At 73.1% G+C, this 55,076-nt stretch carries 52 protein-coding genes, 1 tRNA gene and 2 riboswitches (1 of these 55 running past the window's edge); of the genes, 16 read left to right on the forward strand and 37 right to left on the reverse strand.

What is annotated here, in order from left to right; translation table 11 throughout:
- Nucleotides 1-70: 70 nt before the first annotated feature.
- From ABZ457_RS07500 to ABZ457_RS07510, 3 genes are all read right to left on the reverse strand, one after another.
- Entirely contained in the window at nucleotides 71-232 is a 162-nt protein-coding gene (locus ABZ457_RS07500) for a hypothetical protein (protein ID WP_359154942.1), read from the reverse strand.
- Between the two features lie 266 nt (nucleotides 233-498).
- On the reverse strand, nucleotides 499-990 hold the full coding sequence (locus ABZ457_RS07505) for a GNAT family N-acetyltransferase (RefSeq protein ID WP_359154944.1): 492 nt from the start codon (nucleotides 988-990) through the stop codon (nucleotides 499-501).
- Nucleotides 991-1,311: 321 nt separating this feature from the next.
- Nucleotides 1,312-4,551 (reverse strand): AAA family ATPase, encoded by a 3,240-nt coding sequence (locus tag ABZ457_RS07510; RefSeq protein WP_359154946.1) that lies wholly within the window; start codon nucleotides 4,549-4,551, stop codon nucleotides 1,312-1,314.
- 525 nt (nucleotides 4,552-5,076) lie between these two features.
- On the opposite strand from ABZ457_RS07510, the gene ABZ457_RS07515 reads away from it, so the two are divergent.
- Nucleotides 5,077-6,276, forward strand: coding sequence for an isoafricanol synthase (locus ABZ457_RS07515; protein WP_359154948.1), 1,200 nt, complete (start codon nucleotides 5,077-5,079; stop codon nucleotides 6,274-6,276).
- A gap of 38 nt (nucleotides 6,277-6,314) precedes the next feature.
- Here the strand turns inward: ABZ457_RS07515 and ABZ457_RS07520 are convergent, their stop codons facing one another.
- Nucleotides 6,315-7,583, reverse strand: coding sequence for a DUF445 domain-containing protein (locus tag ABZ457_RS07520; protein ID WP_359155146.1), 1,269 nt, complete (start codon nucleotides 7,581-7,583; stop codon nucleotides 6,315-6,317).
- 707 nt (nucleotides 7,584-8,290) lie between these two features.
- On the opposite strand from ABZ457_RS07520, the gene ABZ457_RS07525 reads away from it, so the two are divergent.
- Nucleotides 8,291-9,532: an SGNH/GDSL hydrolase family protein gene (locus ABZ457_RS07525; protein WP_359154950.1), complete on the forward strand. Its 1,242-nt coding sequence runs from the start codon at nucleotides 8,291-8,293 to the stop codon at nucleotides 9,530-9,532.
- A gap of 147 nt (nucleotides 9,533-9,679) precedes the next feature.
- Here ABZ457_RS07525 and ABZ457_RS07530 read toward each other — a convergent pair whose 3' ends face one another.
- From ABZ457_RS07530 to ABZ457_RS07545, 4 genes are read right to left on the reverse strand one after another with little or no spacing between them, the layout of a single operon-like run.
- Nucleotides 9,680-10,417 carry a DUF1707 domain-containing protein gene (locus tag ABZ457_RS07530; protein ID WP_359154952.1) on the reverse strand — a complete coding sequence of 246 codons (738 nt, stop codon included), beginning with the start codon at nucleotides 10,415-10,417 and terminating at the stop codon, nucleotides 9,680-9,682.
- 10 nt (nucleotides 10,418-10,427) lie between these two features.
- On the reverse strand, nucleotides 10,428-11,399 hold the full coding sequence (locus tag ABZ457_RS07535) for an ATP-binding cassette domain-containing protein (protein WP_359154954.1): 972 nt from the start codon (nucleotides 11,397-11,399) through the stop codon (nucleotides 10,428-10,430).
- A 35-nt stretch (nucleotides 11,400-11,434) separates the two neighbouring features.
- A complete protein-coding gene (locus ABZ457_RS07540) occupies nucleotides 11,435-12,304 on the reverse strand; it encodes an ABC transporter permease (protein WP_359154956.1) in 870 nt (289 codons plus the stop codon).
- Nucleotides 12,305-12,327: 23 nt separating this feature from the next.
- Nucleotides 12,328-13,128, reverse strand: coding sequence for an ABC-2 family transporter protein (locus tag ABZ457_RS07545; protein WP_359155148.1), 801 nt, complete (start codon nucleotides 13,126-13,128; stop codon nucleotides 12,328-12,330).
- 209 nt (nucleotides 13,129-13,337) lie between these two features.
- On the opposite strand from ABZ457_RS07545, the gene ABZ457_RS07550 reads away from it, so the two are divergent.
- The gene (locus ABZ457_RS07550; RefSeq protein WP_359154958.1) at nucleotides 13,338-15,638 is read left to right on the forward strand and encodes a transglycosylase domain-containing protein; all 2,301 of its coding nucleotides are present in this window, start codon (nucleotides 13,338-13,340) and stop codon (nucleotides 15,636-15,638) included.
- A 10-nt stretch (nucleotides 15,639-15,648) separates the two neighbouring features.
- Here the strand turns inward: ABZ457_RS07550 and ABZ457_RS07555 are convergent, their stop codons facing one another.
- The 3 genes from ABZ457_RS07555 to ABZ457_RS07565 form a co-directional block, all read right to left on the reverse strand.
- A complete protein-coding gene (locus ABZ457_RS07555; RefSeq protein ID WP_359154960.1) occupies nucleotides 15,649-15,969 on the reverse strand; it encodes a multidrug efflux SMR transporter in 321 nt (106 codons plus the stop codon).
- A gap of 35 nt (nucleotides 15,970-16,004) precedes the next feature.
- Nucleotides 16,005-16,069, reverse strand: a riboswitch (guanidine-III (ykkC-III) riboswitch).
- Between the two features lie 75 nt (nucleotides 16,070-16,144).
- Complete coding sequence (locus ABZ457_RS07560; protein WP_018846376.1) at nucleotides 16,145-16,513, reverse strand: co-chaperone GroES; 369 nt, start codon at nucleotides 16,511-16,513, stop codon at nucleotides 16,145-16,147.
- 53 nt (nucleotides 16,514-16,566) lie between these two features.
- Nucleotides 16,567-16,887 carry a DUF3618 domain-containing protein gene (locus ABZ457_RS07565; protein ID WP_359154962.1) on the reverse strand — a complete coding sequence of 107 codons (321 nt, stop codon included), beginning with the start codon at nucleotides 16,885-16,887 and terminating at the stop codon, nucleotides 16,567-16,569.
- A 133-nt stretch (nucleotides 16,888-17,020) separates the two neighbouring features.
- Between ABZ457_RS07565 and bcp the strand changes: the two genes are divergently transcribed.
- Nucleotides 17,021-17,488: a thioredoxin-dependent thiol peroxidase gene (bcp, locus tag ABZ457_RS07570; RefSeq protein WP_359154964.1), complete on the forward strand. Its 468-nt coding sequence runs from the start codon at nucleotides 17,021-17,023 to the stop codon at nucleotides 17,486-17,488.
- A gap of 242 nt (nucleotides 17,489-17,730) precedes the next feature.
- Nucleotides 17,731-17,817, forward strand: a tRNA-Leu gene (locus ABZ457_RS07575).
- A gap of 62 nt (nucleotides 17,818-17,879) precedes the next feature.
- On the opposite strand, the gene rdgB is transcribed toward ABZ457_RS07575, so the two are convergent.
- The 4 genes from rdgB to ABZ457_RS07595 all read right to left on the reverse strand — a co-directional run bounded on the left by rdgB (nucleotide 17,880) and on the right by ABZ457_RS07595 (nucleotide 20,160).
- A complete protein-coding gene (gene rdgB, locus ABZ457_RS07580) occupies nucleotides 17,880-18,482 on the reverse strand; it encodes an RdgB/HAM1 family non-canonical purine NTP pyrophosphatase (protein WP_359154966.1) in 603 nt (200 codons plus the stop codon).
- 11 nt (nucleotides 18,483-18,493) lie between these two features.
- Nucleotides 18,494-18,877 carry a hypothetical protein gene (locus tag ABZ457_RS07585; RefSeq protein ID WP_359154968.1) on the reverse strand — a complete coding sequence of 128 codons (384 nt, stop codon included), beginning with the start codon at nucleotides 18,875-18,877 and terminating at the stop codon, nucleotides 18,494-18,496.
- A 133-nt stretch (nucleotides 18,878-19,010) separates the two neighbouring features.
- On the reverse strand, nucleotides 19,011-19,751 hold the full coding sequence (gene rph, locus ABZ457_RS07590) for a ribonuclease PH (protein WP_359154970.1): 741 nt from the start codon (nucleotides 19,749-19,751) through the stop codon (nucleotides 19,011-19,013).
- 130 nt (nucleotides 19,752-19,881) lie between these two features.
- Nucleotides 19,882-20,160: a PTS glucose/sucrose transporter subunit IIB gene (locus ABZ457_RS07595; RefSeq protein ID WP_359154972.1), complete on the reverse strand. Its 279-nt coding sequence runs from the start codon at nucleotides 20,158-20,160 to the stop codon at nucleotides 19,882-19,884.
- 193 nt (nucleotides 20,161-20,353) lie between these two features.
- Between ABZ457_RS07595 and ABZ457_RS07600 the strand changes: the two genes are divergently transcribed.
- A complete protein-coding gene (locus ABZ457_RS07600; protein ID WP_359154974.1) occupies nucleotides 20,354-21,613 on the forward strand; it encodes a PTS transporter subunit EIIC in 1,260 nt (419 codons plus the stop codon).
- 273 nt (nucleotides 21,614-21,886) lie between these two features.
- Nucleotides 21,887-23,155 (forward strand): PTS transporter subunit EIIC, encoded by a 1,269-nt coding sequence (locus ABZ457_RS07605; RefSeq protein ID WP_359154976.1) that lies wholly within the window; start codon nucleotides 21,887-21,889, stop codon nucleotides 23,153-23,155.
- A 187-nt stretch (nucleotides 23,156-23,342) separates the two neighbouring features.
- On the opposite strand, the gene ABZ457_RS07610 is transcribed toward ABZ457_RS07605, so the two are convergent.
- The 3 genes from ABZ457_RS07610 to ABZ457_RS07620 all read right to left on the reverse strand — a co-directional run bounded on the left by ABZ457_RS07610 (nucleotide 23,343) and on the right by ABZ457_RS07620 (nucleotide 26,168).
- Nucleotides 23,343-23,771 carry a universal stress protein gene (locus tag ABZ457_RS07610; protein WP_359154978.1) on the reverse strand — a complete coding sequence of 143 codons (429 nt, stop codon included), beginning with the start codon at nucleotides 23,769-23,771 and terminating at the stop codon, nucleotides 23,343-23,345.
- Nucleotide 23,772: 1 nt separating this feature from the next.
- The gene (locus ABZ457_RS07615) at nucleotides 23,773-25,326 is read right to left on the reverse strand and encodes an APC family permease (protein ID WP_359154980.1); all 1,554 of its coding nucleotides are present in this window, start codon (nucleotides 25,324-25,326) and stop codon (nucleotides 23,773-23,775) included.
- A gap of 89 nt (nucleotides 25,327-25,415) precedes the next feature.
- Complete coding sequence (locus ABZ457_RS07620; protein WP_359154982.1) at nucleotides 25,416-26,168, reverse strand: MBL fold metallo-hydrolase; 753 nt, start codon at nucleotides 26,166-26,168, stop codon at nucleotides 25,416-25,418.
- A gap of 162 nt (nucleotides 26,169-26,330) precedes the next feature.
- Between ABZ457_RS07620 and ABZ457_RS07625 the strand changes: the two genes are divergently transcribed.
- The gene (locus ABZ457_RS07625; RefSeq protein ID WP_359154984.1) at nucleotides 26,331-26,855 is read left to right on the forward strand and encodes a type II toxin-antitoxin system PemK/MazF family toxin; all 525 of its coding nucleotides are present in this window, start codon (nucleotides 26,331-26,333) and stop codon (nucleotides 26,853-26,855) included.
- Nucleotides 26,856-26,956: 101 nt separating this feature from the next.
- Here the strand turns inward: ABZ457_RS07625 and ABZ457_RS07630 are convergent, their stop codons facing one another.
- The 10 genes from ABZ457_RS07630 to clpS form a co-directional block, all read right to left on the reverse strand.
- A complete protein-coding gene (locus ABZ457_RS07630; protein ID WP_359154986.1) occupies nucleotides 26,957-27,907 on the reverse strand; it encodes a cysteine synthase in 951 nt (316 codons plus the stop codon).
- Complete coding sequence (locus ABZ457_RS07635; RefSeq protein WP_359154988.1) at nucleotides 27,907-28,185, reverse strand: MoaD/ThiS family protein; 279 nt, start codon at nucleotides 28,183-28,185, stop codon at nucleotides 27,907-27,909. Before ABZ457_RS07635 ends, ABZ457_RS07630 begins: the two co-directional genes overlap by 1 nt.
- A gap of 89 nt (nucleotides 28,186-28,274) precedes the next feature.
- On the reverse strand, nucleotides 28,275-28,409 hold the full coding sequence (locus ABZ457_RS07640) for a putative leader peptide (RefSeq protein WP_359154990.1): 135 nt from the start codon (nucleotides 28,407-28,409) through the stop codon (nucleotides 28,275-28,277).
- Between the two features lie 44 nt (nucleotides 28,410-28,453).
- Nucleotides 28,454-29,287, reverse strand: coding sequence for an ABC transporter ATP-binding protein (locus ABZ457_RS07645; protein ID WP_359154992.1), 834 nt, complete (start codon nucleotides 29,285-29,287; stop codon nucleotides 28,454-28,456).
- Nucleotides 29,284-30,291: an iron ABC transporter permease gene (locus tag ABZ457_RS07650; protein ID WP_359155150.1), complete on the reverse strand. Its 1,008-nt coding sequence runs from the start codon at nucleotides 30,289-30,291 to the stop codon at nucleotides 29,284-29,286. Before ABZ457_RS07650 ends, ABZ457_RS07645 begins: the two co-directional genes overlap by 4 nt.
- Nucleotides 30,292-30,847: 556 nt before the next feature.
- Complete coding sequence (locus ABZ457_RS07655) at nucleotides 30,848-31,840, reverse strand: ABC transporter substrate-binding protein (protein WP_359154995.1); 993 nt, start codon at nucleotides 31,838-31,840, stop codon at nucleotides 30,848-30,850.
- Nucleotides 31,841-31,873: 33 nt separating this feature from the next.
- Nucleotides 31,874-31,996, reverse strand: a riboswitch (cobalamin riboswitch).
- A gap of 91 nt (nucleotides 31,997-32,087) precedes the next feature.
- Nucleotides 32,088-32,516 (reverse strand): M67 family metallopeptidase, encoded by a 429-nt coding sequence (locus tag ABZ457_RS07660; protein WP_359154997.1) that lies wholly within the window; start codon nucleotides 32,514-32,516, stop codon nucleotides 32,088-32,090.
- 90 nt (nucleotides 32,517-32,606) lie between these two features.
- The gene (locus ABZ457_RS07665; RefSeq protein ID WP_359155152.1) at nucleotides 32,607-34,052 is read right to left on the reverse strand and encodes an amino acid permease; all 1,446 of its coding nucleotides are present in this window, start codon (nucleotides 34,050-34,052) and stop codon (nucleotides 32,607-32,609) included.
- 327 nt (nucleotides 34,053-34,379) lie between these two features.
- A complete protein-coding gene (locus ABZ457_RS07670; RefSeq protein ID WP_359154999.1) occupies nucleotides 34,380-34,973 on the reverse strand; it encodes a DUF2017 domain-containing protein in 594 nt (197 codons plus the stop codon).
- Nucleotides 34,973-35,284: an ATP-dependent Clp protease adapter ClpS gene (gene clpS, locus ABZ457_RS07675; RefSeq protein WP_359155001.1), complete on the reverse strand. Its 312-nt coding sequence runs from the start codon at nucleotides 35,282-35,284 to the stop codon at nucleotides 34,973-34,975. Before clpS ends, ABZ457_RS07670 begins: the two co-directional genes overlap by 1 nt.
- Nucleotides 35,285-35,492: 208 nt before the next feature.
- On the opposite strand from clpS, the gene ABZ457_RS07680 reads away from it, so the two are divergent.
- Together ABZ457_RS07680 and ABZ457_RS07685 are read left to right on the forward strand one after the other, a co-directional pair.
- Entirely contained in the window at nucleotides 35,493-36,821 is a 1,329-nt protein-coding gene (locus tag ABZ457_RS07680; RefSeq protein ID WP_359155003.1) for a nicotinate phosphoribosyltransferase, read from the forward strand.
- Between the two features lie 192 nt (nucleotides 36,822-37,013).
- A complete protein-coding gene (locus ABZ457_RS07685) occupies nucleotides 37,014-37,601 on the forward strand; it encodes an isochorismatase family protein (RefSeq protein WP_359155005.1) in 588 nt (195 codons plus the stop codon).
- A gap of 110 nt (nucleotides 37,602-37,711) precedes the next feature.
- On the opposite strand, the gene ABZ457_RS07690 is transcribed toward ABZ457_RS07685, so the two are convergent.
- Both ABZ457_RS07690 and ABZ457_RS07695 read right to left on the reverse strand, forming a co-directional pair.
- Nucleotides 37,712-38,044, reverse strand: coding sequence for a hypothetical protein (locus tag ABZ457_RS07690; protein WP_359155008.1), 333 nt, complete (start codon nucleotides 38,042-38,044; stop codon nucleotides 37,712-37,714).
- Between the two features lie 120 nt (nucleotides 38,045-38,164).
- Nucleotides 38,165-40,573 carry an immune inhibitor A domain-containing protein gene (locus ABZ457_RS07695; protein WP_359155010.1) on the reverse strand — a complete coding sequence of 803 codons (2,409 nt, stop codon included), beginning with the start codon at nucleotides 40,571-40,573 and terminating at the stop codon, nucleotides 38,165-38,167.
- 416 nt (nucleotides 40,574-40,989) lie between these two features.
- On the opposite strand from ABZ457_RS07695, the gene ABZ457_RS07700 reads away from it, so the two are divergent.
- Nucleotides 40,990-41,313 (forward strand): hypothetical protein, encoded by a 324-nt coding sequence (locus ABZ457_RS07700; protein WP_359155012.1) that lies wholly within the window; start codon nucleotides 40,990-40,992, stop codon nucleotides 41,311-41,313.
- Here the strand turns inward: ABZ457_RS07700 and ABZ457_RS07705 are convergent.
- On the reverse strand, nucleotides 41,302-42,102 hold the full coding sequence (locus ABZ457_RS07705; RefSeq protein ID WP_359155014.1) for an RDD family protein: 801 nt from the start codon (nucleotides 42,100-42,102) through the stop codon (nucleotides 41,302-41,304). The two genes, ABZ457_RS07700 and ABZ457_RS07705, sit on opposite strands and share 12 nt — an antisense overlap.
- An 86-nt stretch (nucleotides 42,103-42,188) precedes the next feature.
- Nucleotides 42,189-43,658, reverse strand: coding sequence for an RDD family protein (locus ABZ457_RS07710; RefSeq protein WP_359155015.1), 1,470 nt, complete (start codon nucleotides 43,656-43,658; stop codon nucleotides 42,189-42,191).
- A 226-nt stretch (nucleotides 43,659-43,884) separates the two neighbouring features.
- Between ABZ457_RS07710 and ABZ457_RS07715 the strand changes: the two genes are divergently transcribed.
- Entirely contained in the window at nucleotides 43,885-44,364 is a 480-nt protein-coding gene (locus ABZ457_RS07715) for an SsgA family sporulation/cell division regulator (protein WP_359155017.1), read from the forward strand.
- 91 nt (nucleotides 44,365-44,455) lie between these two features.
- Here ABZ457_RS07715 and ABZ457_RS07720 read toward each other — a convergent pair whose 3' ends face one another.
- Nucleotides 44,456-45,823: an FAD-linked oxidase C-terminal domain-containing protein gene (locus tag ABZ457_RS07720; protein WP_359155019.1), complete on the reverse strand. Its 1,368-nt coding sequence runs from the start codon at nucleotides 45,821-45,823 to the stop codon at nucleotides 44,456-44,458.
- Between the two features lie 108 nt (nucleotides 45,824-45,931).
- Here ABZ457_RS07720 and ABZ457_RS07725 point away from each other — a divergent pair, with 108 nt between their 5' ends.
- On the forward strand, nucleotides 45,932-47,344 hold the full coding sequence (locus ABZ457_RS07725) for a tetratricopeptide repeat protein (protein ID WP_359155021.1): 1,413 nt from the start codon (nucleotides 45,932-45,934) through the stop codon (nucleotides 47,342-47,344).
- A 28-nt stretch (nucleotides 47,345-47,372) separates the two neighbouring features.
- On the opposite strand, the gene hppD is transcribed toward ABZ457_RS07725, so the two are convergent.
- Nucleotides 47,373-48,518 (reverse strand): 4-hydroxyphenylpyruvate dioxygenase, encoded by a 1,146-nt coding sequence (gene hppD, locus ABZ457_RS07730; RefSeq protein ID WP_359155023.1) that lies wholly within the window; start codon nucleotides 48,516-48,518, stop codon nucleotides 47,373-47,375.
- 145 nt (nucleotides 48,519-48,663) lie between these two features.
- On the opposite strand from hppD, the gene ABZ457_RS07735 reads away from it, so the two are divergent.
- The 3 genes from ABZ457_RS07735 (at nucleotide 48,664) to ABZ457_RS07745 (ending at nucleotide 51,572) form a co-directional block, all read left to right on the forward strand.
- Nucleotides 48,664-49,143 (forward strand): Lrp/AsnC family transcriptional regulator, encoded by a 480-nt coding sequence (locus tag ABZ457_RS07735; protein ID WP_359155025.1) that lies wholly within the window; start codon nucleotides 48,664-48,666, stop codon nucleotides 49,141-49,143.
- Between the two features lie 81 nt (nucleotides 49,144-49,224).
- A complete protein-coding gene (locus ABZ457_RS07740; protein ID WP_359155027.1) occupies nucleotides 49,225-49,833 on the forward strand; it encodes a winged helix-turn-helix domain-containing protein in 609 nt (202 codons plus the stop codon).
- A gap of 515 nt (nucleotides 49,834-50,348) precedes the next feature.
- Nucleotides 50,349-51,572, forward strand: coding sequence for an MFS transporter (locus ABZ457_RS07745; protein ID WP_359155029.1), 1,224 nt, complete (start codon nucleotides 50,349-50,351; stop codon nucleotides 51,570-51,572).
- Here the strand turns inward: ABZ457_RS07745 and ABZ457_RS07750 are convergent.
- From ABZ457_RS07750 to ABZ457_RS07760, 3 genes are all read right to left on the reverse strand, one after another.
- Nucleotides 51,569-52,357 (reverse strand): S16 family serine protease, encoded by a 789-nt coding sequence (locus ABZ457_RS07750; RefSeq protein WP_359155031.1) that lies wholly within the window; start codon nucleotides 52,355-52,357, stop codon nucleotides 51,569-51,571. The genes ABZ457_RS07745 and ABZ457_RS07750 overlap by 4 nt on opposite strands.
- Nucleotides 52,358-52,606: 249 nt before the next feature.
- Nucleotides 52,607-53,248: a helix-turn-helix domain-containing protein gene (locus ABZ457_RS07755; protein WP_359155033.1), complete on the reverse strand. Its 642-nt coding sequence runs from the start codon at nucleotides 53,246-53,248 to the stop codon at nucleotides 52,607-52,609.
- A gap of 486 nt (nucleotides 53,249-53,734) precedes the next feature.
- A protein-coding gene (locus tag ABZ457_RS07760; RefSeq protein ID WP_359155035.1) for a DEAD/DEAH box helicase crosses the window boundary here: on the reverse strand, nucleotides 53,735-55,076 show its 3' portion. It continues 443 nt past the right edge of the window; the window shows 1,342 of its 1,785 coding nt (coding positions 444-1,785); the start codon falls outside the window, past its right edge; the stop codon is at nucleotides 53,735-53,737.

Genomic DNA, 55,076 nt, shown 5'->3' on the forward strand with positions numbered 1-55,076 from the left:
CAACGAGCTTCGCTACTCGGAGAGTTGCGCGATGGCCGCCTCATGACCAGGGGCTATGCGGAGATCCCTGCTACACCACTCGGCGGGACACCATCAGGCGCTGGAGTTCGTCGTGGACCCGGCCGAGGAAGTAGGCGCAGTCGCCCGCGCCCGGGGTGCAGGTGTCGTCGAGGGTGGCCTGGAGGCCGGCGAAGGCGTCGCGGACCTTCTCCGGGGGCGGGGTCGGGGACACGGTGTCGGCCGCAGGTGTGGCGGGCTCCCTGGGCGCAGCCGCCGGTGCAGGCGCGGCCGGTGAGGTGGGAGCGGAACTCGCGGACGGACTGCCGGCCGCCCGCTCGGTGGCCGGGGAGCAGGACAGAAGAAGTCCCCCGAGTACCGCGGTGAGCAGCGCTGTTCGGCGGATGCACCCGACCCTCTGACGGCTCTCCATACGGCCCCTCCCCTGGTGGTGATCGAGATGACTCTACGGCGTGAGGGCCGGGACAGGCGATCCCGTCGTCACGCCGGGACGTGCAGCCGGAAGACCTGGCGGGAGCCGCCCTCCGGGCCCGGGGTGGTCGGCTCCGCGGGGGCGAAGTCGAGGCGTTCGTAGAAGACGCGGGCGCCGCTCGTGACGGCTCCGGGATGGTCCGGGCCGAAGGTGACGACCTCGACCGTGGCCGGGGCGCGCACGTGGCGGGTCAGGGCCTCCGTCAGCAGGGCGCGGCCCACGCCGGTGCCGCGGGCGCGGGCGGAGACGACGAGCCAGTGGACGTGGTGGGTCCGGCGGACCGCGCCACCGGGGCCGAACAGGAGCCCGCCCAGGAGGCGTTGTCCCGCATCCGGATCAGCGGGGGCCGTTGCGGCGAGGGCCGTCGCGGTGGCGATGTGGCGCAGGACAGCGTCGTGGAAGCCGGGGTCATCGACCATCGGGCCGAACCAGTGCTCGACCTCGGCGGCGAGTGCGAGGAAGCCGGGCAGGTCCGCAGGGTGCGCGGTGCGAATGTCCATGGACGGGATTGTGGTGGGGGCGGGCGGGACGGGGTAGCGAATTCACCCCTCGGACGGCGGTGGACGGGTTTCGGGGCCGAATGAACACCACGCCCCCCGCGTCCGTACATACCGGTACCTCCCCATGGGGCCGAGGCCGGTCCGGTGTCTCCGGCCAGGGTCCCAAGGTGCGCCGGGGCGGGACCGGACGGCAGGGAACGGTCCCGCCCCCGGCGCGCTGTTCGACGCGCGCCGGGCAGCAGAGCCCCGCCCGCGCCCGCCCGCGCCCACGCGACGCGAGCGCCACCCCCGGCGCCCCGGCCGCCGGCCACGGCGCGCGCGTCAGCCCATGAGCCCCGGCCCCTGGCCGCCCAGCAGGCGGGACAGGCCCGCGCGGTCGGAGCCGACCTTGCGGTAGATGTCGGAGAGCAGGCGGTCCACCGCGGCCGGCGAGGCGTCCAGTTCCTCCGCGATCCGGTCGCTGGACCAGCCCGCGGCCGCCCACTCCGCCACCGTCCGCTCCTGCGCGGTGAGCGACTCCGTCGCCGCCGTGCGCAGTTGGAGCGGCAGCAGCCCGGTCGCGTCCAGCTCCGCGCGGGCCCGGGCCGCCAGCCCGTCGGCCCCGCACTGGACGGCCTCCTCCAGGCCGCGGTGCAGCCGCTCGCCCGCCTCCTGCCGGAGCCCGGCCCGGCGGAGGGCGACGCCGTGGTCCACCAGGGCGCAGGCCAGGTCGTACCCGGCCGGGGAACGCTCGAAGTGCGCCACCGCCTCCGCCAGCAGGTCGAGCCGGCGCCCGCCCGTGCTGATCGAGGCCGTCGCGTGCAGGGCCTGCCCGATCGCCGACTCGGTGCCGAACCTGCGGGCCAGCTCCAGCCCCTCCTCGGCCAGCGCGAAGGCGCGTTCCGGATCGTCCGTCGCACGGGCCAGATGCAGCCGCCACGGGCACCACGCCGGGTTCCGCATCCCGCGCGCCTCCAACCGCAGCCCCACCCGGGCCAGCTGCTGTTCGGCCTCGCGCCGCCGGCCGAGGGCGAGCAGCAGCTCGCTGTGGACGGTCTCGGCGTCCGGGTAGACCACCGCGCTCGGCACCACGTCGCCGTAGTTGTACGCGGCGGCCAGCTCCTGCGCCTGCGCCGTGCGGCCCCGGGCGAGCAGGATCTCGACGAGGATGCCGATGGCGAAGTACTGCGCCGGCACCATGTGCCCGACCCGGTCCGCGATCCGCAGCCCCGCGCGCACCAGGGTCTCCGCGTCGTCCAGACGGCCGCGGCGGTAGCGGATGTAGCCGAGGAGGGTGTAGCCGAAGGACAGGTGCGCGCCGCGCCAGCCCTTGGTCTCGCATTCGCGGATGCCCTGCTGGAAGAGGTCCTCGGCGCGCCCCGGCTGGTCGCAGTACATGAAGGTGAGCGCGACGAGGACGGGCACCTCGAAGCCCCACTGCTCGTCCGTCCAGCTCAGGCCGTCGCCGAGCGCCTTCTCCGCGTAGTCGAGCGCGATCTGGGCGCTCTCGCCGCGGACCATGGCGTCCCAGGCGCGCAGGCCGAAGATGTAGCGCTCGGCGAGGCCGCGTCCGGTCAGGTGTTCGGCGAGCCGGGCCAGCCGGCGGGAACGGGCCCGGGAGTCGGGCTCGTCGGCCCGGAACGCGTTCCACATGAACTGCTCGGCCTGCATGTGCAGTCGGGTCCGCGCGTCGGTGGCGCCCCGGGCCGCCTCCGCGACCGTCTCGGCGGCCTCGGCCATCCGGTCGGAGTGGCCGAGGGCCTGGGCGAGGCGGTAGACGATGGCTTCACGCAGCGCCGGGTCGAGGACGGGCTCGTCGAGCGCGGCGCGCAGATGGTTGACGGTGGTCGCCGGTTCGGTCAGCAGCGCCGAGCAGCCGAGTTCGAAGAGCACGTCGGCGCGCTCGTCCAGGGCGGGCGGCTCGCGCAGCGCACGGGCCAGACAGCGCCGGGCCGCCTCGGGCGCACCGGACCGCAGGTACTCGCGCGCCGCTTCGCGGAGCTGGCGGACCGCCCACGGGTCGCTCTCCGGGTGCATCTCCAGCAGGTGCCGGGCGACGGTGGTGACGCCGAGCCCGGCACCGGAGACGACCGCCGCCGCCTGGCCGTGCATGGCGACGCGGAAGGCGGCGGGTATGGCGCGGTAGACCGCGGAGGCGACGAGCGGGTGGAAGAACTCCAGCCGGTCGTCGACGGGGCCGTCGGCGGCTTCGCGCGCTCCGGGGACGAGGGGTGTGGCGGTGGGCGCGGCGGAGCCGCCGGGCATGAGGGAGGCGGGGAGGGCGTCGGCGGCCCGCGCGAGGCGAGGGTGGTGGCCGGGGTTCGGGCCGCTTGGGCCCGGCGAGCCGTCCGGTGCGGCGGGGACGTCGGAGCCACCGGCCCCGGCCCCGGCGGTCCCGTCCCGGTCGGCGGCCCCGGTGAGGCCCGCGGCCCCGGACGCGACGTTCCCGGCGATCACCCCCGCCGCGGCCACATCCGCGTCACCCCCGCGCCGACCGGGCGGCACCCCACCCGGACCCGTGCCCTCCGCTGCCGGATCCGCCAGGATGCGCGCCTCGCGCAGCCGCGCCACCGCGTCGGCGGACTCGACCTCGCCCAGACCACCGACGCTCGCCGCCAGACCGCGGGTCGCCTCCGCGCCGAGCACGGCGGCGGCCCAGGCGAAGCGCACGGTGGACGTGCCGAGGCGTTCCAGCCGCTCCACCAGGCCGCTGCCCTTGACCGCCGAGGCGAGTTCCCGCAGTTCGGGGACGTGCGCGAGCTGCGGCTTCAGGCCCCGGTCGGCGACCTTCGCGGCGAGTTCCACGGTCTCGAACGGGTTCCCACCGGTGACCGCCCAGGTCTCCCGGCAGAAGCCGTCGTCCGCCTCCTCGCCCAGCGCGTCCCGGACGAGGTGGCGCACCGCGCCCGGGGTGAGGGGCACCAGGTCGAACGGCTGCGAGCCGTGGCGCTCCGCGAGCCCGGCGAACGCGGCCGCGTCGACCGGGAGTTCGTCCGAGCGGTAGGCGACGACGAGCAGCATCGGCAGCTCGGTGACGCGCGGGGCGAAGCCGGTGAGCCAGGCCAGGGACTCGGCGTCGGCCCAGTGCGCGTCGTCGAGCATCACGACCAGGGGCGCGTGCTGGACGGCGAAGCGGGTGGCGATCCAGTCGAGGCCGTCGCGCACACCCTGCGGGTCGGGGGTCGCGGAGCCGGCGCCGGCCACCAGCCCCATCGCCGGGGCCACGATGTCGTACCAGCTGCCCAGCAGCTTGCGGTGCTCCTTCTCGGTGGTCGCCGCCAGCACCGGCTGGACGAGCTGGCGCACGACGTGGAAGGCCACGCCCTGCTCCTGCTCGCCGCCCCGGGCGAAGAGCACCGTGCAGCCGCGGGCCACGGCCCGGCGGCGTACTTCGGTGAGCAGGGTGGTCTTGCCGAGTCCGGCGGGGCCCGCGAAGGCGAGCAGCCCACCTGTGCCGGGCGCGGCGGCTCCCGTGGCCGCGGGTCCCAGTTCCGTCAGCAGGGCTTCCACCGCGGCGAGTTCGGCGTCACGCTCCAGCAGCAGCCGGCGCGGTCGCCCCGGCCGGTCTCCCGTGTGGGCCACATCTGTTCCTTCGGCCGTGAGTCTGTCGTCAGTCACTGAGTCCGTCAGTCCGTCAGTCCGTCAGTCCGTCAATCGGTCGGTCCGTCAGCGGTCGGTCAGTCGGTCAGTCGGTCAGCCAGTAGGTCGCTGGATCGTGCGTCGGTGGGCGCGTCGGCTTCGGCGGGCCGGGCGGGTGGCGCGCCCTCGGGGCGCCCGGTACTCGCGAAGCGTACGCCCCCTGGAACGTTCCGTGACACGGTGCGGGCGTACCGGTCCCGGAGGGCGGGCGGTTCTGGTAGCGGGACGCGGCGACTCGGGCACTCTGTCGCCGAACAGGCTTGCGTCGAAGCTTGATTGACGGTACGTCAGTGAACGCTGGAGTCTCTTCCGTCCCACCCGCCCCACGAGGTGTCATCGCGGGGCGTGCGCCGTCCGAACTCACTCCGTCCGGGGCGATTTCGTGCACTCCGGGCGCTCCCCAAGGGATGGCGGGAGCCCTAGCCTTCGTAGGGCTGCGAGCCACGCCGGACCGCTCAGGGGGCAGGTATGACCAACGTGAGGCACTCCGGCCATCTCTCGGACCCGACCCGGCGCACGGCCGGAATCCGGATCCCGTTCCCCGCGCGCCTCAACCCGCACGCGGAACGCGCGCGCCGGCACACGCTCCAGTGGCTGCTGGAGACGGGGCTGCTGACCGGGGGCGCGGCGGCCCGGGAGTACGACACGCTGCGGCTGGAACGGCTGATGGCGTACTTCTACCCGGACGCGACGGGCGGCGACCTCGACCTCGCCGCCGACTTCAACGCCTGGTTCTTCATCTTCGACGACCAGTTCGACGGCCTGCTGGGCACCCGGCCGGAGGCGATCGAGGAGCTGGTGGACACCCTCGGCCGGACGATGACGCCCGCCGGCGGCACGGATGGCTCCCCGTCCGCCGGACCGCCCGGGGAGCCGACCGGGGAGCCGCCGCTCGTCCTCGGCTTCCGGGACATCTGGCGGCGCGCGACCCGGGGCGCGGCGCGCGGCTGGCAGCAGCGCTTCCGCCGCCACTGGCTCGCGTACATGGCCGCGCACCGGGGCGAGGCGCTCAACCGGAACGCGGACCACCTGCCCACCCTCGACGAGTTCCTGCGGCTGCGGCGGCACACGATAGGGGTGCAGCCCTGCCTCGACTTCACGGAGCGGTGCGGGGGTTACGCCCTGCCGGACGAACTGCACGGGGGCTCTCCGCTGCGGGAGATGCGGGAGATCACGGCGGAGGTGGTCATCTTCGTCAACGACATCGTCTCGCTCCCGAAGGAACTGGCGGCCGGGGACGTGAACAACAGCGTGGTGGTGCTGCGCGAGCAGAAGGGCTGCACGCTGGACGAGGCCGTGGACCTCGTTGCCGACCTGGCCAACGAGCGGGCCGCGCGCTTCACTGCGCTCGCCGCGTCCCTGCCGGGCTCCCTGCCGAGGTCGCGGTCGGGCCGGCGCGGGGTGCGGCCGGAGGTGCACGGGCACGTCGAGCACTATGTGGAGGGCATGCGGCACCTCATGGCGGGGAACCTCGCGTGGTCGCTGGCGACGTCCCGGTACGACGAACGGGGCGTGGCGGCGGTCAGCGGCGGGCGGCAGCGGCCGTGGGCGCACCTGGTGGACGCGCCGGTGCCCGCGCCCCGAGAGGCCCATGCGGCCGAGACCGCCGAGGCCACCCCCGTAACGCCCGCGTCCGCGTTCGGTTCCCGGAGCCGACCAGGGCGGTGACGCACTGCCGGCCCCACCGACTCGGCAGGGCCCGGGCGTCAGCCGCCCAGCGCGTGCGCCACCGTGTGGATCAGGAGGCCCGCCAGGGCGCCGACCACCGTGCCGTTGATCCGGATGAACTGGAGGTCCCGTCCGATGTTCGCCTCGATCTTGCGGGAGGTCTGCTCCGCGTCCCAGCCGGCGATCGTGTCGGAGATCAGCGAGGTGATCTCGCCGCGGTAGGTGGTCACCACGTACACCGCCGCGTCCTCGACCCAGCCGTCCACCTTGGTCTGGAGGCGTTCGTCCGAGGCGAGCTTCGCGCCCAGCGACAGGAGCGAGGCCCGTGCGCGCAGCCGGAGTTCGCTGCGGTCGTCCTCGGCGGCCGAGATGATCATGCCGCGGACCGAGGACCACGCCGAGGCGATGACGTCCTGCACCTCGGAGCGGGACAGCAGCTCGGACTTGAGGCGCTCGACGCGGTCCCGGGTCTCGGTGTCGGACTGGAGGTCGGACGCGAAGTCGGCGAGGAAGCGGTCGATCGCGCCGCGCGCCGGGTGGCCCGGCATGTCGCGCATCTCGGTGACGAAGCGCAGCAGTTCGCGGTAGACGCGCTCGCCGACCCTGCGGTCCACGAAGCGGGGGGTCCAGCCGGGGGCGCCGCCCTCGACGGCGCCCATCACGGAGTCGGCGTGCAGCACCAGCCAGTCGTGGGCGCGGGCGCAGATCAGGTCGACGGCGCGGTGGTGGGCGCCGTCGGCGACCACCTTCTGGAGGGTCTTGCCGACGCCGGGCGCGATCTCGGCGGCCTCGGCGCGACGGGTGATGGCCTCGCCGACGACCGCCTGGACGTCGGAGTCCCGCAGCACGGTGAGCGCGCCGCGCAGCGCGGTCGACAGCTCGGCGGTGACGCGGTCCGCGTGCGCGGGGTCGGCGAGCCAGCTCCCGAGGCGGCGGCTGATGCCGAGGGAGCGCAGCCGGGTCCGCACGACGCCCTCGGAGAGGAAGTTCTCGCCGACGAACGAGCCGAGGGACGCGCCGAGCTGGTCCTTCTTGTTGGGGATGATCGCGGTGTGCGGGATGGGGATGCCGAGGGGGTGGCGGAACAGCGCGGTGACGGCGAACCAGTCGGCGAGCGCGCCGACCATGCCGGCCTCGGCGGCGGCGGCGACGTATCCGGCCCAGGGGCCGGCGCCGGACTTCTCGGCCCAGGTGGCGAGGGCGTAGACGACGGCGACGAAGAGGAGCAGGCCGGTGGCCGTCGCCTTCATCCGGCGCACGCCGCGGCGCTTCTCCTCGTCGGCGGCGGTGTACGCGAACCCGGGCAGCCCGCCGCCCCCGGTCCCGGTCCCGGGGGCCGTCTTCCCGGTCCCGCGCCCGGGGGCCGCGCCCCCGACCCCGCCGCTCCCGGGAGCCGCCCGCCCGGCCGGGGCCCCGGCCGGAAGCGCCCGCGCCGGGGTGTCCGGCGCGGCCGGCACGTCGGCGCCGGTGGGCACCGCCCCCGACCCGGCCCGGCTCCCACCCGACCGCGCGTCGTCGCCCGACCGCGCCTCGTCGGCCACCGGCAGCGGGCCGGCACCGGCCACGCCTTCCGGCGGCGCACCCGCCACCGCGGAGTCCGGCCCGGCGCCGCCCGAAGCGTCACCGCGGCCGGCCCCCGGCTCGACGGAGCCCGAGCCGCCGCCCCGAGCGTCGCCCCGGCCGCCGGGCGCCGAAGCCCCGCCGGACGTACCGGGGCCCCCGCCACCCGCCGGGGCACCCCCACCGGACGTCGTGGACGTCGCGGAAGCCGCCCCGTCCGGCCCGACCGCCCAGGTCACACGGGCCTCGGCACCCGGCTCGGGCGCACCCCCCTCGGGCAGCGCGCCACCGCCCCGCCCCGCGCCCGAGGGGCGCCCCCTCGCGTCCGGCTCATCCGGTTCTGTGCGTTCCATGCGCTCCACCCGTCCGCGCGTACGTCCCGTACGCATTGTCCCTGACTCGTGGACTCCCGGGCGGCGCGCCGAGTTCCCGGGGCGTACAGGATGATGTGTGCATGAACAAGCGTCAGGGGTATGCGAGTCTCGCAGCCCTCATGGCCGCCATTGTCGCGATATGTGGCGGTATCTACCTCGGGGTCGGCGCCGTGAAGGACCGGCCGGCCCTGCGTACACCTCCGGCAGCCGCTCCCGTCTGGATCGGCACCTGGGCGGCGAGCCCGGTGGTCCCGGCTCCGGCCGACACCCCGCTCGGCTCCCCCAGCGGCCGGGACGGTCGCTCCGTGCGCAACGTCGTGCACACGAGCATCGGCGGTACCGCCGCCCGCGTCACCCTCTCCAACCTCTACGGCACCGTGCCCCTGCACATCTCCGCCGTCTCCCTCGCCGTCCGGGCGGGCGGCGCGGCGGCGGTCCCCGGCACGGTCCGTCCGGTCGTGTTCGACGGAGCACACACCGTGACCATCGCCCCCGGCGGGCACCTGGTCAGCGACCCGGTCGCGCTGCGCATCCCGTACGACGGCGATCTGCTGATCAGCGTCCACACCCCCGCCCCCGGCGGCCCGGCGACCATGCACCCGCAGGCGCGCCAGACCTCGTACGTCGCCGACGGCGACCGGACCGGCGACGAGAGGGGGGAGGCGTACACGGGGCGGACCACCTCCTGGCACCACGTCACCGCCGTGGACGTGCTCACCTCGCAGGCGCAGGGCGCGGTCGTCACGGTCGGCGACTCGATCACCGACGGGGTCTCCTCCACCCTCGACGCCAACCTGCGCTGGCCGGACGTCCTGGCCGACCGCCTCGGCGGCCGCTACGGCGTGCTCAACCAGGGCATCAGCGGCAACCGGCTGCTCACCGAGGGCCGCGGGCCCAGCACCCTCGACCGCCTCCAGCGGGACGTGCTGGACCGGTCCGGGGTGCGCACGGTCGTGGTCGCCATCGGCATCAACGACCTGCTGCGCGAGCCGTACGCGCCACCCGCGGCCGAGGTGGTCGCCGGCTACCGGGAACTCGCCGCGCGGGCCCGGGCGGAGGGCCTGCGGGTGGTGGGCGCGACGGTGCTGCCGTGCGGCGGGCACCGGTTCTGCACCCCGGCCGTGCAGTCGGCCCGGGTGGAGATCAACAAGGCGATCCGCGCGGGCGGGATCTTCGACGCGGTCGTCGACTTCGACCGGGCCCTGCGCGACCCGTACGCGCCGCAGCGGCTGTACCCGCTGTACGACTCCGGTGACCATCTGCACCCGAGCGACGCGGGGTACGCGCGGATGGCGGAGACGGTGAGCCTGCGGACGCTCTGACGCCCGGCCCGCACACGCGAGGGCCGCACGCACGCCACCCGCACCACGCACGAGGGCCCCGGGAACGGTCGAAAACCGTCCCGGGGCCCTCGGCGCTCTCCGCGAGAGCGCCCCCCACAACAGAGCTGCTGCGGCGGCGCGACCGCCTCAGTCCAGTTCCTTGCGCAGCCGCTTCTCCAGCCGCGCCTGCTCCTTCTCCTCGCGCGCCTGCTCCTTCTCCAGCCGGAGCCGCTCCGCGCGCTCCGTCTTCAGGCGCTGCTTCTCCGCGCGGGTGCGCTTGCGCTCCACCGCCACCCCGCCCATCACGGCGAGTCCGCGGACCACGACGCGCGGTGCGTCCGGGGCGGGGGCCCGGTCGACGGTGCCCTCCTCGGCGAAGCCGCCCATCAGGCCGATGCCGGTGACCTCGACGTTCAGGTCCGGCGGTACGACCACCGACACCCCGCCCATGACGGCGACACAGGTGATGACCGTCTCCTCGGCCTCGAACCGGGCCTCGCGCAGGTCGAGTTCGCCGCCTGCCATCAGCACGACCGCGTTGAACCCCCGGCCGATCGTCCAGCTCCCGCGCCGGCTGAACCCGCCCCAGAACGCGAAGGCGTTCCGGGAGGTCGCGGGCACGCCGATGCGCTCGCGCCAGTTGGTGCGGGCGGGCGCGGCGGCGGCCGGGTCGGCGACGGCGGGCCCCGCCGCCGCCCCGGGGGCGGGCAGGTCCTGTACCAGGGGCGCGAGTTCACCGTGTGTGCGCGCCCGGTACGCGGCGTCCAGGCGCTGTTCGAACTCGTCCATGTCCAGACGCCCCTCGGCGACCGCGTCGCGCAGTCGCTCGGCGACCCTCTCCCGTTCGGAGTCGGACGCTCTCATCTCGGGGAGTTCGCTCGTCATGCCGACCACCCTAGCCAGCCGGACGGTCCGCGTACATCTTCGCGATCACCGCCTCGATGTCCGGCTCCCGCACGGAGAGATCGACCAGCGGGTACGCCTCGGCAAGCGCGGCCACGAGGGGCGCGGCGGAGCGGGCGGCGGGGAAGGCGAGCCACTGGCGGGGGCCCTCGGTGCGGACCGTGCGCGCCCCGGGGAGTTCGATGGGCGGCAGCTCGCGTTCCAGGTCCACCACGAGGGTCCGTTCGCTCTCGCCGACCTCGTGCAGCCCGGCGAGCGCGCCGTCGTACATCAGGCGGCCGTGGTCGATGACCATGACCCGCTTGCAGAGTTGCTCGATGTCGGTCAGGTCGTGGGTGGTGAGCAGGACGGTGGTGCCGCGTTCGGCGTTGAGGTCGCGCAGGAAGCCGCGGACCTTCGCCTTGGAGACGACGTCCAGCCCGATCGTCGGCTCGTCCAGATAGAGCACCTCGGGGTCGTGCAGCAGAGCGGCGGCGATGTCGCCCCGCATCCGCTGCCCGAGGGAGAGCTGGCGGACCGGGACCTCCAGCAGCTCGGCCAGGTCCAGGAGTTCGACGCAGCGCTCCAGGTTGGCCCGGAAGACCGTGTCCGGGATCCGGTACATGCGGTGCATCAGGCGGTAGGAGTCGCGCAGCGGCAGGTCCCACCACAGGGTGGTGCGCTGGCCGAAGACGACGCCGATCCGCCGGGCCAGGCGGGTGCGTTCACGGGTCGGGTCGACCCCGGCGACGCGCAGCCGCCCGGCGCTGGGGGTGAGGATGCCGGTGAGCATCTTGATGGTGGTGGACTTGCCGGCGCCGTTGGGGCCGATGTAGCCGACCATCTCGCCGCGCGCCACGGTGAAGGAGATCCCGTCGACCGCGCGCACGGTGTGCCGCTCGCGCCGGAACCGGCCCGCCCGGCGGCGGACCTCGAAGACCTTCTCCACGCCGTCGAGTTCGATGAAGTCGCCGCTGCCGTCCATGGGTGCGGGACTCTCCTTCCGTGTCCGGGATCGTGTCAGTTGCCGGTGCTGCGGTACGAGCGGAGCCCCCGGCGCCAGGCCAGCCCGGCGAGCGCCAGGCAGAGCGCGGCCACGACGGGCGGCAGCAGCGCGAACCAGCCGGGGAGGCCGACGGGGTACTCCCGGCCCAGGACGTAGATCGACGGCACCCAGTTGACGAAGGCGAGCGGCACGACGAAGGTCACCCCGCGCACCAGGTCCTTGCCGAAGATCGACGGCGGGTACTGGAGCAGGGTGTTGCCGCCGTAGGTGAACGAGTTCTGCACCTGGGTGGCGTCCTGCGCCCAGAACTGGAACGCGGCGCCCAGGACGAAGACCGCCCCGTAGATCGCGGTCCCGCAGACCACCATGAACGGCACCGCCGCCGCCCGGGTGAGGGTCCACTCGACGTCCAGGGCGAGGAGCGACCAGCCGAGGACGAGCAGGCCCTGGACGATCCGGCCCAGCCGGCGCAGCGCGAACCGGTCGGCGGCGACCTGGGCGAGCACCGGGGCGGGCCGGACGAGCAGGGTGTCCAGGGTGCCGTCGCGGACCCGCCGACCGAGCCGTTCCATGGAGCCGAGCAGCAGGTCCGCCAGCCCGAAGGCGGTGCTGGTCGTCCCGTACAGGAAGGCGATCTCGGGCAGCGACCAGCCGCCGAGGGCGTCGACGTGCGAGAACATCAGCAGGATCGTCACGAAGTCGAAGGCGGTCCCGGTGAGGTTGCCGAGCGCGGTCATGGCGAACGACAGCCGGTAGGTCATCGTGGAGCGGACCCACATCGCGACGATCAGTCCGTACGCCCGCAGCGCGCCGACCGCCCGGGGCTCCTCCTCCGGGGCCCGTGCGCCGTGCGCGGCCGGCTCCCGGCTCACCGTCTCAGCCACCCTGGACCACCACCCGGCGGGTCTCAGCCACCCTGGACCACCACCCGGCGGGTCGCGGCCGTCTGGAGGGCCCGGCCGGCCGCGAGCAGGGCCAGGGCCCAGCCGGCCTGGAAGGCGTAGGCGCCGGCCAGGTCCCAGCCGGTGTGCCGGCCGAGGAAGACGTCCGCCGGGACCTGGAGCAGCGAGGACCAGGGCAGGGCGCGGGCCACCTCGCCGAGGGCGCCGGGGAAGACGTTCAGCGGCAGCAGCATCCCGGAGAAGAACATGGTGGCGAGCCAGCAGATCTGGAGCACCCCCGCGCCGTCCAGCAGCCAGAACGCGGAGAGGGCGACGAGGAAGCGGAACGCGAAGCTCACCACCACCCCCAGCGCGACGGCGAGGAGGAAGGCGAGCCAGGTCGCCGGGGAGGCGGGCAGCGCCAGGTCGAAGGCGAGGGCGCCGACGAGCAGGGGCACGATGCCCCGGCCGAGCAGATGGAAGGCGGCCCGCCCCAGGTCGCCCGCGAGCCACCACAGTTGGAGGTCGGCGGGGCGGTAGAGGTCGACGGCGATGTCACCGGTGCGGATGCGCTCGACGAGTTCGTCCTCGAAGCCGCCGCCCATCATGGCGCAGGTCATCAGCAGGGCCTGGCCGAGCCACACATAGGTGAGGGCCTGGGACTGGTCGTAGCCGCCGAGTCCGGGCCGGGCGCCCCACAGGGCCATATAGGTGTACGCCACGATGAAGCCGAAGACGGTGTTGGTGAACACCCCCGCGGCCGTGGCCACCCGATAGGTGGCATAGCGGCGGAACCCACCCGCTGCGACGACCGCATAGAGCCGCACCACAGCCCGCACTCCCTTCCTCCGCCCGGGCACCCGCCCCCGCCGGCCGGCACCAAAGCGCACGACCCTAGCCAGGCCGGCCCGTCCCCCGCGAGCGCATTTCCGGCCTCCGCCGCGCCCCCGCGCCCGGATGGCGCCCAGGATCAACGCCCCCGGAACGACGCGCCCAGATCAAAGGGATAAGACGGATAAAAGTGCACTATGGGGACATGAGTGACGAGTCACAGCAGCAGCGCTGGACCCCCCGGGACGCCACCGTCGCCGGAGCCACCGGCCCCGAGGCTGCCAAGGCCCGCCGCAGACGCACCGGCTGGCGCCGCGTCATCCCCACCTGGCGCATGGTCCTCGGCGCGGCGCTGCTCGTCGTACTCCTGACCGCCGGCGCGTTCACCGCCGGCTATCTGCTCGTCGACATCCCGGCGGCCAACGACTCCGCGACAGCCCAGACCAATGTCTACCTCTACCGCGACGGCACCCAGATCGCCCGCGACGGGGACGTCAACCGCGAGAACGTCCGGCTCACCGAGGTCCCGCTCACCGTCCGGCGGGCCGTCCTCGCCGCCGAGGACCGGGACTTCTACTCCGCGCCCGCCATCGACCCCATGGCGATGGTCCGCGCGGGCTGGAACACCGTCACCGGCAAGGGCCGCCAGTCCGGTTCGACCATCACCCAGCAGTACGTCAAGAACTACTACCTCGCCCAGGAGCAGACCGTCACCCGCAAGGTGAAGGAGTTCTTCATCGCGGTCAAGCTCGGCCGCGAGCAGAGCAAGGACGAGATCCTGCGCGGCTACCTCAACACCAGCTACTTCGGCCGCAACGCCTACGGCATCCAGGCCGCCGCCCACGCCTACTACGGCAAGGACGCGGCCGACCTCGACACCGCCGAGGGCGCCTACCTCGCCTCCCTGCTCAACGCCCCCAGCCAGTACGACATCACCACCCACCCGCAGAACCGCGGCGCCGCCCTCGCCCGCTGGAACTACGTCCTCGACGGCATGGTCAAGGAGGGCTGGCTCACCCCCGCCGAGCGCGCGGGCATGCGCTTCCCCGCCCCGCAGCAGGCCGGCCGCTCCCCCGGGCTCTCCGGCCAGCGCGGCTACATCGTGCAGGCCGTCGAGGAGTACCTCGCCCGCACCGGAACCGTGGACGAGAAGTCCCTGGCCGCCGGCGGCTACCGGATCACCACCACCCTCGACCCCGGTATGCAGGACGCCTTCGCCGAGGCCGTCGGCGAACGCGTCACCTCCCGGCTCGACGAGGGCAACGAGGCCGACCGCAACGTCCGCGTCGGCGGCGCCTCCATCGACCCGGCCACCGGGAAGGTGGTCGCCATGTACGGGGGCGTCGACTACACCCGCCAGTACGTCAACAACGCCACCCGCCGCGACTACCAGGTGGGCTCGACGTTCAAGCCCTTCGTCTTCGCCGCCGCCGTCGAGAACTCCGCCACCACCCAGGACGGCCGCCCGATCACCCCCAACACCGTGTACGACGGCACGTCCGCCCGCCCGGTCCAGGGCTGGCCCGGCGCCGCCTACACCCCCGAGAACGAGGACGACGTCTCCTTCGGCCCGCTCAGCGTCAGCCGCGCCACCGACGAGTCCGTCAACGCCGTCTACGCGCAGATGGCCGTCGACGTCGGCCCCGACGACGTCCGCCGCACCGCCATCGCCCTCGGCCTCCCCGCCGCCACCCCGGACCTCACCGCCTCCCCCTCGATCGCCCTCGGCCCCGCCACCGCCAGCGTGGTCGACATGGCCGAGGCGTACGCGACCCTCGCGGCCCACGGCAAGCGCACCCCTTACACCATCGTGGAGTCGCTGACCCGCAACGGGACCGAGGTGGCCCTCCCCGACCGCACCCCCCGGCGGGCCGTCTCCCGGGAGGCCGCCGACACCACGACCGCGGTGCTCCGCAATGTGGTGGAGGGCGGCACCGGCGCCGCCGCGAGCGCGGTCGGCCGCCCGGCCGCCGGCAAGACCGGCACCGCCGAGGAGGACCGGGCCGCCTGGTTCGCGGGCTACACCCCCGATCTCGTCACCGTGGTCGCCGTGATGGGCCAGAACCCCAAGACGGGCGCGCAGACCCCGCTGTACGGCGCCCTCGGCGCGGCCCGGATCAACGGCGGCGGGGTGCCGGCCGAGATCTGGGCCGACTACACGACGGCCGTCCTCGAAGGCAGCGAGGTCAGCGACTTCGATCTGCGGGTCACCGAGGAGATCCGCGAGGAGGAGCCCCCGCCCGGCGAGGGCGAGGGCGAGGCCGAGGGGGAGGGGGAGACCGGCGAGGGGCGGGAGCAGCCGTGGGACGAGCAGGCCGGCGGCCCGGCGGCGGGCCCACGGCCCTCCCCCGTCCCCGTCGTCCCTGTCGCCCCCTCGGCCCCGGCTCCGGCGCCCGCCGCCCCGGCGTCCACACCCCCGGCGGCCCCGAGCGGCCCGCCCACCGGTGCGCCCGCGCCCCCGGCACCGAGCCCGCCGGAAGCCCCCGCGCCGACCCCACCCGGATAGCCGGCCGGCCTCAGTGCCCGGAGGTCGCCTTCAGACCGACGACCGCCACCAGCAGCAGACACACGAAGAAGATCCGGGCCGCTGTCACCGGCTCGCCCAGGACCGCCATACCCACGACCGCGGCCCCCGCCGCACCGATCCCGACCCACACCCCGTAGGCCGTCCCGATGGGGAGGGACTTCGCCGCCTGCGACAGCAGCACCATGCTCGCGACGATCCCCAGACCCGTGAACACACTGGGCCAGAGCCGGGTGAACCCGTCCGTGAACTTCATCCCGACCGACCAGCCGACCTCCAGCAGACCGGCGACCACCAGCAGAACCCAGGCCATGACGGCACCTTCCGAAACACGGGGACACGTACTCAGGTGCGTCGTCTTTGCGGAAACCCGGTACGGCGCGTCTCGTCGAGGTCTCCCCACGGTAGCAAGCGGCCGGGGGCGGACACGGCGAAGGGCCGGTGACCACCGTCACCGGCCCTTCCGCACATCCCGCGGGCGGGAGTCCTCAGAGATACAGCCCGGTGGAGTCCTCCGACCCCTGGAACCGGTCGGCGGCCACCGCGTGCAGATCCCGCTCCCGCATCAGCACATACGCCACCCCGCGCACCTCGACCTCGGCCCGGTCCTCCGGGTCGTACAGCACCCGGTCGCCCAGCTCCACCGTCCGCACGTTCTGGCCGACGGCGACGACCTCGGCCCAGGCCAGACGCCGGCCCACCGCCGCCGTCGCCGGGATCACGATGCCGCCGCTGGACCGCCGCTCCCCCTCGGGGATGTCGGTCCGCACCAGCACACGGTCGTGCAGCATCCGGATCGGAAGCTTGTCGTGCTGGGTGGCGTGCTGGGTCCGCTGCTCATGGCTGTTGGCGCTCACGCGACAAAATTACCCGCCCCGGCGACCGCCGGACGCCCAGGGGGTCGGCCGGGTCAGCCCCGGCGGCGGCGCGCCGACATCGCCAGCAGTCCCACCAGGCCGACGGCGACCAGCGCCACCGGCACCACGCGCTCCAGCCTCGGCGCGCCGTCCTCCGAGACGAACTTCCCCTTCACATCCGACATCGTGCGGTTCACCGCGACGAACGCGCGCCCCGCCGTCGCGTCCACGGTCGACGCGACCTTGGCCTTCGCGTCGCCGATCACCGTCTTCGGGTGCACCCGCACACCGATCTCGTCGAGCATCTCGGCGAGCTGCTCGCGCCGGCGCACGATGTCCGCCTCGATCTGCGCTGGGGTCCTGGTATCCGACACCGCCGCCGCCTTCCGTCTCCGCGTCCGCCTGAGTGGTCCTGCATCGACAGTCTGTCAGCACTCGCGCCACCGCACCCCACGGCACCCCCATTACGCTCGACGGCGTACTCACCCGCGTGACCCGAGGAGAACCATGAGCGAGCGCCTCCAGCCCGGCGACACCGCCCCCGCCTTCACCCTGCCCGACGCCGACGGCAACGAGGTCTCCCTCGCCGACCACAAGGGCCGCAAGGTGATCGTGTACTTCTACCCGGCGGCGCTCACCCCCGGCTGCACCAAGCAGGCGTGCGACTTCACCGACAACCTGGAGGTCCTCGCCTCCGCCGGCTACGACGTCATCGGCGTCTCCCCCGACAAGCCGGAGAAGCTGGCGAAGTTCCGCGAGCAGGAGAACCTCAAGGTCACCCTGGTCGGCGACCCCGCCAAGGAGGTCCTGACCGCGTACGGCGCCTTCGGCGAGAAGAAGCTCTACGGCAAGACGGTGACCGGCGTGATCCGCTCCACCGTCGTCGTCGACGAGGACGGCAAGGTCGAACGCGCCCTCTACAACGTCAAGGCCACCGGCCACGTCGCCAAGATCATCAAGGACCTGGGCATCTGACCCGCCCGGGCCCCATGGGACCGCGGCCTCGGAGGAGGCCGGCGGGGCGGTGATCGCGACGGCCCTGCCCTCGGTTCCCGGGGGCAGGGCGGCCCGCCCGCAGTCGCCGCTTCCCGGTGCCCCGACTGCCACGCGGTGACCGGCACCTGGTGCCGCGGAGGAGCTCGCAAACCGGTCGCCCCGTCGTAGGCGGCGGGCCGTACACTGACCGGAGCCGGGCTGAGGCGCATGCCTGATCCGGGGCGGCCGTGGCGTAATTGGCAGCCGCGCAGGTCTTAGGAGCCTGTGGGAGAGATCCCGTGGGGGTTCGAGTCCCCCCGGCCGCACCAGCGAGGGCCCCGCGAGCACGCAGCGCGGGGCCCTCGTCGTCGTGCGGCGTCCGGCGACGTGGTCAGCCCAGCAGTTCCCGGACCACCGGGACCAGCGCGCGGAAGGCCTTGCCGCGGTGGCTGATGGCGTTCTTCTCCTCGGGGCTCAGTTCGGCGCAGGTCCGGCTCTCGCCGTCCGGCTGGAGGATCGGGTCGTAGCCGAAGCCGTTGGTGCCGTGCGGGGCGCGGCGCAGGGTGCCGGTGAGGCGGCCCTCGACGACGCGTTCGGTGCCGTCGGGAAGGGCGAGGGCGGCGGCGCAGGCGAAGTGGGCGCCGCGGTGCGGGACGTCGATGTCGAGGAGCTGGGCGAGGAGCAGGTCGAGGTTGGCCCGGTCGTCGCCGTGCCGGCCGGCCCAGCGGGCGGAGAAGATGCCGGGGGCGCCGCCGAGGACGTCGACGCAGAGGCCGGAGTCGTCGGCGACGGCGGGCAGTCCGGTGGCCTGCGCGAGGGCGTGGGCCTTGAGGAGGGCGTTCTCGGCGAAGGTGACGCCGGTCTCCTTGACGTCCGGGACGTCGGGGAAGGCCTCCGCGCCGACGAGGTCGTGGGTGAGGCCCGCGTCGGCGAGGATGGCCCTCAGTTCGGTGATCTTCCCGGCGTTGCGGGTGGCGAGGATCAGGCGCGTCATGCCCCCAGTATCTACGGGGTGCAGACCTTGGTGATCTCGGCCGCCGCGTCGGTCACGGGGGTGAGGTCGGGGGTGGCGTCGCCGGCCTCGATGGACTTGCGGACGTTGTCGACGCCGGTGCCGAGGTCGTCGACGGCCTTGCTGAGGTCGGCGTTGTCGGTGGTGTCGCCGAGGTTGTCCAGCTCTCGGTCGATGGCGTCGAGGGCTTCCTTGGCCTGGGTGGGGTCCTCGGTGGCGCTGGAGGCGGCCTTCTGGAGGTTGTCGACGCTGGTGGCGATGGCGTCGGCGGTCCGGACGCAGTCGAGTGCCGTGTCGAGCGCGCTGCAGCCGACGGCTGCGGGCACGAGCAGGGCGACGGCGGCGATGGTGACGGCGGTGCGGCGGCGCGCAGACATGGAGGTCCTCCCCGGTGACGGACGGGCGCGCGGTTCGGCCCGGGCGCCCGTTGACGGTAGGGACGCGCCCGGGGGGCCGGGTGGTTGCCGTGACGGGCGCCACCACGGACCCGGCCTCCCGGAGGCGCGCCGGTCAGGCGGTGGGGGCCGTGGTGTCGAGGGCGGCCCGCTGGAGGGCGGCGAGGTCGGCGCAGCCGCCGGTCGCGAGGTCGAGGAGGGCGTTCAGTTCCTTGCGGTCGAAGGGCTCGGCCTCGGCGGTGCCCTGGATCTCGACGAAGCGCCCGTCGCCGGTGCAGACGACGTTCATGTCGGTCTCGGCGCGCACGTCCTCCTCGTAGCAGAGGTCGAGGAGGGGGACGCCGTCGACGATGCCGACGGAGACGGCGGCCACGGTCCCGGTGAGGGGCTGCCGGCCGGCCTTGACCAGCTTCTTGCCCCGGGCCCAGGAGATCGCGTCCGCGAGGGCGACATAGGCGCCGGTGATCGCGGCGGTGCGGGTGCCGCCGTCGGCCTGGAGGACGTCGCAGTCGAGGACGACGGTGTTCTCGCCGAGGGCCTTGTAGTCGATGACGGCACGCAGCGAGCGGCCGATCAGCCGGCTGATCTCGTGGGTGCGGCCGCCGATCTTGCCGCGCACGGACTCGCGGTCGCCGCGGGTGTTGGTGGAGCGGGGCAGCATCGAGTACTCGGAGGTGACCCAGCCCTCGCCGCTCCCCTTGCGCCAGCGGGGGACGCCCTCGGTGAAGGAGGCGGTGCAGAAGACCTTGGTGTCGCCGAAGGAGATGAGGACGGAGCCCTCGGCGTGCTTGCTCCATCCGCGGTCGATGGTGACGGGGCGGAGCTGTTCGGGGGTGCGGCCGTCGATGCGTGACATGGGGGCGAGCCTATCGGCAGACGGGTGAGGGGCCCGATCCGGATGATCCGGATCGGGCCCCTCGGGCGGTACGGTCGCGCGCCGCGCGGGCGGTGCCGTCGCGGGCCGCCTCAGGTCGGGTGACTGCGGCTCACATCATGTCTTCGATGTCGGCGGCGATCGGGTCGGCGTCGGTGCCGATGACGACCTGGATCGCGGTGCCCATCTTGACGACGCCGTGGGCGCCGGCGGCCTTGAGGGCGGCCTCGTCGACCTTGTCGGGGTCGACGACCTCGGTGCGGAGACGGGTGATGCAGCCCTCGATCTCCTCGATGTTGTCGATGCCGCCGAGGCCGGCGACGATCTTCTCAGCCTTGCTGGCCATGTCTTTCTCCCTGAGGTTGTGCGCGCGGAGCGCTGTCCGGCCCACGGGTGGTCCGGTTTGTCACGGTAACGCACGGTTGGCCCATCTTCACGGGCGGGTCACCGTCTCGTCCCGAATGATGACGATCACCAGTGCTCCGCCCCGCGTCTGCCGTGCGGCGGGTACCGGAACCGTCTGCCGACTGGTCTACACCAGTCTCCGACACCTGCCAAACAGAGCCTGTTCCGGGAGGACGCCCATGAGCACCGAGAGCACGGCGGCACCGCGGCGCAGCGGGTGGAGCACTCTCTTCCAGGGGCTCCAGAAGGTGGGGCGCAGCCTCCAGCTCCCGGTCGCCGTACTGCCGGCCGCCGGCCTCCTCGTCAGCCTGGGCAACCTCTTCGCCGCGTACCTCGACGGGCCGTTCTGGGAGAAGACCGCGAACGTCCTGATCAAGGGCGGCACCGGCATCCTGGACGGGGCACTGGGCCTCCCCCTCCTCTTCTGCATCGGGGTCGCGATCGGCTTCGCGAAGAAGGCGGACGGCTCGACCGCCCTGGCGGCGGTGGCGGGCTTCCTCGTCTACTTCAACGTCCTCAAGGCGTTCCCGATCGACGGCTCGGTGACCGAGGAGCTGCCCGACGGGGTCCCGCAGAACCCGGGTGTGCTGGGCGGCATCCTGATCGGCCTGCTGACCGCCGTGATCTGGCAGCGCTACCACCGCACCAAGCTGGTCGACTGGCTGGGCTTCTTCAACGGCCGGCGGCTGGTGCCGATCATCATGGCCTTCGTCTGCTGCGCGCTCGGCGTCCTCTTCGGTCTGCTGTGGGAGCCGGTGGGCGACGGGCTGACCACCTTCGCGCGCCAGCTGATCGACCTGGGCGCCTGGGGCGCGGGCATCTTCGGCGTCGCCAACCGGCTGCTCATCCCGATCGGCATGCACCAGTTCCTGAACACCTTCTTCTGGTTCCAGGCGGGCGAGTACCAGGACGACGACGGCACGGTGGTGCAGGGCGACCTCACCCGGTTCTTCGCGGGCGACCCGGACGCCGGCCTGTTCATGTCGGGCTTCTTCCCGATCATGATGTTCGGCCTGCCGGCCGCCGCCCTCGCGATCACCCACTGCGCCCGCCCCGAGCACCGCAAGCGGGTCGCCGGCCTGATGGTCTCGGTGGGCCTGACCTCGTTCGTGACGGGCGTGACCGAGCCAATCGAGTTCTCCTTCATGTTCGCCGCGCCGCTGCTCTACGGTCTGCACGCGCTGCTGACGGGCGCCTCGATGGCGATCACCTGGGCGCTGGGCGTGAAGGCGGGCTTCAGCTTCTCGGCAGGCCTCATCGACTACGTCGTCAACTGGCACCTGGACACCAAACCGTGGCTCATCATCCCGATCGGCGCCTGCTTCGCGGTCGTCTACTACGTGCTCTTCAGAGTTCTGATCACTGTCTTCAATATTCCTACTCCGGGGCGTGAACCCGAGGAGCTGGAGGAGGAACTGGAGCGCGAGCAGACCAAGTAGCACCCCCCGGCACCCCTCCCACCAGGGAGAACGCGCAGCCCCCGAGGCCCCCGGACCCAGCAGGGTCCGGGGGCCTTCGCGTGGGTGACCTGATTGTTACCCCGGGCGGGAAATTCGCAGGTTCCTTATCTAACGTTCACCGTGCTACAACAGGTCTACACCACTCAAAGGTGTAGACCACGCGGTCCAGACCACACCGGCCGCGTCCCCCTTTTGAGACGCCGCCCTCCCCCGTGTTCCGCTCGGCGACGTCTTGTCCCATGGAGGAAGTTGATGTCCACGGCAAGCGCCGCCCCCGGGGCGGACAAGAAGAAGACGGGCGCCGGCGCGATGGCGGTCATGCAGCGCATCGGCCGCAGCCTGATGCTGCCGGTCGCCGTGCTGCCCGCGGCCGCGCTGCTGGTGCGCTTCGGTCAGCCCGACATGCTGGGCAAGGAGTCGTTCCCGACCTTCATCACCAAGATCGCCGGCTATATGGCGGCCGGCGGCGGTGCGCTGCTCGACAACATGGCGCTGCTCTTCGCCGTCGGCATCGCGATCGGCTTCGCCAAGAAGTCGGACGGCTCGACCGCGCTGGCCGCCGTGGTCGGCTACCTGGTCTTCAAGAGCGTGCTCGGCACCTTCACCGACAGCAGCCTGCCGAAGAAGGAAGCCATCGCCGACGGCAAGATCGTCATGGTGGAGCAGGCCGTGGACGCCAAGGTCCTCGGCGGCGTGGTCATGGGCATCATCGTGGCGCTGCTCTACCAGCGCTTCTACCGCACCAAGCTGCCCGACTGGGCGGGCTTCTTCGGCGGCCGCCGGCTGGTCCCGATCCTCTCCGCCTTCGCCGGTCTGCTCGCCGGCATCCTCTTCGGCCTGATCTGGCCGTGGCTCGGCGCGGGCCTGCACTGGTTCGGTGAGAGCCTGGTCGAGTCCGGCGCCGTCGGCGCGGGCATCTTCGGTGTCGCCAACCGCGCCCTGATCCCGGTCGGCATGCACCACCTGCTCAACTCCTTCCCGTGGTTCCAGGCCGGCACCTACGAGGGCAAGAGCGGCGACATCGCCCGCTTCCTCGCCGGCGACCCGACCGCCGGACAGTTCATGACCGGCTTCTTCCCGATCATGATGTTCGCCCTCCCGGCGGCCTGCCTCGCGATCGTGCACTGCGCCCGCCCCGAGCGCCGCAAGGTCGTCGGCGGCATGATGTTCTCCCTCGCGCTGACCTCCTTCGTCACCGGTGTCACCGAGCCGATCGAGTTCACGTTCATGTTCATCGCCCCGGTGCTGTACGCGATCCACGCGGTGCTGACCGGTGTCTCCATGGCGCTCACCTGGGCCCTGGGCATGAAGGACGGCTTCGGCTTCTCCGCCGGCGCGGTCGACTTCTTCCTCAACCTGGGCATCGCGTCCAACCCCTGGGGTCTGGCCCTGGTCGGCCTGGTCTTCGCGGCGGTCTACTACGTGGTCTTCCGCTTCGCGATCACCAAGTTCAATCTGCCGACGCCGGGCCGCGAGTCCGACGAGGAGCTGGCCGAGCTCCAGAAGGCCGAGGCCAAGTAGCCCCGCGCCACCGCCGGTCCGGCCCGCCCGGTCCGGCACCGTGCCCGATCCGGCACCCGCCGGACCGGCACCCCGTACACCGGAGCCCCCCGCCCTTTTGTCCTCAGGGCCGGGGCTCCGGTCATGTCCGGGGGCCGTCGTCTCCTCCCGGGGCCCGGGACGTCGTCTCCCGGGGCCCGGGCCCGCGTCAGACGGTCGTCTCCTCGCCCGGCACGCAGAGCACCGGGACCGTCGACAGATGCAGCAGCTTGTGCGGGGTCGAGCCGAGGAGCGCGCCCCGCATCGGGCTCTCCCCGTAGCTGCCGACCACGATCACCCGGCCGCCGTGCCGGGCCGCCGCGTCCAGCAGCGCCTGGGCCGGGCGTTCGTCCAGGATCTCCACGGTGGTCGGGACGCCGGCCTCGTCGGCCGCCTCCACCGCGTGCGCCAGGGCGACCCGGCCCGCCTGGCGGACCGCGTCGGAGTGGGCGCCGTACTCCTCGCCGATCCCGCCGCCGGGCGCGGCCGCCCCGTACACCAGCACGAGGGGTTCGCCGAAGGCGGCGGCCACCTCGATCGCGACCCGCAGCGCCCGCAGCGCGCCCGGGGACTCGTCGTAGCCGAGGACCACCGCCATGTCAGGACCTCCCCGGCGGGACGGAGGGCGGCTCGGACGGCGGTCCCGTCTCGCCGTGGACCAGGTCCGGGTCGGCCACCGAGCGGCGCTCGCGCCAGAACGGGCCGCCCACGAAGCGCTGCGCGACCATCACCAGGAGGCCCACCGCCGTGATCACGATGCCGATGACCAGCGGCGGCCCGAGGCCGAACCAGGACACCCCGCTGTAGGAGTTCGCCGGGTCGGCCATGTCGATGACCGACTCCACCAGCAGCCAGGCCAGCAGCCCGGCGCCGATCAGCGGGCCGAGGCCGATGAGCAGGAAGTTCTTCACGCTCTCGGTCAGATGGCGGCGGTAGTAGACGGCGCAGGCCACCCCGGTGAGCGCGTAGTAGAAGGCGATGAGCAGGGAGAGGGCGGTCAGCGAGTCGAAGAGGGCGTTCTCGCTGATCTGGTTGACGACGAGGTACCAGACGATCGCGATGACGGCGACGCCCCAGGTGCTCACGTCGGGGGTGCGGAAGCGCGGGTGGATGCGTGCCAGCGTGCCGGGCAGGGCGCCGCGCCGGGCCATCGACAGGGCGGTGCGGGAGGCCGGGATGATGGTGGTCTGGGTGGAGGCGAGCGCGGAGGTGGCCACCGAGAGCAGCACGATCCAGTCCCAGCCGCCGAGGGCCTCGTTGGCGAGGACGGCGAAGATGAACTCCTCCTCGGCCGCGTTGTCGGCGAGGAACGCGGGCCCCGCGTAGGCGACGACCGCGATGCCCACGGACACATAGGTCACGACCAGCACGACGGTGGACCAGACGCCGGCCCGGCCGGGCGCGCTCGCGGAGTCCTTGACCTCCTCGGTGAGGTTGACCGCCGACTCCCAGCCCCAGTACATGAACACGCCCAGCAGCAGCCCGCCGGTGAGCGCGGCCCCGCCGGCGCCGAACGGATTCAGCCAGTCGATGTCCGGCTTGACCGCGTCCAGGGAGCCGGTGCCCGCGTAGACCCGGTAGAGGGCGACCGCGGCGAAGATCAGCAGGCAGATGATCTGGGCGACGATCAGGGCGTTCTGGACCCGGGCGGACGCCTCGGTGCCGATCACGCAGATCGCCGTCATGACCAGGATCAGCGGCACGGTGAGCAGTTGGCGGACCAGGTCGTTCTCGGCCCAGCTGTCCAGGCCCACGGTCAGCAGCCCGAAGCCGACGGCCACATCGGCGAGGGAGCCGACCACCAGCACACCGGTCATCATGATCGCCCAGCCGCCGAGCCAGCCGGCCCAGGGCCCCATCGCGCGGGTGACCCAGGAGAAGGTGGTGCCGCAGTCCTGGTCCACGCGGTTGAGGTAGAAGAAGGCGGAGGCGATCAGCAGCATCGGGACGAACGAGGCCAGGACCACGCCGGGGGCGTAGACGGCGACGAGGGCCACGATGGGGCCGATGACGGCGGCCAGGGAGTAGGCCGGGGACGTCGAGTTGATGCCGATGACGAGCGCGTCGAAGAAGCCGATCGCGTCGTGCTTCAGTTCGGGGCGGCGGGTGCCGGGTTCCTCCGGCGGGTCGGTGTCCGCGAGATCCTCTGTCATACACCCCTCGCAGGCTGAAGCGGTCGCTGGTAGGAGCACAATTCTGCCACCGGGCGGCACAGCGGGCCCGGTGGCAGCAGTCGGACTACTCAGACCTCGTACACGGCGCCTGGGACGGCGATCTCGGAGGGACCCGTGTAGACCTCGCGGGCGTCGGCGAGGTTGCGCTCGCCGTCCGTCCACGGCGGGATGTGGGTCAGCACCAGCCGGCGGGCCCCGGCCGCGGCGGCGGAGGCGCCCGCCTCCCGGCCGTTGAGGTGCAGGTCCGGGATGCTCTCCTTGCCGTGCACGAAGGAGGCCTCGCACAGGTAGAGGTCCGTCCCGGCGGCCAGTTCGTCGAGCGCGGCGCTGACGCCGGTGTCCCCGGAGTACGTGAGGGAGCGGCCGCCGTGCTCGACGCGGATGCCGTACGTCTCGACGGGGTGGGCCATGCGCTCGGTCCGGACCTGGAACGGCCCGATCTCGAAGCTCCCCGGCTTCAGGGTGTGGAAGTCGAAGACCTCGCTCATCGAGGAGGGCGACGGGGTGTCCGCGTAGGCGGTGGTCAGACGCTGCTCGGTGCCCTCGGGTCCGTAGACGGGGATCGCGGGGCAGCGGCCGCCGTCGTGGCGGTAGTAACGGGCCACGAAGTAGCCGCACATGTCGATGCAGTGGTCCGCGTGGAGATGGCTGAGGAAGATGGCGTCGAGGTCGTAGAGACCGCAGTGGCGCTGCAGCTCGCCCAGGGCGCCGTTGCCCATGTCGAGGAGCAGCCGGAAGCCGTCGGCCTCTACGAGGTAGCTCGAACAGGCCGAATCCGCGGACGGGAACGACCCCGAGCAACCGACGACGGTGAGCTTCATGGAGCGTGAACCTCCGTTGGCGAAGGAGGGCTGGGGGAAGGTCGTGCGGTTCGTCGAGCGTAAGGCCGCCTTGGGCCTGTCGCTCCTCAGCGACGCTCTGTTGTGGGGGAACTCACCTCCGTGTCCGGACAGGGCCGGACGGGCGAGGGTACCGTCTGGACCATGGACTCGTGGTGGTGGCTCGCCGTAGGCGCGGTCGTGGTGCTCGCGCTGGTCGTGGCCCTGTCGGACGCCTTCGGGCGGAGCGGACGCCCGGCGCGGCGGCGCAGGCCCCCGGCGCGGCCGGGTGAGCGCGCCCGGGGCGGGGTCCGTCCCCCGCGCCCGGCCGGTCCCCGGCCCGGGCGGCCCGGCGGCCGGGAGCGCGGCGGACCGGAACCGGCGCCCCGGGCGGGCGAGATCTGGTGGGCGGACGTGCCCTACGAGGACGGCCCCGGCTCCAAGGACCGGCCGTGCCTGGTCCTCTCGGTGCGCGGCGGGACCGCCCTGGTCGCGAAGATCACCAGCAGGCACCACGAGGAGCGGCCCGGGGTGATCGCGCTGCCGGCGGGCTCGGTCGGCGACGCGCGGGGGCGGGCGAGCTTCCTGGAGACGGACGAGCTGCGCGAGGTCCCGGTGCGGGAGTTCCGGCGCCGGGTGGGGAAGGCGGACCCGGCCCTCTGGGCGCGGGTGCGGCACCTGGCCGCCTGAGCCCGCCGGGTGCCACGGCCGGGCCCGGAGCTGCGGAGACCCGGCCGGGCGGGGCCGGGCCGGGTCGTCACGTCACGTCACGTCACGTCACGCAGCGGGCATCAGGCCCAGAGCTGGCCCTGAAGGGTCTCGATCGCTTCCTCGGTGGTGGCGGCCGTGTAGACCCCGGTGGAGAGGTACTTCCAGCCGCCGTCGGCGACCACGAACACGATGTCCGCGGACTCCCCCGCCTTCACCGCCTTGCGGCCGACGCCGATGGCCGCGTGCAGGGCCGCGCCGGTCGAGACGCCCGCGAAGATGCCCTCCTGCTGGAGGAGTTCACGGGTGCGGGTGACCGCGTCCGCCGAGCCGACGGAGAAGCGGGTGGTGAGCACGGAGGCGTCGTACAGCTCGGGGACGAAGCCCTCGTCGAGGTTGCGCAGCCCGTACACCAGGTCGTCGTAGCGCGGTTCGGCGGCGACGATCCGCACGTCCGGCTTGTGCTCGCGCAGATAGCGGCCCGCGCCCATCAGGGTGCCGGTGGTGCCGAGGCCCGCCACGAAGTGGGTGACGGAGGGCAGATCGGCCAGGATCTCGGGGCCGGTGGTGGCGTAGTGGGCGCCCGCGTTGTCCGGGTTGCCGTACTGGTAGAGCATCACCCAGGACGGGTTCTCCTCCGCCAGCTCCTTGGCCACGCGCACGGCGGTGTTGGAGCCGCCGGCGGCGGGGGACGAGATGATCTCGGCGCCCCACATGGCGAGCAGGTCCCGGCGTTCCTGGGAGGTGTTCTCCGGCATGACGCAGACGATGCGGTAGCCCTTGAGCCGGGCCGCCATCGCCAGCGAGATGCCGGTGTTGCCGCTGGTGGGTTCGAGGATCGTGCAGCCGGGGGTGAGCCGGCCGTCCTTCTCCGCCTGCTCGACCATGTGCAGGGCGGGCCGGTCCTTGATGGAGCCGGTGGGGTTGCGGTCCTCCAGCTTGGCCCAGATCCGGACCTCCTCGGAGGGTGACAGCCGCGGCAGGCGGACCAGCGGCGTGTTGCCGACGGCCGCGAGCGGGGAGTCGTACCGCATCAGCGCATGCCGCCGGCGACGGCCGGGAGGATCGTCACGTTGTCGCCGTCGGAGAGCTGGGTGGAGATGCCGTCCAGGAAGCGGACGTCCTCGTCGTTGAGGTAGACGTTGACGAAGCGGCGGAGCTGGTCCCCGTCGACGATGCGCTCCTGGATGCCGGTGTGGCGGGACTCGAGGTCGGCGAACAGCTCGGCGAGGGTGTCGCCGTTGCCCTCGACGGCCTTGGCGCCGTCGGTGTAGCTGCGGAGGATGGTCGGGATGCGGACCTCGATGGCCATGGTGCGGTCTCCTGTCGGAACGGGTGCGTAGGGCGCGCGGCCGGTACCCCGCGCGAGGGGTGCTGCTGGGGCTGAGGTGCGTCCGCGCGTCAGGCGGCGCAGGCGCCCGGACGGGGGGCGCGCGCCGTACAGATCGCGCTGGCGAGGCGGCACAGATCGACGTGCAGCCGCGCAACGAGCAGCAGGGTGCTCGGCGTCTTGTCGCTCACGTCTGGGACAACCATGCGGTCATCGTATCGATTCCCTGTCCGGGATCCGGAGTGTGATCTCAGATGATGGACGCTCTCCGCTCACCATGCGGTCGTGGGAGATAGGTGACCGAGGGTGCGCCGGTGCGCGGGTGCGTCGCGACCTCCGCGTCCACACCGTAGACCTCGGCGAGCAGCTCGGTGGTCAGCACCTCGGCGGGCGGGCCGGCGGCGACGGCGCGGCCGCCGTCCAGGACGAGGAGCCGGTCGCAGTAGTAGGCGGCGATGTTGAGGTCGTGCAGGGCGAGCAGGGCGGTGGTGCCGAGGCCGCGCACCAGGGAGAGGACGTCGAGCTGGTACCGGATGTCGAGATGGTTGGTGGGCTCGTCGAGCACCACCAGGGCGGGCCGCTGGACGACGGCGCGGGCGACCAGGGCGCGCTGGCGCTCGCCGCCGGAGAGGGTCGGGAAGAGGCGGTCGGCGAGGCCGGTGATCCCGACCAGGTCGAGGGCGGCGTCGACGGCGGCGGTGTCGCCGGTGTTCTCCGGTTCCCAGAAGCGCTTGTGCGGGGCGCGGCCCATGGCGACGATCTCACGGACCGTCAGTTCGAAGTCGGTGTGGCCGTCCTGGGGGACGGTGGCGAGGCGGCGGGCCCGGGCCTTGGTGCCCATGGTGTGCAGGTCCTCGCCGTCGAGGAGGGCCAGGCCGCCGGTGGGGCGCAGGGTGCCGTAGACGCAGCGGAGGAGGGTGGTCTTGCCGCTGCCGTTGGGGCCGACCAGGCCGAGGGTCTCGCCGGGCTCGACGGTGAACGAGACGCCGTCGACGAGGAGTCGGCCGCCGTCGGCCCGGTGGGACAGGTCCTCGACGGTGAGGCGGGCGGCGGGGGCGGTGGTCGGTGGCTGCCCGGGTTTCATACGGTGGCTCCTTCGCCGCGGCGGCGCATCAGCCACAGGAAGAGCGGCCCGCCGGTGAGTGCGGTCAGTACGCCGACGGGGACGTCCTGCGGGGCGGCGACGGTCCGGGCGGCGAGGTCGGCGACGACGAGGGCGACGGCCCCGCCGAGCGCGGCGACCGGCAGCAGCGCGCGGTGCCCGGCCCCGACGAGCAGCCGGGCGGCGTGCGGGACCATCAGGCCGATGAAGCCGACGGCGCCGCTGACGGCCACCATCACGGCGGTGACCAGGGACACCAGGACGAAGACGGCGGCCCGGAAGCGCGAGGTGTCCAGGCCGAGCAGGGTCGCGCCCTCCTCCCCGGCGAGCATCAGGTCCAGGGGCCGGGCCAGGGCGACGAGGACCACGAGCCCGGCGGCGAGGACGGCGCCGGGCACCAGGATGCCGTCCCAGCGGGCGCTGCCGAGGCCGCCGAGGCTCCAGAACAGCGCCTCCCGGAAGTGCTCGGGCCGCCCGGAGGCGATGAGGACCAGGGTGGTGAGCGCGGTGAGGATGTACGAGACGGTGACGCCCGCGAGCACCAGCCGGCCGCCGGTCATGGCCCCGCCCCGGCGGGCGAGGAACCACACCGCGACGGTCGCGGCGAGCGCCCCGGCGAAGGCGCCGGCCGGCATGGCGACGGCCGTGGTGAGACCGCCGCCGACGCCGAGGACCAGGACGACGACCGCGCCGGTCGAGGCGCCGGAGGAGATGCCGAGGAGGAACGGGTCCGCGAGCCGGTTGCGCACCAGCGCCTGGAGGACGGTGCCGACGACGGCGAGCCCGGCCCCGACGATCGCCCCGAGCAGCACCCGGGGCAGCCGGACGTCCAGCAGGATCGTGCGGGTCGGGCTGCGTTCGGCCTGCCCGGTGAGCACGGCCAGCACCTCCCCGGGCGGTATCCGCACGGACCCGAGGGCCAGCCCGGCGACGACGGCCACGGCGAGCGCGACGACCAGCCCGCCCGCCACGGCCACCACCCGCATCCGCCCGGCGGGCGCGACGGCCCGGCGCGGCGGGGCCGCGCACGGGGTCGCCTTCCGGCGGCGGGCCGGCCCGGTCCTGGTCTCGGTCCCGGGTCCGGTTCCGGTCTCGGTTCTGGTTCCGGTCTCGGTCGGCGCCGCCCCGCCCGGCGGCCCGGAGGCCGCGCGCTGCGCCGCTTCCGGGCCGGCGGGCGCGGGCTCCGCCGCGGGGGCGGGGTCCGGACCAGGGCCGTCCGGACCGGCCGCCCCGCCGTCCGGCGAGGTCGCCCGGCCGGAGGCCGGCGGGGTCCCACCGGGCACGGGCTCCGCCGCGAGGGCGGGGCCCAGACCGGCGGCAGCCGGCTCGGCCGCCCGATCGTCCGCCGGAGTCACCCGGCCGGAGGCCGAGGAACTCGCCCGGCCAGCGGCCGGCTCGGCCGCGAGGGCGTCCGGCGGAGTCACCCGGCCAGGGGCCGGCTCGGCTGCCGGGACGTCCGGCGGAGTCACCCCGCCAGGGGCCGAGGAGCCCGCCCGGCCTCCGGCCGGTGGAGGGACGCGGCGCGGGGAAGGGCGCACCGGGTCAGCCCTTCGGGCCGGACGGGTGGAGCTGGTCGGCGAGGCGGGCGACGGCGTCCGGCGCGCGGACGCCGAGGACCGCGTCGGAGAGCGGCAGCACCGCGAAGCGCTTGTTGCGGATCGCCGGGACGTCCGCGAGGGCCGGGTCCTCCAGGAGGCGCTTCTTCTTCTGCTCCACGGTCGTGGACCCGTAGTCGTAGATCACGACGACCTCCGGCTTGCGGGCCACGACCTGCTCCCAGCTCGCGTCGCCGAAGGCCTTGTCCAGGTCGGCGAAGACGTTCCGCCCGCCGGCCCGGGTGATCATCTCGTTGCCGATGCCCTTGCCGCCCGCGGTGAACGCCGTCTTGTCGCCGCTGTCGTAGACGAAGACCGAGACCGGCTCCGTGCCCTTCAGCTTCCCGGCGGTCGCGGCGACCCGCTTCCGGGCCTCCTCGTTCCAGGTCTTCGCCCGGTCCGCGACCCCGAAGGTGCGGCCGACCTCGTCGATCTCGCGGTAGACGTCGTCCATCGTGGCCGGGCGGTCGGTGCAGCTCTCGATGTTGAGGCGGCTGTCGACGCCCGACTTCGCGAGGTCGTCGCGGCTGAGCCCGTCCTTGGCGTCGAAGGCGCTCGCGTAACCGCCGTAGACGAAGTCCGGGTTCGCGGCGAGGAGCTTCTCCTTGGAGGGGTACTCCTTGGCGAGCACCGGGACGCTGTCGTACGCCTTCTTGTACGCGGGCAGCACCGCGTCGTCCAGATAGGCCGTGCCGATCAGGGACTTCTCCAGCCCGAGGGCGAGCATCACCTCGGTGACGTGCTGGTTCATGGTGACGACGCGCTCCGGCGGGGCGTCGAAGGTCGTCTTGGTGCCGCAGTTGGAGACCGTGTAGGGGAAGCCGGGGGCCGCCGCCTTGCGGTCGGGCTTCGTCTCGGTGGTGCCGGCGCCGCAGCCGGTCAGCGGGACCAGCAGGGCGGTGACGGCGGCGGCCGTCAGGGCGTACGGGTGCCTGGGCATGGCGGGGCCTCCTCCGGGGATGTCCACGTCCCCTGGCCGGTCGGAGCAGGCGGCAGGTCAGTTCCTGACTTCCAGGCGCGGAGCCTGGTCACAGTGGCGGGACCGTGCCGGTGTCGCACCGGCTTCCTGGACCCTGCCGCCCTGGTGTCGTTGATCGGATGATCGGGCTCAGTATGCCGCCGGTCCCGATCCGCCCCGGCACCGCCCCCGGCCGGGGCCCGTCCACCGCCCGCCGTCCCGGAGTCCGTCAGACCGGGTACGCGTCCACGACCTCCACGTCTTCCTCCGTGATCACACCGTCCACGATGCGGAACGAGCGGAACTGGAAGGGGCCCGCGTCGTCGGTGTCCGCGGTGGAGACCAGGACGTAGTGGGCGCCGGGCTCGTTGGCGTAGGAGACGTCGGTGCGCGAGGGGTACGCCTCGGTGGCCGTGTGGGAGTGGTAGATGACCACCGGCTCCTCGTCGTTGTCGTCCATCTCGCGGTAGAGCTTGAGGAGGTCGGCCGAGTCGAACTCGTAGAACGTGGGCGACCGGGCGGCGTTCAGCATGGGGATGAAGCGCTCGGGGCGCCCGGAGCCCTCCGGGCCCGCGACGACTCCGCACGCCTCGTCGGGGTGGTCCTCGCGGGCGTGGGCCACGATCCGGTCGAACAGGGCTCGGGTGATGGTCAGCATGGGCGACAGAATAAGCGGGCGGCCTCCGGATCCGAGATCCGGAGACCGCCCACTGAGACGACCGGTGGGACGCGGGCCGCGCCCCGGGGGTCAGCCGCCGATCGACGAGGTCTCGCGCTCGCGCTCGGCGATCTGCGGGTCGCCCTTCTTGAGGACCCGCCAGCCGACCGCCAGGCAGACGGCCCAGAACGCGGCCACGTACAGGCAGACGCGGGCGTCCTTGTCGTAGGCGATCATGCAGGTCACGCCGGCCAGGAAGATCAGCGCCACCCAGCTGAACAGCGCGCCGCCCGGGGCCGGGAAGGAGGAGGCGCGCAGCCGGCCGGCGTCCACGGCGGAGCGGTAGCGGATATGGCTGATGAGGATCATCATCCAGGTCCAGATACCAGCGGCGGTGGCGACGGAGACCACATAGCCGAACGCCTTCTCCGGGACGACGTAGTTGAGGACCACGCCGATGCCCATGAGGCAGACCGAGACGCCGATGCCGACGGCCGGGGTGCGGCGGCGGTTGAGCTTGCCGAAGGCCTGCGGGGCCTCGTGGTTGGAGGCCAGGTCGCGCAGCATCCGGCCGGTGGAGTACATACCGGAGTTGCAGGACGACAGGGCCGCGGTGAGCACCACGAAGTTGACGATGCCGGCGGCGAGCGGGATGCCGATCTTCTCGAAGGCGTGGACGAACGGGCTCTGGCCCGCGGAGAACTCGGTCCACTTGACGACGGAGAGGATCACGACGAGGGCGCCGACGTAGAAGATGATGATGCGCCAGGGCAGCGTGTTGATGGCCTTGGGCAGGGTCTTCTCGGGGTTCTCGGACTCGCCCGCGGTGACGCCGACGAGCTCGACGGCGAGGTAGGCGAACATGACGCCCTGAAGGGTCATCAGGCTGGAGCCGATGCCGTTCGGGAAGATGCCGTCGTGGGCCCAGAGGTTGGAGGCGGCGGCGGTGTCACCGGCGTCGGAGAAGCCGAGGGTGAGGACGCCGAGGCCGATCACGATCATGCCGATGATCGCGGTGACCTTGATCATGGAGAACCAGAACTCGACCTCGCCGAAGATCTTCACCGAGATCAGGTTCACGCCGAAGAGCACGACCAGGAAGACCAGCGCGCTGACCCACTGCGGGATCTCCGGGAACCAGAAGTGCATGTAGATGGCGGCGGCCGTGAGTTCGGCCATGCCGGTGACCACCCACATCAGCCAGTACGTCCAGCCCGTGACGAAGCCGAAGAACGGACCGAGGAACTCCCGCGCGTACTCGGCGAAGGAGCCGGAGACCGGACGGTAGAGGAGCAGCTCGCCGAGCGCCCGCATGATGAAGAAGATGACGACGCCCGCGAGCGCGTACATCAGGATGATGCTGGGTCCGGCCTTGGCGATGTTCGCCCCGGCGCCCATGAACAGGCCCACGCCGATGGCGCCGCCGATGGCGATCATCTGGACCTGACGGCTGCCGAGTCCGCGCTCGTAGCCCTCGGACGAGGTGTTGCTCCCGGCCTCGCCGCCGGCGTTCTTGTCGACCTGCACCGAGGTCATGGTGGTGCGCCCTTTCTCCATGCTGATCCGCTCCGCTGCGTAGCGGCCGCGGACCAGGTCCTGATCCCCCCGGATGTGGATGGAGTGCCACCGGCGGTCTGCCGGCCCAAGCGCCCTCGGGAGACATGGGTGGCGTTCCCGAGCGGTCGTGAAGATCTATCACGCCCGCAACGGTGATCCACTCGGGGAATTGTGGTGCACACCACAGGGAGAACAGGACATACGGGGCGCACGCGCCGATAGGGCGCCACGGACTTGGGAGGATCTTTATCCGGATCTGAGCGTCCGCTGAGCGAACACTTCCTCACCCTGCGTGACCGCGCACGGTCACGACATCAGCGTCTCCACCAGGGTCTCCTGGAGCGCCCCGAGCCAGAGATAGGCCATCACCATGGGCTTGCGGGGGTCGGAGTCCGGCAGCCGGTAGAGGGAGTCGCTCTCGTCCTCGTCGCCGACCTCAAGCCGGGTGCCGATGGTCAGGCGCAGGTCGTTGAGGGCGCCCAGCCAGTGCAGGCAGTCCTCGCCGCCCAGCTCCAGCACGGCCCCGCCGTCGCCGGCGGGGGTGAGGGAGTCGAGGGTGCGGACCACCGCGAGGGCGTCCTCGCGCTTGCGGGTGCGCAGATCGGTCTCGGTGAAGCGGCGGAACTCGGCGGAGCGGGCCCGCAGTTCCTCGTCCGCCGCGTCGGCGCCCGGGCCGGTGTACGCCTCCGGGAAGAGGCGGGCGAGGGCCGGATCGGCGGGCGGCTCGCTGGGCCCCTCGGCGAACAGGGCGGCCAGCGGGTCCTCGCCCTTGGCCGGCTCGTCGCCGGGGCCGATCAGCTCCAGGAGCTGGACCGCGAGGGAACGCAGGATGGAGATCTCCACCTCGTCCAGCACCACGGCGGCGCCGCCGCCCTTCAGCGGCTCGAAGTGAGAGCTCATCAGTTCCGGTCCTGGGAGAGGGTGGCCCACAGTCCGTAGCCGTGCATCGCCTGCACGTCGCGCTCCATCTCCTCGCGGGTACCGCTGGAGACGACGGCGCGCCCCTTGTGATGGACGTCCATCATCAACCTGTGGGCCTTGTCCTTGGGATAGCCGAAGTACGCCTGGAAGACATAGGTGACATAGCTCATCAGATTGACCGGGTCATTGTGCACGAGGGTCACCCAGGGCACGTCCGGTTCGGGGACGGCAGCGATCTCCTCGGCCGACTCGGTCCGCTCGATCTCCAGTGGCACGGTCACTCCACCCATGCTGCCACCTGACACCCCCCGTCGCACAAACGGCCCCGGTACCCTCCCCGGCCGCCGACGGCTCGCGGCGGACCCGCTCCGAGAGATCTCGTCAGATTGACGAAATGGGGTGTACGCTTCTGGCCATGGCCGCACCGGACGGGGGCGGACCCCGTTCGTCCTGCCTCCGGGACGGGCGGCCGGACACGAAAACGCGAGGTTGATCGTCGTGAATGTTGCGGACCTTGGACTGCCGGTGGACGTCCCGTCGACCGCGCTCTTCACCGACCAGTACGAGTTCACGATGCTCCAGGCGGCGCTCAAGGCCGGCACGGCGGAACGGCGCTCGGTCTTCGAGGTCTTCACCCGGCGGCTGCCCGAGGGCCGGCGCTACGGCGTGGTCGCGGGCACCGGCCGGGTCCTGGACGCGGTCGAGAACTTCCGCTTCGACCAGCCCGTCATCGACTTCCTGCGCGAGCACCGCATCGTCGACGAGCCGACCCTGACCTGGCTGGCCGGCTACCGCTTCCGCGGCGACGTCCACGGCTACCCGGAGGGCGAGGTCTACTTCCCCGGCTCCCCGATCCTGCGTGTCGAGGGCTCCTTCGCCGAGTGCGTCCTGCTGGAGACGGTGATCCTCTCCATCCTCAACCACGACTCGGCGATCGCCGCCGCGGCCTCCCGGATGTCGGCGGCGGCCGGCGGACGGCGGCTGATCGAGATGGGCGCCCGGCGGACCCATGAGCTGGCCGCGGTCGCCGCCTCCCGCGCCGCCTACGTCGGCGGCTTCGACTCCACCTCCGACCTGGCGGCCGGCTTCCGCTACGCCATCCCCACCGTCGGCACCAGCGCCCACGCCTTCACCCTGCTCCACGACAGCGAGCGGGACGCCTTCCGGGCCCAGGTCGACTCCCTCGGCCGCGGCACCACCCTGCTGGTCGACACCTACGACGTGGCCGAGGCGGTGCGCGCGGCCGTCGAGATCGCCGGGCCCGAGCTGGGCGCCGTCCGGATCGACTCCGGGGACCTCCTCCTGGTCGCCCACCGGGTGCGCCGGCAGCTCGACGAGCTGGGCGCGGTGAACACCAAGATCGTGGTCACCTCCGACCTGGACGAGTACGCCATCGCCTCGCTGGCCGCCGCGCCCGTCGACTCCTACGGCGTGGGCACCCAGCTGGTGACCGGCAGCGGCCACCCGACCTGCTCGATGGTCTACAAGCTGGTGGCCCGTGCCCGGTCCGCCGACCCGGCCGCGCCGCTGGAGCCGGTGGCGAAGAAGTCCCTGGGCGGGAAGACCTCGATCGGCGGCCGCAAGTGGGCCGCCCGCCGGCTCGACGACCAGGGTGTCCCGGAGGCGGAGGTCATCGGCACCGGTGAGGTGCCGCGGGAGCTGGCCGGGCGGCAGCTGCCGGTCCCGCTGGTGAAGGGCGGCGAGGTGGTCGCCCGGGAACCGCTGGACGCGGCCCGCGAGCGCCACATCGCGGCCCGCGCCGCGCTCCCGCTCTCGGCGACGCAGCTCTCCCGGGGCGAGCCCGTCCTGCCGACCGAGTACCTCTGACCGGGCACGTCCGGCCGCGTACTGACCGGGCTGTCCGGCCGGGGCCGGGCAGGCGCACTGCGTCCGGCCCGGCGGACACGGGCCCCGGCCCGCACCGCCCCTTCCCGCACGGCGGCACGAGTGGCTACGCTCGGTAGTGCCGCGAACCCCGCTCCCCCTCCGCCACCACCACACCACCGAAGGACACCCGCCATGCACCGCGCGCTGATCGTCGTGGACGTCCAGAACGACTTCTGCGAGGGCGGCAGCCTCGCGGTCACCGGGGGCGCCGACGTGGCGGCCGCCGTCACCGAGCTGATCGGCCAGGCCCAGGCCGGCTACCGGCACGTCGTCGCCACCCGCGACCACCACATCGACCCGGGGGACCACTTCTCCGCCCACCCGGACTACGTCGACTCCTGGCCCCGCCACTGCGTCGCCGGCACCGAGGGCGTCGGCTTCCACCCGAACTTCGCCCCCGCGGTCGCCTCCGGCGCCGTCGCCGCCGTCTTCGACAAGGGCGCGTACTCGGCCGCCTACAGCGGCTTCGAGGGCTCCGACGAGAACGGCGCCACCCTCGCGGAGTGGCTGCGCGACCGGGAGGTCACCGAGGTCGACGTGGTCGGCATCGCGACCGACCACTGTGTGCGCGCCACCGCCCTGGACGCGGCCCGGGAGGGCTTCACCACCCGGGTGCTGCTGGACCTGACGGCGGGCGTGGCCCGGGCGACCACCGACGCCGCGCTGGACGAGCTGCGCGCGGCGGGCGTGAAGCTCAGCGGCGACCCGGTGGTGCGCTGAACCGCGGTGAACCCGGTGGTGCGCTGAAACGGTCCGCCGTCCCGCGCCGCTGCGAAAACGGTCCGCCGCTGTCCGCCGCGCGCCCACCGGGCCCGGGGCGGACCCGCGCCTCAGCCGCGCTGGGCGACCGGTCTGAGCAGGGCCCGTATCGGGTGCCACAGCTCCTGGGACGGCGGCCGGCCGGAGCGGACCTGGTCGCACCGCCACAGCAGGCCGTCGGGATGGTGCAGCACGGCGGTGATCTCGTCGGGGGTCGGCGGCTCCGTGTTGCCCCGCAGGTAGACCGCCCGCAGCCCCAGGTTGCGCAGCCTGGTCAGGGCGCGCGCTCGGTTGGCGGCATGGACCAGGAACCGGACCGTCGTCCCGTCCCCCACCGGATTCGGCAGGCTGAGCGCGACGACGACGCTGCCTCCTGGCAGCTTGGCGAAACCTCCGCCGGGCATGCGAAACCACTCCCCCGAGAGTCACTGTCAATAAGAACTTCGTCCCCGCACCTAAACACGATCGGCCGCCGCCCGCTAGAGGGCGACGGCCGATCATGCTTTGACCTGCTGTTTTACCGATTACTTGCCCGAAGGGCCGACCTTGATCTTGATCGTCTGGCCGTTCTTCGGCTGGTCGACGATCGAGATGCGGGTGTTGGTGTCAGTTACCTTGACACCGGCGGTCGGGTTGTCCGCGGTCCAGTAGGTGCCCTTGCGGTCGTCGAAGACCGAGACGCCCTTCTGCGACGGGATCTTCGTCTTCACGCCGGCCTTGTGCAGGGTCAGCGCGTCGGTCCGGTAGAGGCTGAAGGTGGAGTCGTACGACTGGATGCGGTTGCGCATCAGGGAGCCGTCGGACCACTTCAGCTGCGCCGGGTGGGCGTCGATCGGAAGGACCAGACCCTCACCCGGGTGGACGCTGGTGTTGTTGTCCTTCTGCGAGGTGTCCCACTTCCAGATCAACAGGCCCTTCTGGTACGCGTAGTGCTCGACCCAGCCGTCCTTGGGCGCCGCGAAACCGAAGTTGTACGGGCCCGTCTTCAGCGTGGTGTCGTAGCTGACGTACTGGCGGTTCTCCGCGATGTAGTACTGCTCGTAGTCCTGGGTGAAGGACTCGCCGATGCGGGAGAAGCCGTTGGAGGTCCAGCCGGCGTCGTCGCCCTCGGCGTTGTCGCTGAACAGCGCCTGGCCGTCGGCCTTGACGGTGATCGCGTCGGCCGTGAAGCCCTTGCCGGCCACACCGCCGTCCGTCTGGTAGCGGAAGCGCAGGTCGATCTTCTTGCCCGCGTACGCGTCGAGCGGGTAGACCAGCTTGCGGTGCTGCTCGCTCGGACCGGTCAGGCCCGGCTTGTCACCGGCGTCGCGCGGGATGGCCTTGCCGTCCGCGGTGCCGTCCACGGCCGTCCAGTTGGCGCCGCCGTCCGTCGACACCTCGGTGTAGAGGTAGTCGTACTCGGCCTCGATGTCCCACCAGCCGTCCAGCTCCAGGGAGGCGGCGGACTTGCCGGTCAGGTCGACCGAGCGGGTCAGGGTGTTCTTGAGGTCGTCGCCCATGTCGCTCCACCACTGCTTGGAGCCCTCGGCGGGCTTCACGACGGTGGTGGTGACGGCGCGCTTGGGCAGCTCGACGATCAGCGCCTGCGGCCGCTTGGTGTTGTACGCGGCGACGCCCAGGGTGTGCGAGGACTTCTTGCCCGCCTTGGCCGTCTCGTAGTTGAGCCAGCCGAGCTGGAGCTTGTCCCAGGCGGTCATGTCGCCGGGCAGGTCGCCGATCGAGTCCTTGCCGCGGCCGAGCCAGGAACCGGACGACATCAGGGTCCAGAAGCCGGTCGAGTTCTCGCCGCCCTGGGTGTCGTAGTGGTCCGGCAGACCGAGGTCGTGGCCGTACTCGTGGGCGAAGACGCCGAGTCCGCCGTTCTCCGGCTGCATGGTGTAGTCGCCGACCCAGATGCCCGAGTCGCCGATCTGCGTGCCGCCCGCCCGGTTGTTCGCCGGACCGGTCTTGCCGGCGTCCGTGCCGTAGGCGTACCAGCGGTGGGCCCACAGGGCGTCCTCGCCCTGGGCGCCGCCGCCGGCCGACTCGTCCTCGCCCGCGTGGACGATCTGGAAGTGGTCGATGTAGCCGTCGGGCTCGTTGAACTCGCCGTCGTTGTCGAAGTCGTAGCGGTCCCACTTGTCGTACTGGGCCAGCTGCGCCTTGATCTGGGCGTCGGTGCGGCCCTGGGCCCTCTGGTCCGCCGTCCACGCCGTGACGCCGTCGCGGACCGCGTCCCACACGTTGGCGCAGTTGGACTGGCCGCAGTAGTTGGAGCCGTAACGGGCCTCGTTGTAGTCGACCTTGACCCAGTCGGAGACCTCGCCCTCGACCGAGTAGCGGCCCGAGGAGGTCTTCTCGAAGTAGGTCTTGACGGACTCCTTCTTCTTCCCGTTCTTGTCCTTGCCGGTGCCGAAGTAGAGGTCCTGGAAGTGCTTGCGGTTGTAGTCCGCCTGCCAGGCCGTCGAGTTGTCGACCTTGCGGTCGGGCTTGGCGATCCGGTTGTGCAGCGGACCCGGGTCGCCGCCGTACTTCTTGACGGGCGGCTCGGGGCCGTCGCCGTCGGGGTCGTGCATCGTGGTGTTGTCGACCTTGTCGCCGAACTCGACCAGGATGGTGAAGATCTTGTCGGTCTTCTCCCGGCCCAGCTCCACGTACTTCTTGTCGTGGAGCTTGACGACCTTGGAGCCGCCGCGCTTCTGGACCGTGGCCTCGCCGGATATGACCTGCTCCAGGGCTGCCTGGCGCTGCATCTCCTGCTGCTTGCTGAAGGGTCCGTCGAGGTCGTGCTCGACATGGCCCTTGTGGGGGGCCGGGTCGTGGCGCTCGATCGCCGCCGGTCCCGCCGGGCGGTCGTCGGCCTGGGCGAAGGTGACCGCCGAGGCCGTAGCGGTCGTCGCCGCGAGAGCCACGACGACCGCGGACGCTCTGAACGTCCGTCGCTTGCTGGTCACTTGATGGTGTCCTCCCCCGCGTCCCGTCGCCGGCGCGGACCGGATGGTGGGGTCGTCCGCGCGCGCGGTGTACGCGTCTCAAGTGACGACATTCGACCGGAGTCGCGGAAGAAAAGACAGACCTTGACTTGAACAGGCCAACTGCACTATGCAGAAGGGGAGATCCGGTATCCGGACGAGTCCGACATCACCCCGCCCGGGGGTCTCCGGCTCCGGGCCCCCGGCGGCGTCCCGGAGGCGCATCGGCCGGGTCCGCCGGAGGGCGCGGTGAATCCGTGCGCCCCCCGTGCACCGGCACCGTGGGTCAGGTCACGCTTACCCGGCGTTCCCCCCGGGCATCCAGGACCGTAAGGTGCTGGACCGTGCGACCAGGTCCAGTTGCCCTGCCCGCCCCTGTCCCGAGGACGGATACCGCGATGCCGCGTCCGACTGCCGCACAGTACGCCTACGGTTCGGCGACCGTCGTCTTCACGACCGTCGCCCTGCTTCTGCTGACCCGTGCGGAGAGCGGCGCCGCCGTCGCCTCCGTGTGCGTCGCCGCCCTGGCACTGGGACTCGTGGTCGCCCTGCGGATTCCGCTGCGCCGCCCTGCCCGAGCGGGCGGCGCCCGGACCACCGGCCGGGCCCCCGCCACCGGGTCGCGGACCGCCGCCGCCTCCCCCTCCGCCGACGGCCTGACCACCCGCGTGCCCGCCCCGCGCGCCGGGGCCCGGGTCGGCGAGCACTCGCTACGCGGCTGACACGACGACGGTCTTGCCCGCCTTGTCGTGCAGCCCCTGCTTGTACGGCTTGTCGGCCGCCACGGTGATCAGGATGACGATCCACCAGACGCAGTAGCAGCACACCAGCGCCGGCACCCAGAGCACCACGGACCGCATCAGCGCCGCGCTGGTGTCCGGTGTGCGGCCGTCGTTGAGCATGGCGACGCGCAGCTTCATCAGCCGCTTGCCGACGGTCCGCCCGTCCGCCCTGGTCATGAGGGTGTCGTAGCCGACGTACGCGACCACCGAGACAAGCGTCCACAGCCACTGCCGGCCCGTGTTGACCTGCTCGGTGAACTCGTCCCAGTCGTCGCCGTTCGACGACCAGTCCCAGCCGCCGAACAGCAGGGAGAGCACCGCCAGCGGGATCGCGATGATCAGGATGTCGATCAGACGGGCCACGAAGCGCTTGCCGAACGGCGCCAGCGGCGGCATCCCGGCGAGCGGGTCCGACCCTCCGTAGGCACCGCCGTACGGGTCGGAGCCGTAGGGCGGGGGCTGCCCGCCGTAGGGGCCGCCCGGGCCCCCTGGTCCGCCGGAGCCGCCCGCGCCGCCGCCGGGCGGGCCGTACGGGGAGCCGCCGCCGCTGCCGTAGGGGTCGCCGCTGCCGGGCGGGGGTGTGCCGCCCGGGCCGCCGTGGGGGGACCCGGAGCCGGGCGGCGGGGACTGGCCGCCGCCGGAGCCCCCGGGCGGACCGGGCTCCTCGGGCCTCTTGCGGAACGGGTCGTCATCGGGCGGCGGGCCGGGCGGCGGCTGGTCGTTGCTCATGGGGGCAGTGCACCCCGGTGCCCCGGGGCCCGCAACGGCTCGCGCGCGTTCGGGGGAACCCCCCGCGACACGGGTATGACGGGGAGTCAGCCGCTGACGAAGGTGTGCACCGCCTTGTCGTGCCAGCACTGCCGCCACGGCCGGTCGAAGACGCACCACAGCACGTTCGCGATCCCCACGACGAGCAGACCGAGCACACCGTAGAGCAGCCAGCGGCGCAGGGCGCCCCCGAAGGACGGCGGTTCATGGGTCTCGATGTCGAGCACCCGCACCCCGCAGAGCTTCTTGCCCGCCGTACGGCCCCACTTGGCGGTCGGCAGCGCCTCGTACAGCACCCCGAGCAGCAGCAGGGCGCCGAGGACGATGCCGAGGTGGACGGCGGTGGTGCCGTCGACCAGCCAGACGGTGACGGTCTCCCCGGACAGCCGGGCCGCCTGGATCTTTCCGTCGATGTGCTCCCAGGCGCTGGTGCCGACGGGTACGGCGACGGCGCCCACCAGCGCGCCGAGCAGCACGGTGTCGATCAGCCGGGCGGTGAGCCGCTTGCCGAGGGAGGCGGGACGGGCGTTCGCCTGGGCCTGCGCGGCCCGGAGGAAGGGGTCGTCGACCGGGGGCTTCCACGGCAGGACCGGCTGGTCGGCGCCGGCGGACGCGGGCCCGGACTGCGCCAGCTGGTGGACCTGCTGCGCCCAGGACGCGGCACCGCCGCCGGGGCCGTCGGTGACGGGGGCGGGGGTCTGCGCGGCCGGGGCCTGCGGGGTGGCCGGGGTCGCCGGTGCCGGGGCGGCGGGCGCGGCCTGCTGGGGCGCGGGCTCCGGGTGCGCGGGGGCGGCCGGCGGGGTCTGGGTCCGGGAGGCGGGCGCGGTGGGGGCGGCCGGGCTCGGGCGCTGGGGCCGGATGGTGACGGTGTGCTCGGCCCTGGGCTCCGCGCCGGGGCGGACCGCGCGGATGGTGACCGTGCCGTCGGTGGGCGGCTCGGCGCCGGGGGCGGGGTCGGCATCGGCGGCGGGGCGGGGCCGGGGTTCGGCCTGCGCGTCGGGCCCCACGGAGCGCATCCCGGGCAGCCTGCCGCCGCTCGGGTCGACGGGGACGGGGCCGGCCGGGTCGGCGGACGCGGACCCCGCCCCGGCCTGCGCGGGCGGGTCGGCGGGGCGGCGCGGATCGGGCGCGTTCCCCGCCGGGCCGGGCGGGCTGCCCCAGGAGACGCGGTTGTCCAGGTCGCCGCCGAAGCCGGACTGCCGGGCGGCGTCGGCCCCCCAGGCGGACGCGGGCTCGGGGCGGGCCGGTTCGAGGCCGGGCTCCTCGTCCAGGAAGACCGGGCCGGTCTCCTCGACGGGGGCCGGGGGCCGCGGGGCGGGCGCGCGGGAGGCACCCGGGGCGGCGGCCGTCGACGCGGGCGGCGTGGGCATGTCCTCGCCGGAGGCGGGCACGGGCCGGCTGGTGCCGGGCACCCAGGAGGCGCCGTTCCAGTACCGGACGTACCCGGGGATGGAGGGGTCCGGGTAATAGCCGGGGGCGGGGCTGGTGTCACCGGTGGCCGGGGTTGGGGCGCTCATCACCGTGGTCCCGTATCTTCTCGAGTCCTCAATACAAGGGTCCACATCTATCAGACCCTTGAGCGCGGCCGGGCCGGTCCTTCGACAACGGCCACTTTCCGGTCACTTCACGATCACAGAAAGTTACCTCCGGAAGTCGCGTAAGAGTTGCGCGGCAAGCCCCTCTCTACCGGTGAGGCCCGTGGCGTACGGGCACGCACCGCAGCAGACGAGAGGAACGACGACGATGAAGAACACCGTGGTGGAGCGCGAGCTGGAGCTGAACCTCGTGCTCTCCCCCGAGCGCAGCATCCCCGTGCCCGCCCGCCTCACCTACCGCGCGGCCGACCCCTTCGCCGTCCACATCGCCTTCCACATCGGCTCCGAGCACCCGGTGCACTGGACCTTCGCGCGGGAGCTGCTGGTGGAGGGGGTGTTCCGGCCGTGCGGCGGCGGGGACGTGCGGGTGTGGCCGACGAAGTCCGCGGGCCGCAGCGTCATCCTGATGGCGCTGAGTTCACCCGACGGGGACGCCCTGCTGGAGGCCCCGTCGGCCGCGGTGTCGGCGTGGCTGGAGCGGACCCTGCGGATCGTCCCGCCGGGCGCGGAGGCGGATCTGCTGGGCATCGACGACGCCCTGGCCGAACTGCTGGCCCCGGCGGGGGCGGACGAACGTCCGCGCCGGGGCCCCGCGCGGTCGGAGGACTCCCCGGACGGCGAGGCATGAGCCGGGCGGGGGGCCGGCGCCGGGGCCGACGGCACAGAAGGGCGCCCGGGCGGCGGAGCGGCCCGTCCGGGTGTCAGAGCTCGCCCGGGTGTCAGAAGAGCTTGCCCGGGTTGAGGATGCCCAGCGGGTCGAAGGTCCGGCGGATGCCCTGCTGCAACTCCAGCCCGACCGGGCCCAGTTCCCGGGCGAGCCACTCCTTCTTCAAGACGCCGACCCCGTGTTCGCCGGTGATCGTGCCGCCCAGCTCCAGACCGAGGGCCATGATCTCGTCGAAGGAGGCGCGGGCGCGGCTCGACTCGTCCTCGTCGAGGTGGTCGAAGCAGACGACGGGGTGGGTGTTGCCGTCGCCCGCGTGGGCGCAGACGCCGATGACGAGGTCGTACTTCTCGGCGATCCGGGCGGTCCGCTCGATCATCTCGCCGAGCCGGGAGCGCGGCACGCACACGTCGTCGATCATGGTCGCCGTCTTGACGGCCTCCAGGGCTGGCAGGGACATCCGGCGGGCCGTGAGCAGGAGTTCGGACTCGGCCGGGGAGTCCGCGGGGACGACCTCGCTCGCGCCCGCCGCCTCGCACAGACCGGCGACGAGGGCCAGGTCGGCGGCCGGGTCCGGGGTGTCGAAGGCGCAGAGCAGCAGGGCCTCGGTCGTCTCCGGGAGGCCCATCGCGCCGAGCTTGTTGACCGCGCGGACGGTGGTGCGGTCCATGATCTCCAGCAGTGAGGGCGTGTGCCCCTGCTCCATGATCGCGCAGACGGCGTCGCAGGCCGCGCCCGCGGACGGGAACTCGGCGGCCAGCACGAGCGGGGCCGGCGGCTTGGGCCTCAGCGCGAGGACCGCCTCCACGACGATCCCGAGGCTGCCCTCGGAGCCGACGAACAGCCGGGTGAGGTCGTAGCCGGCGACGCCCTTGGCGGTGCGCCGGCCCGTGGTCAGCAGCCGCCCGTCGGCGAGGACGACGGTGAGCCCGAGCACGTACTCGGCCGTCACCCCGTACTTCACACAGCACAGGCCGCCGGAGGCGGTGCCGATGTTGCCGCCGATCGTGCAGGTCTCCCAGCTCGACGGGTCGGGCGGGTAGGAGAGGCCGTGCTCCTCCACCGCGCGGGACAGCACCGCGTTGACGACCCCCGGCTCGACGACGGCGATCCGGTCGACCGGACTGATCTCCAGGATCCGGTCCATCCGGGTCAGGGAGAGCACGATGCAGCCCTCGGAGGCGTTCGCCGCGCCCGACAGGCCGGTCCGGGCGCCCTGCGGGACGACGGGGACGCGCAGTTCGGTCGCGGTCCGCATGACGTGCTGGACCTGTTCGACCGTGCGCGGCAGCACCACGACGGCCGGGGTGCCGGCCTCGCAGAAGCTCGCCATGTCGTTGCCGTACGAGACGGTCACGTCGGGGTCGGTGATGAGGGCCTCGGCCGGCAGACCGGCGCGCAGCCGCTCCAGGAGATCGTCCATGATCCCAGCCTCGCACCGGGGGCCATCGGTGTGAACCCGTCCGCGTTCCACCGGGTGCCGCCGGGTGTGTTCTTCGTATGGGCTGCCCGCTGACGCACAGTGAGCGCCATGAGACGCACAACCCTCAAGAACGCCGCCGTCGGCACGCTGGCCGGCGCGACCCTGGTCGCCGGGGTGGTCCTGCTCGCGCCCGGGTGGGGGGACGGCGACCGGCCCGGGGGCCCGGCCGCGCGGGCGCTGGCCGCCGCGGGGGCCGGGGCGCCGGCCGCGCCGGCGGATCTGGCGGCCCTGATCACGCACCACGAGGACCGGGTCCGGGACCGCCCGGAGGACGCGCGGGCCTGGGCCGAGCTGGGGGCGGCCTATGTGGAGCGCGGGGTCCGGGCCGGTGACACCGGGCTGTTCCCGAAGGCGGAACGGGCGCTCGGCCGTTCCCTGGCGCTGCGTCCGGCCGAACGGGGGAACACGGCCGCGCTGGTCTCCCTCGGGGCGCTGGCGAACGCCCGGCACGACTACCGGGCGGGGCGGGACCGGGCCGAGCAGGCGCGCAAGCTCCGGCCGAAGGATTGGGCCGCGTACCCGGTGCTCGTCGACGCGCTCGGCGGGCTCGGCGACCACGCGGGCGCGAGCCGGGCGATGGACGCCTTCCAGGAGCTGGCCTCCGGGCCGCAGGTGAAGGGCCGCGAGGCGCAGCTCTACCGGGACAAGGGCTGGCGGGAGGACGCGGCGGCCCTGGCGTACGACGCGGCGGAGCACTCCACGACCGGGGCGGAGAAGGCGGCGGCCCGGCACCGGCAGGGCGAACTCGCCTGGGAGCGCGGTGAGTACACGGAGGCCATCGGCCACTACGACGCGGCGCTGAAGGCGGAACCGGAATCCCACCGCTCCCTCGCCGGGCGGGCCCGGGCGCTCGCCGCGCTGGGCCGGACGGCCGAGGCGCAGCGGGCGTACGCGGAGGTCCTGGAGAAGGCGCCGCTGCCCGAGTACGCCCTGGAGGCGGGCGAGTTGGACCAGTCCCTCGGTCTGGACGGGGACGCGGCCACCCGGTACGCGCGGATGCGGGAGCTGGCGGGCGAGGCCCGGGCGGACGGGGTGCACACCGCTCTGGTGCTGGCCCGCTACGAGGCCGACCACGGGGACCCGGCGGTGGCGGTGCGCCTCCTCCAGGGCGAGTGGCGGCGCGGTCACCGCAGTGTGCACATGGCGGACGCGATGGGCTGGGCCCTGTCCCGGGCGGGCCGGGCGGACGACGCGCTGCCGTTCGCGAAGCTCGCCACCGGTCAGGGGCTGCGCAGCGCGCTGTTCTCGTACCACCGGGGCGAGATCGAGCGGGCGGCGGGCGAGGAGGGGGCGGCCCGGCGCCATGTGGAGGAGGCGCTGCGGACCAACCCGGAGTTCTCCCCGCTGCTGGCGCCCGCGGCCCGGGCGGCCCTGAAGCGGATCGGCGAGCCCGCGCCGGGCGGCCCGGTGGATCTGTACGGGGACGGGCCGACGCCGCTGGAGGAGCCGGAGGAGGGCTGACGGGCCCGCCCGTCAGCCCTCCGTCCGATCAGAGGTTGCCGCGCTTGGCCTGCTCGCGCTCGATCGCCTCGAAGAGCGCCTTGAAGTTGCCCTTGCCGAAGCCCATCGAGCCGTGGCGCTCGATCATCTCGAAGAAGACCGTCGGACGGTCCTGGACCGGCTTGGTGAAGATCTGGAGCAGATAGCCGTCCTCGTCGCGGTCGACCAGGATCTTCAGCTCGCGCAGGGTCTCGACCGGCACCCGGGTCTCGCCGGCCCACTCGCCGAGGGTGTCGTAGTACGAGTCCGGGGTGTCGAGGAACTGCACGCCCGCCGCCCGCATCGAGCGGACGGTGGCGACGATGTCGTTCGTGGCGAGCGCGATGTGCTGGACGCCCGCGCCGCCGTAGAACTCCAGGTACTCGTCGATCTGCGACTTCTTCTTCGCGATGGCCGGCTCGTTGATCGGGAACTTGACCTTGAGCGTGCCGTCGGCGACCACCTTGGACATGAGGGCGGAGTACTCGGTGGCGATGTCGTCGCCCACGAACTCCTTCATGTTGGTGAAGCCCATGACCTTGTTGTAGAACGCCACCCACTCGTTCATCCGGCCCAGTTCGACGTTGCCCACGCAGTGGTCGATCGCCTGGAAGGTGCGCTTGGCCGGCGGCTCGACGATCGGGGAGGCGGGCACGAAGCCCGGCAGGTAGGGGCCGTCGTAGCCCTTGCGCTCGACGAGTGTGTGCCGGGTCCTCCCGTAGGTCGCGATCGCGGCGAGGACGACACCCCCGTGGTCGTCCTTGACCTCGTGCGGCTCGGTGATGCCGGTGGCACCGTTCTCGACGGCGTAGGCGTAGGCGGCGCGGGCGTCGGGCACCTCGATGGCGAGGTCGACGACACCGTCGCCGTGGGCGGCGACATGGTCCGCGAGGAAGTGGCCCCACTCGGTGGAGGGCTTGATCACCGAGGTGAGGACGAAGCGGGCCGCGCCGTTGGTGAGGACGTAGCTCGCGGTCTCGCGGCTGCCGTTCTCCGGTCCGGAGTACGCGACCAGCTTCATGCCGAAGGCCGTCGAGTAGTAGTGCGCGGCCTGCTTGGCGTTGCCCACGGCGAAGACGACCGCGTCCATTCCCTTGACCGGGAACGGGTCGGCCTCGCGCGCGGTGTCGGGGGTGTGATGCGTGGTCTCAGTCATGGCAGCAGGCTCCCCCCGCTCCACAAGGTGCGCAATAGTTCTCGTAACGACTGGGCAATGTGCTCAGCTGATTCCCTCTTTCGGCGGGCGTTGTGTACAGGATGACCACCGCGATCGGGGGTGCGTCGGACACGGAGGAGACGGCATGGCGATCGATCATCTGGACGGCCGGCTGATCGTGCTGCTCGCGCGGGAGCCCCGGATCGGGGTGCTGGAGGCGTCGCGGCGGCTCGGTGTGGCGCGCGGGACGGTCCAGGCGCGGATGGACCGCCTCCAGTCGGGCGGGGTGATCCGGGGGTTCGGGCCGGATGTGGACCCGGCCGCACTGGGCTACCCGGTGACCGCGTTCGCGACGCTGGAGATCAAGCAGGGGCAGGGCGCGGACGTGCGGGCGCACCTCGGGACCGTCCCCGAGGTGCTGGAACTGCACACGACCACCGGGCACGGGGACATGCTCTGCCGGCTGGTCGCCCGCTCCAACGCGGACCTCCAGCGGGTGATCGACCGGGTGGTGGGCTTCGAGGGGATCGTGCGGGCGTCGACCGCGATCGTGATGGAGAACCCGGTGCCGCTGCGGATCATCCCGCTGGTGGAGCAGGCGGCGGAGGACTCCCGGCGGGGCTGAGCGCGTCCGTGTCGCAGGCATGCAAAGAAGTCGTTGCAAAAAACCGTTGCAAAGGCTTCTTTGCATGTCTATGGTCGTCCTATGAGCGAGGAGAACGACGAGGCACGGACCGGCGAGCAGGAGCGCGTCCTGCGGACGCTCGACCCGCGATCGCTGCGGGGGCTCGCCCACCCGCTGCGGATGCGGCTGCTCGCCACCCTGCGGCTGGACGGACCGGCCACCGCGTCCCAACTGGCCGGGAAACTGGGTGAGTCGAGCGGCGCGACCAGCTACCACCTGCGGCAGCTCGCCGCGCACGGCTTCGTGGAGGACGCCCCGGAGCGCGGCAAGGGGCGGGAACGCTGGTGGCGGGCGGCCGAGCAGGGGATGCTCTTCGACGAGTCCCTGAACTCCGACCCGGACCCGACGGTGCGCGGCGCCGCCGACCTCTACCTCCACGAGCACGCGACCATGCACACCCAGGAGGTCGCGAACTGGCTCGCGGTCCAGCGCGAGTGGCCGGAGGAGTGGCGCCGGGGCGCCGACCTCAGCGACTTCACACTGCGGCTGACCTCCGCCCAGGCCCTGGAACTGAACGAGCGCCTCCACGACCTGATCGAGAGCTACCGCGAGGCGGCGCCGCCCGAGGGCACGGAGGGGGCGGCCCAGGTGCGGCTGCACACCCATCTGCTGCCGCGCGCCCTGGACTGAACGACACCACCGACACGCGCCGAAGCCCCTGGAGCGGGGCCGGGGCCGGGCGTGGACACGCGCCGCGGTCACGGCACCGCCATGCCTTCCGCCGCCCCTCCCCGCACACCCCTTCATCCGAACCGAGTGAGACGAGGTGACGACCGCCATGCACACCCCGCACTCCGCCGACGTCCATCTGCTGCTCCACCGAGCCCGCGCCGACGAACTGCGCGCCGAGGCCGACCGGGCCCGCGCCGTCCCGCCGGAGCCGTGGCGCACCCGGCTGGGCTGGACCCTGGTCGAGACGGGCCTGCGCCTCCTGCCTCTCCATGAGGGCTCGATTCGCCTCCGGGGCGCTCTCAGCGGGTGCCGACGGTCGGCCGTGCTCGGACCCTCGTACCTCGGGTCCTGCGCGCGCCCTCCCTTTCGACACCCGCGCGCCCTTCGGCTCACTCGCCGACCCGGGACTGAGCGGGCGGCCGGGTAAGGGCGCGGCGGCCGGGACGGGCGGGCGGCGGGGGCCGTTCGCCGCCGTGCTGACGGCCAACGCCGTGTCCATCAGCGGCAATTCGCTCACCCTCATCGGCGTCCCGTGGTTCACCCTGGAGACCACGGGCAGCCCCGGGAAGGCCGGGCTGGTGGCCTTCTGCGCCACGCTGCCGGTGGTGGTCTCGGCCGTCACCGGCGGGCCGGTGATCGACCGGATCGGCCGCCGCCGGGTCAGCGTCCTCAGCGACCTGGTCTGCGCGGCGGCCCTCGCGGCGATCCCGCTGCTGCACTGGTCGGGCGCCCTGCGCTTCTGGATGCTGTGCGCGCTGATGGCCCTCACCGGGCTGTTCCACGCCCCCGGCGAGACCGCCCGGCACGTCCTCGTCCCCGATCTCGCCGCCCGGGCCGGGACCAGCCTCTCGCGGGCCGCCAGCCTCTTCGACGCGGTCTCGCGCGGGGCGCGGATGGCGGGCGCGGCACTCGCCGGGGTGCTCATCGCCGTGATCGGCGCGGAGGCCGTCCTCGTCATCGACGCGTTGACCTTCTGCGGCTCCGCGCTGCTCGTCGTGTACGGGCTGCGGGGCGTCGCCGCGGCCGAACCCCGGCGGGCCGGGGCCCCCGCCTCGTTCCGGGCGTACCGCGCGGAACTGCGCGAGGGCTGTGCGTACGTCCTGCGCAACCGGCTGCTGCTGGCGATCATGCTGATGGTGATGCTCACCAACGGCTTGGACCAGGGCTGGAGTTCGGTGCTGCTGCCGGTCCACGCGCGGGAGGAGCTGGGCGGCGCGCGGGAGTTGGGCGTCCTGGTCGCCCTCTTCGGCGGCTGCGCGCTGCTCGGCGCGCTCCTCTACGCGGCGGTGGGCCACCGCTTCCCCCGGCGGGTGCTCTTCACGGTCGCCTTCCTGCTGTGCGGGGCGCCCCGGTTCACCGTCGCGGCCCTGGTGGACGGCCCGGTCCCGCTGGGCGTCACCATGGCGGTCGGCGGGCTGGGCGCGGGGATGCTCAACCCGATCCTGACGACGGTGATGTACGAACGCGTCCCCGAGGAGCTGCGCAGCCGGGTCATGAGCGTGTCGACGGCGGTGGTGCTGATGACCACCCCGCTCGGCGGGCTCGCGGCCGGGCGGATCATCGAGTCGGCGGGACTGGCGACGGCCCTGCTGGTGTTCGGCGCGCCCTACTTCCTGGCGACGCTCTCCCCGGCGGTGTTCCCGTGCTGGCGGGAGCTGGACTCGGCTCCGGACCCGGCACCGGGCCCGGCGGGCTAGCAGGAGGGGACCTCGCCCCCGCGCTCCAGGGCGCGCAGCGAGTCGACCGCGCCGCGGAGCGTGGTGACCGGGATGAGGCGCATCCCTGAGGGCAGCTCGGCCTCGGCGTCGCCGCACTCGGCCTTGGGGACCAGGAAGACGGTGGCCCCGTCCCGCTTGGCCGCCTGGGTCTTCAGGGAGACCCCGCCGACCGGGCCGACCGCGCCGTCCGCCGTGATGGTGCCGGTGCCCGCGATGCTGCGTCCGCCGGTGAGGCTGCCGCCCGCGCCGTCGCCGTCGAGCTTGTCGACGATGCCGAGGGAGAACAGCAGGCCGGCGCTGGGGCCGCCGACGTCGGCGAGGTGGAGGGAGACGTCGACCTTCGCCGGGTCCTCGTCGAGGTAGGCGAGGGCGGCGGTCGTGGCGTCGTCCTGGGAGTCGGCCATGTCCCGGGCGTTGGTGCGCTCGACCTCCTGGTCCGACTTGCCCGCCGGGTAGACGGCGTCCCTCGGCAGCACCGAGCGGTCGGTGCGGAACCAGGCGTCGACCACGTCACCGAGGCCGACGTCGACGGAGGGGCCGGTCGCCACGATGGTCGTCATCCGCAGGGCGCCGTCGGTGGGGCGGGTCGGCGCGCCCTTGATCGTGATGACCTCGCGGCCCTGGTCCTTCCCGAGGACGTTCGCGGTCATGCCCGGCTGCGCCACGACGAAGGGCAGCGGCGCGAACCCGGCGACGGCGATCAGCCCGGCGACGGGGAGGGCGCAGAGGGCGAGGGCGCGGGGGCGCGAGAGGCTGGAGAACACGCCGACAATCTATCCGGCCGCGCGCCCCCGGTGGGCCGGGCGTCTCCTCCCGGCGGGCGGCGGGCCCGGTGGGCGGGCGTCTCCTCCCGGCGGGCGGGCGGCGGGCCCGGTGGGCCGGGCGTCTCCTCCCGGCGGGCGTCCCCCTCCCCCGGTGGGCCGGGCGTCTCCTCCCGGCGGGCGGCGGGCCCGGTGGGCCGGGCCTCGGGCACGGGCCCGGACCGCGGCCCGGGGGCACGGGCCCGGCCGGCCTCAGCGGAGGGCGTCCGCCACTTCGCGGGCCGCGTCGACCACGCGCGGGCCGACCCGCTCCGGTACCGCGTCCGCCAGCATGACCACGCCCACACTCCCCTCTATCCCCGTCACGCCGACCAGCGCCGCGGCCGCCCCGCACGCGCCGGCCTCCAGCTCGCCGTGGGTGAGGGTGTAGCCCGCCTCGGCGTGGACGCTCTGCCGGGCGGCCAGGATCGCCTTGCCCGCCGCGCCACGGTCCAGCGGGTGGCGGAACCCCGCGCGATAGGCGACGTGGTAGTCCGTCCAGGTCGGCTCGACGACGGCGACCGCGAGGGCCTCCGCGCCGTCCACCAGGGTGAGGTGGGCCGTGGCCCCGATGTCCTCCGCGAGGGAGCGCAGCGCCGGCATGGCGGCCTCCCGCACCAGCGGGTGCACCTGGCGGCCGAGGCGGAGCACGCCGAGGCCGACACGGGCCCGGCCGCCCAGGTCGCGCCGGACCAGCGCGTGCTGCTCCAGCGTGGCGAGCAGGCGGTAGACGACGGTCCGGTTGACGCCGAGCTTGTTGGAGAGCTCGGTGACGGTCAGCCCGTGGTCCGTATCGGCGAGCAGCTTGAGGACACGCAGTCCCCGGTCGAGCGTCTGAGAGGTTTCCGCGGTCACGACGCCCCCTCCTTAGGAGTGAGTGACGGCGGTCCCCCGACGGAGGTGACGGCACCGGTCCCATTCGGCGACGCACCCAGAGGCCGCCGGCAGGCCATGGCACACCGACTGCGCTCCGCGGCGGCGCTGCCACGGGGCGTGTGTATTGCGGGGACATTAGCGAGCGGCACCGCTCAGCGGAAGACCTCGTCCAGAATCCGGGCGATCTTCTTCGGCGGGCGCGGGATTGATCCCGCTTCGGGAATTCTGTCGCCCCATGCGAATACGCGACGGAGAACTCCGCGCACTCGGGAAACCCCACCGTGGGATTCCGTGCCCGGGCCCCCGCCCCCACGTCCCCCGCGCCGCGTCGGCCGAGTCCGGAGGGGGACGCACCGCGTGCCGGCCGGCGTCACCGGCGGGGAATTCCGTCGCGGAACTCCCCGCCCCCGCGTGCGCATTGCGGTGCGAAACCGCCCGCCGCGGCAATTCCCGCGTGCCGGGAATTCACCGCATACGGGTCGCCCACTCCTGCACCTTCTTGATCCTTTCCCGGATCTGGCCGGCCGTCGCCTCCGCGCTCGGCGGTCCGCCGCACACCCGGCGCAGCTCGGTGTGGATCACCCCGTGCGGCTTGCCGCTCTGGTGGACGTACGCGCCGACCATGGTGTTGAGCTGCTTGCGCAGCTCCAGCAGCTCCTTGTGGGAGACCACCGGCCGCCGCTCGGCGGGCAGTTCCAGCAGGTCGGCCTCGGTGTCCGGCTTCTTGCGGCTGTGCGCGATCTGGCGGGCCTGCCGCTTCTGGAGCAGCAGCTGCACCTGGTCCGGCTCCAGCAGCCCGGGGATGCCGAGGTAGTCCTGCTCCTCCTCGCTGCCCGGGTGCGCCTGCATGCCGAACTCGGCGCCGTCGTAGAGGACCCGGTCGAAGACCGCGTCGGACTCCAGCGCCTCGAAGGGCAGCATGTCCTGCTCGCCGGTGTCCTCGTCCTGCTGCTTCTCGGCCTCGGCCATCTCCTTCTCGGACTCGGCGTACGGGTCCTCGTCGGAGTCCTTCTTCGGCTTGTCGAGGGCGTGGTCGCGCTCGACCTCCATCTCGGAGGCGAAGCCGAGGAGGTTGGGGATGGTCGGCAGGAAGACCGACGCCGTCTCGCCGCGCCGGCGGGAGCGCACGAAGCGGCCCACGGCCTGGGCGAAGAACAGGGGCGTCGAGATGGTCGTCGCGTACACCCCGACCGCGAGGCGGGGCACGTCGACGCCCTCGGAGACCATGCGGACGGCGACCATCCAGCGGTCCTGGTTCTCGCTGAACTCCTCGATCCGCTTCGACGCGGCCGCCTCGTCGGAGAGGACCACCGTGGCCTTGGTGCCGGTGATCTCGCGGATGAGTTTGGCGTACGCGCGGGCCGAGTCCTGGTCGGAGGCGATGACGAGGCCGCCCGCGTCGGGGATCGCCTTGCGGACCTCGGTGAGCCGCTGGTCGGCGGCGCGCAGCACGTTCGGCATCCAGTCGCCGCGCGGGTCGAGCGCGGTGCGCCACGCCTGGGAGACCGCGTCCTTGGTCATCGGCTCGCCGAGCCGGGCCGCGACCTCGTCACCGGCCTTGGTGCGCCAGCGCATGTTGCCGCTGTAGCTGAGGAATATCACCGGCCGGACGACGCCGTCGCCGAGGGCGTTGCCGTAGCCGTAGGTGTAGTCGGCGGAGGAGCGGCGGATACCGTCGGCGCCCTCCTCGTAGGTGACGAAGGGGATCGGGTTGGTGTCCGAGCGGAAGGGCGTACCGGTCAGCGCGAGCCGCCGGGTCGCGGGCTCGAACGCCTCCAGGCACGCCTCGCCCCAGGACTTGGAGTCA

Source organism: Streptomyces sp. NPDC005805 (assembly GCF_040630445.1).
Lineage (GTDB): Bacteria > Actinomycetota > Actinomycetes > Streptomycetales > Streptomycetaceae > Streptomyces.

Bases quoted from the DNA above. Each gene is read 5' to 3' on its own strand.
- ABZ457_RS07505 (WP_359154944.1), bottom strand. From the start codon at position 990: ATGGACATTCGCACCGCGCACCCTGCGGACCTGCCCGGCTTCCTCGCA.
- ABZ457_RS07515 (WP_359154948.1), top strand. From the start codon at position 5,077: ATGACCAACGTGAGGCACTCCGGCCATCTCTCGGACCCGACCCGGCGC.
- ABZ457_RS07525 (WP_359154950.1), top strand. From the start codon at position 8,291: ATGAACAAGCGTCAGGGGTATGCGAGTCTCGCAGCCCTCATGGCCGCC.
- ABZ457_RS07530 (WP_359154952.1), bottom strand. From the start codon at position 10,417: ATGACGAGCGAACTCCCCGAGATGAGAGCGTCCGACTCCGAACGGGAG.
- ABZ457_RS07535 (WP_359154954.1), bottom strand. From the start codon at position 11,399: ATGGACGGCAGCGGCGACTTCATCGAACTCGACGGCGTGGAGAAGGTC.
- ABZ457_RS07550 (WP_359154958.1), top strand. From the start codon at position 13,338: ATGAGTGACGAGTCACAGCAGCAGCGCTGGACCCCCCGGGACGCCACC.
- ABZ457_RS07555 (WP_359154960.1), bottom strand. From the start codon at position 15,969: ATGGCCTGGGTTCTGCTGGTGGTCGCCGGTCTGCTGGAGGTCGGCTGG.
- bcp (WP_359154964.1), top strand. From the start codon at position 17,021: ATGAGCGAGCGCCTCCAGCCCGGCGACACCGCCCCCGCCTTCACCCTG.
- rdgB (WP_359154966.1), bottom strand. From the start codon at position 18,482: ATGACGCGCCTGATCCTCGCCACCCGCAACGCCGGGAAGATCACCGAA.
- ABZ457_RS07585 (WP_359154968.1), bottom strand. From the start codon at position 18,877: ATGTCTGCGCGCCGCCGCACCGCCGTCACCATCGCCGCCGTCGCCCTG.
- rph (WP_359154970.1), bottom strand. From the start codon at position 19,751: ATGTCACGCATCGACGGCCGCACCCCCGAACAGCTCCGCCCCGTCACC.
- ABZ457_RS07600 (WP_359154974.1), top strand. From the start codon at position 20,354: ATGAGCACCGAGAGCACGGCGGCACCGCGGCGCAGCGGGTGGAGCACT.
- ABZ457_RS07605 (WP_359154976.1), top strand. From the start codon at position 21,887: ATGTCCACGGCAAGCGCCGCCCCCGGGGCGGACAAGAAGAAGACGGGC.
- ABZ457_RS07610 (WP_359154978.1), bottom strand. From the start codon at position 23,771: ATGGCGGTGGTCCTCGGCTACGACGAGTCCCCGGGCGCGCTGCGGGCG.
- ABZ457_RS07615 (WP_359154980.1), bottom strand. From the start codon at position 25,326: ATGACAGAGGATCTCGCGGACACCGACCCGCCGGAGGAACCCGGCACC.
- ABZ457_RS07620 (WP_359154982.1), bottom strand. From the start codon at position 26,168: ATGAAGCTCACCGTCGTCGGTTGCTCGGGGTCGTTCCCGTCCGCGGAT.
- ABZ457_RS07625 (WP_359154984.1), top strand. From the start codon at position 26,331: ATGGACTCGTGGTGGTGGCTCGCCGTAGGCGCGGTCGTGGTGCTCGCG.
- ABZ457_RS07630 (WP_359154986.1), bottom strand. From the start codon at position 27,907: ATGCGGTACGACTCCCCGCTCGCGGCCGTCGGCAACACGCCGCTGGTC.
- ABZ457_RS07635 (WP_359154988.1), bottom strand. From the start codon at position 28,185: ATGGCCATCGAGGTCCGCATCCCGACCATCCTCCGCAGCTACACCGAC.
- ABZ457_RS07640 (WP_359154990.1), bottom strand. From the start codon at position 28,409: ATGGTTGTCCCAGACGTGAGCGACAAGACGCCGAGCACCCTGCTGCTC.
- ABZ457_RS07645 (WP_359154992.1), bottom strand. From the start codon at position 29,287: ATGAAACCCGGGCAGCCACCGACCACCGCCCCCGCCGCCCGCCTCACC.
- ABZ457_RS07650 (WP_359155150.1), bottom strand. From the start codon at position 30,291: ATGCGGGTGGTGGCCGTGGCGGGCGGGCTGGTCGTCGCGCTCGCCGTG.
- ABZ457_RS07655 (WP_359154995.1), bottom strand. From the start codon at position 31,840: ATGCCCAGGCACCCGTACGCCCTGACGGCCGCCGCCGTCACCGCCCTG.
- ABZ457_RS07660 (WP_359154997.1), bottom strand. From the start codon at position 32,516: ATGCTGACCATCACCCGAGCCCTGTTCGACCGGATCGTGGCCCACGCC.
- ABZ457_RS07665 (WP_359155152.1), bottom strand. From the start codon at position 34,052: ATGACCTCGGTGCAGGTCGACAAGAACGCCGGCGGCGAGGCCGGGAGC.
- ABZ457_RS07670 (WP_359154999.1), bottom strand. From the start codon at position 34,973: ATGAGCTCTCACTTCGAGCCGCTGAAGGGCGGCGGCGCCGCCGTGGTG.
- clpS (WP_359155001.1), bottom strand. From the start codon at position 35,284: ATGGGTGGAGTGACCGTGCCACTGGAGATCGAGCGGACCGAGTCGGCC.
- ABZ457_RS07685 (WP_359155005.1), top strand. From the start codon at position 37,014: ATGCACCGCGCGCTGATCGTCGTGGACGTCCAGAACGACTTCTGCGAG.
- ABZ457_RS07690 (WP_359155008.1), bottom strand. From the start codon at position 38,044: ATGCCCGGCGGAGGTTTCGCCAAGCTGCCAGGAGGCAGCGTCGTCGTC.
- ABZ457_RS07700 (WP_359155012.1), top strand. From the start codon at position 40,990: ATGCCGCGTCCGACTGCCGCACAGTACGCCTACGGTTCGGCGACCGTC.
- ABZ457_RS07705 (WP_359155014.1), bottom strand. From the start codon at position 42,102: ATGAGCAACGACCAGCCGCCGCCCGGCCCGCCGCCCGATGACGACCCG.
- ABZ457_RS07710 (WP_359155015.1), bottom strand. From the start codon at position 43,658: ATGAGCGCCCCAACCCCGGCCACCGGTGACACCAGCCCCGCCCCCGGC.
- ABZ457_RS07715 (WP_359155017.1), top strand. From the start codon at position 43,885: ATGAAGAACACCGTGGTGGAGCGCGAGCTGGAGCTGAACCTCGTGCTC.
- ABZ457_RS07720 (WP_359155019.1), bottom strand. From the start codon at position 45,823: ATGGACGATCTCCTGGAGCGGCTGCGCGCCGGTCTGCCGGCCGAGGCC.
- ABZ457_RS07725 (WP_359155021.1), top strand. From the start codon at position 45,932: ATGAGACGCACAACCCTCAAGAACGCCGCCGTCGGCACGCTGGCCGGC.
- hppD (WP_359155023.1), bottom strand. From the start codon at position 48,518: ATGACTGAGACCACGCATCACACCCCCGACACCGCGCGCGAGGCCGAC.
- ABZ457_RS07735 (WP_359155025.1), top strand. From the start codon at position 48,664: ATGGCGATCGATCATCTGGACGGCCGGCTGATCGTGCTGCTCGCGCGG.
- ABZ457_RS07740 (WP_359155027.1), top strand. From the start codon at position 49,225: ATGAGCGAGGAGAACGACGAGGCACGGACCGGCGAGCAGGAGCGCGTC.